Source organism: Rothia kristinae NBRC 15354 (genome assembly GCF_001570865.1).
Classification (GTDB): Bacteria; Actinomycetota; Actinomycetes; order Actinomycetales; family Micrococcaceae; genus Rothia; species Rothia kristinae.
Map to the genome: position 1 here is coordinate 112021 of NZ_BCSM01000003.1, position 57135 is coordinate 169155.

General features: G+C 71.7%; 50 protein-coding genes and 1 tRNA gene (1 of these 51 only partly in view). 25 read left to right on the plus strand and 26 right to left on the minus strand.

Annotation, left to right across the window (positions count from 1 at the left end):
* The 3 genes from KKR01S_RS02940 to KKR01S_RS02950 all read left to right on the plus strand — a co-directional run.
* A protein-coding gene (locus tag KKR01S_RS02940) for a phospho-sugar mutase (protein WP_061225263.1) crosses the window boundary here: on the plus strand, positions 1 to 1409 show its 3' portion. The gene continues 340 nt to the left of window position 1, outside the view; 1409 of the gene's 1749 nt are visible here — the last part of the coding sequence; the start codon falls outside the window, past its left edge; its stop codon occupies positions 1407 to 1409.
* 52 nt (positions 1410 to 1461) lie between these two features.
* Positions 1462 to 2118 (plus strand): deoxyribose-phosphate aldolase, encoded by a 657-nt coding sequence (deoC, locus tag KKR01S_RS02945; protein ID WP_061225264.1) that lies wholly within the window; start codon positions 1462 to 1464, stop codon positions 2116 to 2118.
* 119 nt (positions 2119 to 2237) lie between these two features.
* Positions 2238 to 2555, plus strand: a complete 318-nt coding sequence (locus tag KKR01S_RS02950; RefSeq protein ID WP_061225265.1) for a hypothetical protein — start codon at positions 2238 to 2240, stop codon at positions 2553 to 2555.
* Positions 2556 to 2705: 150 nt separating this feature from the next.
* Here KKR01S_RS02950 and mfd read toward each other — a convergent pair whose 3' ends face one another.
* Positions 2706 to 6335 (minus strand): transcription-repair coupling factor, encoded by a 3630-nt coding sequence (gene mfd / locus KKR01S_RS02955; protein ID WP_061225266.1) that lies wholly within the window; start codon positions 6333 to 6335, stop codon positions 2706 to 2708.
* A gap of 364 nt (positions 6336 to 6699) precedes the next feature.
* On the opposite strand from mfd, the gene KKR01S_RS10920 reads away from it, so the two are divergent.
* From KKR01S_RS10920 to KKR01S_RS10930, 16 genes are all read left to right on the plus strand, one after another.
* On the plus strand, positions 6700 to 7734 hold the full coding sequence (locus tag KKR01S_RS10920; RefSeq protein ID WP_061225267.1) for a hypothetical protein: 1035 nt from the start codon (positions 6700 to 6702) through the stop codon (positions 7732 to 7734).
* A 180-nt stretch (positions 7735 to 7914) separates the two neighbouring features.
* On the plus strand, positions 7915 to 8652 hold the full coding sequence (locus tag KKR01S_RS02965; RefSeq protein ID WP_061225268.1) for a hypothetical protein: 738 nt from the start codon (positions 7915 to 7917) through the stop codon (positions 8650 to 8652).
* Between the two features lie 97 nt (positions 8653 to 8749).
* Positions 8750 to 11959, plus strand: coding sequence for a fibrinogen-like YCDxxxxGGGW domain-containing protein (locus KKR01S_RS02970; protein WP_061225269.1), 3210 nt, complete (start codon positions 8750 to 8752; stop codon positions 11957 to 11959).
* Entirely contained in the window at positions 11956 to 12702 is a 747-nt protein-coding gene (locus KKR01S_RS02975) for a CDP-alcohol phosphatidyltransferase family protein (RefSeq protein ID WP_055684364.1), read from the plus strand. The genes KKR01S_RS02970 and KKR01S_RS02975 overlap by 4 nt, the downstream gene beginning before the upstream one ends.
* Positions 12699 to 13622, plus strand: coding sequence for a glycosyltransferase family 2 protein (locus tag KKR01S_RS02980; RefSeq protein ID WP_058731478.1), 924 nt, complete (start codon positions 12699 to 12701; stop codon positions 13620 to 13622). Before KKR01S_RS02975 ends, KKR01S_RS02980 begins: the two co-directional genes overlap by 4 nt.
* Before the next feature lie 4 nt (positions 13623 to 13626).
* A complete protein-coding gene (locus KKR01S_RS10925; protein ID WP_064724922.1) occupies positions 13627 to 14919 on the plus strand; it encodes an O-antigen ligase family protein in 1293 nt (430 codons plus the stop codon).
* Positions 14916 to 16409, plus strand: coding sequence for a lipopolysaccharide biosynthesis protein (locus KKR01S_RS02990; RefSeq protein ID WP_055684362.1), 1494 nt, complete (start codon positions 14916 to 14918; stop codon positions 16407 to 16409). Before KKR01S_RS10925 ends, KKR01S_RS02990 begins: the two co-directional genes overlap by 4 nt.
* 62 nt (positions 16410 to 16471) lie before the next feature.
* Positions 16472 to 17587, plus strand: coding sequence for a YveK family protein (locus KKR01S_RS02995; RefSeq protein WP_055684361.1), 1116 nt, complete (start codon positions 16472 to 16474; stop codon positions 17585 to 17587).
* Positions 17588 to 17629: 42 nt separating this feature from the next.
* Positions 17630 to 18079, plus strand: coding sequence for a glycosyltransferase (locus KKR01S_RS03000; protein ID WP_055684360.1), 450 nt, complete (start codon positions 17630 to 17632; stop codon positions 18077 to 18079).
* A 23-nt stretch (positions 18080 to 18102) separates the two neighbouring features.
* Entirely contained in the window at positions 18103 to 18723 is a 621-nt protein-coding gene (locus tag KKR01S_RS03005; RefSeq protein WP_055684359.1) for a hypothetical protein, read from the plus strand.
* A 10-nt stretch (positions 18724 to 18733) separates the two neighbouring features.
* On the plus strand, positions 18734 to 19171 hold the full coding sequence (locus KKR01S_RS03010; RefSeq protein WP_061225270.1) for an FAD synthase family protein: 438 nt from the start codon (positions 18734 to 18736) through the stop codon (positions 19169 to 19171).
* Positions 19164 to 20672, plus strand: coding sequence for a sugar transferase (locus KKR01S_RS03015; protein WP_081046146.1), 1509 nt, complete (start codon positions 19164 to 19166; stop codon positions 20670 to 20672). The genes KKR01S_RS03010 and KKR01S_RS03015 overlap by 8 nt, the downstream gene beginning before the upstream one ends.
* 22 nt (positions 20673 to 20694) lie before the next feature.
* Entirely contained in the window at positions 20695 to 21189 is a 495-nt protein-coding gene (locus tag KKR01S_RS03020; RefSeq protein WP_061225271.1) for a DUF2505 domain-containing protein, read from the plus strand.
* A 117-nt stretch (positions 21190 to 21306) separates the two neighbouring features.
* A complete protein-coding gene (nhaA, locus tag KKR01S_RS03025) occupies positions 21307 to 22665 on the plus strand; it encodes a Na+/H+ antiporter NhaA (RefSeq protein ID WP_081046147.1) in 1359 nt (452 codons plus the stop codon).
* A gap of 149 nt (positions 22666 to 22814) precedes the next feature.
* A complete protein-coding gene (locus KKR01S_RS03030; protein WP_058730627.1) occupies positions 22815 to 23384 on the plus strand; it encodes a hypothetical protein in 570 nt (189 codons plus the stop codon).
* Positions 23385 to 23457: 73 nt separating this feature from the next.
* On the plus strand, positions 23458 to 23631 hold the full coding sequence (locus KKR01S_RS10930) for a hypothetical protein (RefSeq protein ID WP_165590093.1): 174 nt from the start codon (positions 23458 to 23460) through the stop codon (positions 23629 to 23631).
* 112 nt (positions 23632 to 23743) lie between these two features.
* Here KKR01S_RS10930 and KKR01S_RS03035 read toward each other — a convergent pair whose 3' ends face one another.
* From KKR01S_RS03035 to rfbB, 7 genes are all read right to left on the minus strand, one after another.
* Positions 23744 to 24622: a glycoside hydrolase family 16 protein gene (locus KKR01S_RS03035; protein ID WP_081046148.1), complete on the minus strand. Its 879-nt coding sequence runs from the start codon at positions 24620 to 24622 to the stop codon at positions 23744 to 23746.
* 91 nt (positions 24623 to 24713) lie between these two features.
* Positions 24714 to 25295, minus strand: coding sequence for an aminoacyl-tRNA hydrolase (gene pth, locus KKR01S_RS03040; protein ID WP_061225272.1), 582 nt, complete (start codon positions 25293 to 25295; stop codon positions 24714 to 24716).
* Positions 25296 to 25470: 175 nt separating this feature from the next.
* Entirely contained in the window at positions 25471 to 26097 is a 627-nt protein-coding gene (locus tag KKR01S_RS03045) for a 50S ribosomal protein L25/general stress protein Ctc (protein WP_055684353.1), read from the minus strand.
* 477 nt (positions 26098 to 26574) lie between these two features.
* Positions 26575 to 27138 carry a glycosyltransferase family 32 protein gene (locus tag KKR01S_RS03050; RefSeq protein WP_061225273.1) on the minus strand — a complete coding sequence of 188 codons (564 nt, stop codon included), beginning with the start codon at positions 27136 to 27138 and terminating at the stop codon, positions 26575 to 26577.
* A gap of 21 nt (positions 27139 to 27159) precedes the next feature.
* Positions 27160 to 27456, minus strand: coding sequence for a hypothetical protein (locus KKR01S_RS03055; protein ID WP_061225274.1), 297 nt, complete (start codon positions 27454 to 27456; stop codon positions 27160 to 27162).
* Positions 27453 to 28883 carry a dTDP-4-dehydrorhamnose reductase gene (gene rfbD / locus KKR01S_RS03060; protein WP_061225275.1) on the minus strand — a complete coding sequence of 477 codons (1431 nt, stop codon included), beginning with the start codon at positions 28881 to 28883 and terminating at the stop codon, positions 27453 to 27455. Before rfbD ends, KKR01S_RS03055 begins: the two co-directional genes overlap by 4 nt.
* 2 nt (positions 28884 to 28885) lie before the next feature.
* Positions 28886 to 29884 carry a dTDP-glucose 4,6-dehydratase gene (rfbB, locus tag KKR01S_RS03065; protein WP_058730631.1) on the minus strand — a complete coding sequence of 333 codons (999 nt, stop codon included), beginning with the start codon at positions 29882 to 29884 and terminating at the stop codon, positions 28886 to 28888.
* A 54-nt stretch (positions 29885 to 29938) separates the two neighbouring features.
* Here rfbB and rfbA point away from each other — a divergent pair, with 54 nt between their 5' ends.
* Positions 29939 to 30802, plus strand: a complete 864-nt coding sequence (gene rfbA / locus KKR01S_RS03070) for a glucose-1-phosphate thymidylyltransferase RfbA (protein WP_058730632.1) — start codon at positions 29939 to 29941, stop codon at positions 30800 to 30802.
* Positions 30803 to 30816: 14 nt separating this feature from the next.
* Here rfbA and KKR01S_RS03075 read toward each other — a convergent pair whose 3' ends face one another.
* Positions 30817 to 31347 (minus strand): VanZ family protein, encoded by a 531-nt coding sequence (locus KKR01S_RS03075; RefSeq protein WP_165590094.1) that lies wholly within the window; start codon positions 31345 to 31347, stop codon positions 30817 to 30819.
* Between the two features lie 146 nt (positions 31348 to 31493).
* Between KKR01S_RS03075 and KKR01S_RS03080 the strand changes: the two genes are divergently transcribed.
* From KKR01S_RS03080 to KKR01S_RS03090, 3 genes are all read left to right on the plus strand, one after another.
* Positions 31494 to 32954 (plus strand): tyrosine-protein kinase domain-containing protein, encoded by a 1461-nt coding sequence (locus KKR01S_RS03080; protein WP_061225276.1) that lies wholly within the window; start codon positions 31494 to 31496, stop codon positions 32952 to 32954.
* 99 nt (positions 32955 to 33053) lie between these two features.
* Positions 33054 to 33947 (plus strand): nucleotidyltransferase family protein, encoded by an 894-nt coding sequence (locus KKR01S_RS03085; protein WP_055684346.1) that lies wholly within the window; start codon positions 33054 to 33056, stop codon positions 33945 to 33947.
* The gene (locus KKR01S_RS03090) at positions 33944 to 34276 is read left to right on the plus strand and encodes a PqqD family peptide modification chaperone (RefSeq protein ID WP_055684345.1); all 333 of its coding nucleotides are present in this window, start codon (positions 33944 to 33946) and stop codon (positions 34274 to 34276) included. Before KKR01S_RS03085 ends, KKR01S_RS03090 begins: the two co-directional genes overlap by 4 nt.
* Positions 34277 to 34327: 51 nt before the next feature.
* Here KKR01S_RS03090 and KKR01S_RS03095 read toward each other — a convergent pair whose 3' ends face one another.
* From KKR01S_RS03095 to KKR01S_RS03170, 16 genes are all read right to left on the minus strand, one after another.
* Positions 34328 to 35536, minus strand: coding sequence for a glycosyltransferase (locus tag KKR01S_RS03095; RefSeq protein ID WP_081101511.1), 1209 nt, complete (start codon positions 35534 to 35536; stop codon positions 34328 to 34330).
* A gap of 5 nt (positions 35537 to 35541) precedes the next feature.
* Positions 35542 to 36516: a glycosyltransferase family 2 protein gene (locus tag KKR01S_RS03100; protein ID WP_055684344.1), complete on the minus strand. Its 975-nt coding sequence runs from the start codon at positions 36514 to 36516 to the stop codon at positions 35542 to 35544.
* Positions 36513 to 37601 carry a glycosyltransferase family 4 protein gene (locus KKR01S_RS03105; protein WP_055684343.1) on the minus strand — a complete coding sequence of 363 codons (1089 nt, stop codon included), beginning with the start codon at positions 37599 to 37601 and terminating at the stop codon, positions 36513 to 36515. The genes KKR01S_RS03100 and KKR01S_RS03105 overlap by 4 nt, the downstream gene beginning before the upstream one ends.
* A complete protein-coding gene (locus KKR01S_RS03110; RefSeq protein ID WP_055684342.1) occupies positions 37598 to 38512 on the minus strand; it encodes a glycosyltransferase family 2 protein in 915 nt (304 codons plus the stop codon). The genes KKR01S_RS03105 and KKR01S_RS03110 overlap by 4 nt, the downstream gene beginning before the upstream one ends.
* The gene (locus tag KKR01S_RS10775; protein WP_055684341.1) at positions 38509 to 39765 is read right to left on the minus strand and encodes an O-antigen ligase family protein; all 1257 of its coding nucleotides are present in this window, start codon (positions 39763 to 39765) and stop codon (positions 38509 to 38511) included. The genes KKR01S_RS03110 and KKR01S_RS10775 overlap by 4 nt, the downstream gene beginning before the upstream one ends.
* The gene (locus KKR01S_RS03120; protein WP_244884087.1) at positions 39762 to 40823 is read right to left on the minus strand and encodes a glycosyltransferase family 4 protein; all 1062 of its coding nucleotides are present in this window, start codon (positions 40821 to 40823) and stop codon (positions 39762 to 39764) included. Before KKR01S_RS03120 ends, KKR01S_RS10775 begins: the two co-directional genes overlap by 4 nt.
* A gap of 83 nt (positions 40824 to 40906) precedes the next feature.
* Entirely contained in the window at positions 40907 to 43150 is a 2244-nt protein-coding gene (locus KKR01S_RS03125; RefSeq protein ID WP_055684339.1) for an N-acetylneuraminate synthase family protein, read from the minus strand.
* Complete coding sequence (locus KKR01S_RS03130) at positions 43147 to 43893, minus strand: acylneuraminate cytidylyltransferase family protein (protein WP_055684338.1); 747 nt, start codon at positions 43891 to 43893, stop codon at positions 43147 to 43149. The genes KKR01S_RS03125 and KKR01S_RS03130 overlap by 4 nt, the downstream gene beginning before the upstream one ends.
* Complete coding sequence (locus KKR01S_RS03135; protein ID WP_055684337.1) at positions 43890 to 45002, minus strand: hypothetical protein; 1113 nt, start codon at positions 45000 to 45002, stop codon at positions 43890 to 43892. The genes KKR01S_RS03130 and KKR01S_RS03135 overlap by 4 nt, the downstream gene beginning before the upstream one ends.
* A complete protein-coding gene (locus KKR01S_RS03140) occupies positions 44993 to 46012 on the minus strand; it encodes a CgeB family protein (RefSeq protein ID WP_064724920.1) in 1020 nt (339 codons plus the stop codon). The genes KKR01S_RS03135 and KKR01S_RS03140 overlap by 10 nt, the downstream gene beginning before the upstream one ends.
* A complete protein-coding gene (locus KKR01S_RS10525; protein WP_081101513.1) occupies positions 46009 to 47883 on the minus strand; it encodes a glycosyltransferase family 2 protein in 1875 nt (624 codons plus the stop codon). Before KKR01S_RS10525 ends, KKR01S_RS03140 begins: the two co-directional genes overlap by 4 nt.
* Positions 47880 to 49073 carry a glycosyltransferase gene (locus KKR01S_RS03150; RefSeq protein ID WP_061225277.1) on the minus strand — a complete coding sequence of 398 codons (1194 nt, stop codon included), beginning with the start codon at positions 49071 to 49073 and terminating at the stop codon, positions 47880 to 47882. The genes KKR01S_RS10525 and KKR01S_RS03150 overlap by 4 nt, the downstream gene beginning before the upstream one ends.
* Positions 49074 to 49117: 44 nt before the next feature.
* Entirely contained in the window at positions 49118 to 50158 is a 1041-nt protein-coding gene (locus KKR01S_RS03155) for a glycosyltransferase family 4 protein (protein ID WP_129357845.1), read from the minus strand.
* A gap of 152 nt (positions 50159 to 50310) precedes the next feature.
* Positions 50311 to 51294, minus strand: coding sequence for a ribose-phosphate diphosphokinase (locus KKR01S_RS03160; RefSeq protein WP_061225278.1), 984 nt, complete (start codon positions 51292 to 51294; stop codon positions 50311 to 50313).
* A gap of 3 nt (positions 51295 to 51297) precedes the next feature.
* A complete protein-coding gene (gene glmU, locus KKR01S_RS03165) occupies positions 51298 to 52788 on the minus strand; it encodes a bifunctional UDP-N-acetylglucosamine diphosphorylase/glucosamine-1-phosphate N-acetyltransferase GlmU (protein WP_055684332.1) in 1491 nt (496 codons plus the stop codon).
* A 56-nt stretch (positions 52789 to 52844) separates the two neighbouring features.
* Positions 52845 to 52916: transfer RNA gene (locus KKR01S_RS03170), tRNA-Gln, on the minus strand.
* A gap of 123 nt (positions 52917 to 53039) precedes the next feature.
* Here KKR01S_RS03170 and KKR01S_RS03175 point away from each other — a divergent pair.
* Both KKR01S_RS03175 and KKR01S_RS03180 read left to right on the plus strand, forming a co-directional pair.
* Complete coding sequence (locus tag KKR01S_RS03175) at positions 53040 to 54878, plus strand: ABC-F family ATP-binding cassette domain-containing protein (protein WP_061225279.1); 1839 nt, start codon at positions 53040 to 53042, stop codon at positions 54876 to 54878.
* A gap of 56 nt (positions 54879 to 54934) precedes the next feature.
* Entirely contained in the window at positions 54935 to 56110 is a 1176-nt protein-coding gene (locus tag KKR01S_RS03180) for a glycosyltransferase (RefSeq protein WP_058730644.1), read from the plus strand.
* A gap of 71 nt (positions 56111 to 56181) precedes the next feature.
* Here the strand turns inward: KKR01S_RS03180 and rsmA are convergent, their stop codons facing one another.
* Positions 56182 to 57072 carry a 16S rRNA (adenine(1518)-N(6)/adenine(1519)-N(6))-dimethyltransferase RsmA gene (rsmA, locus tag KKR01S_RS03185; RefSeq protein WP_174520364.1) on the minus strand — a complete coding sequence of 297 codons (891 nt, stop codon included), beginning with the start codon at positions 57070 to 57072 and terminating at the stop codon, positions 56182 to 56184.
* Positions 57073 to 57135 lie beyond the last annotated feature (63 nt).

Here is a 57135-nt window from a genome sequence, read left to right on the forward strand (position 1 = left end):
CCCGGGACACCGCCGCGATCTTCACGGCCGCGGAGATCGACGCGTACCTGCTGCCGCTGCCCCTGCCCACCCCGGTGCTGGCCTGGGCGCTGCGGCTGCTGAAGGCCGACGTCGGGGTCATGGTCACCGCCTCCCACAACCCGGCCCAGGACAACGGGTACAAGGTCTACCTCGGCGGGCACGCCGTGGACGCCGCCGGGGACGGAGCCCAGATCGTCCCGCCGTATGACGCCGAGATCGCCCGGTGCATCGAGGCGGCCCCCGATGCCGATCGGATCCCCCGGGCCGACGAGGGCTGGACGGTGCTGCCCGAGCGGATCGCGCGCGACTACGAGCACCAGGTCTGCGATCTGCTGCCGGGCTTCGCCCCCTCCCGCCGGGACCTGTCCGTGGTGCTGACCCCGATGCACGGGGTCGGCGGGGAGGTGGCCTCGATGGCCCTGTCCCGCTGCGGCTTCGACCAGCTGAGCGTGGTCCCGGAGCAGGCCCTGCCGGACCCGGCCTTCCCCACCGTCGCCTTCCCCAACCCGGAGGAGCCCGGGGCGATGGATCTGGCCCTGCGGCTGGCTGAGACCCGCGGGGCGGACCTGGTGATCGCCAACGACCCCGACGCGGATCGGGCCGCTTTCGCGATCCCCGTCCCGGCCGACCGGGCGCAGGGGGTGGGGCGCATCAGCCCCGTCGCGCCGGACTGGCGGATCCTGCGCGGGGATGAGATCGGGGCGATCCTCGGGCAGGTCATGCTCGAGCGGATCCCGGCGGGTCAGGCCCAGTCCGCGGCCTTCGCCTCCTCGATCGTCTCCTCCCGGCTGCTCGGGGCGATGGCCGCGGTGCGCGGGGTGCGCCACGTGCAGACGCTGACCGGCTTCAAGTGGATCTCCCGGGTGCCCGGGCTGGTGTACGGCTACGAGGAGGCGCTGGGCTACTGCGTGGCCCCGCAGCTGGCCCGGGACAAGGACGGCATCTCCGCGGCCCTGCTGCTGGCCGACTGCGCCGATCGGCTCAAGGGGCAGGGTCGGACCCTGCTGGACGTGCTGGACCGGCTGCACACCGAGCACGGGGTGCACGCCGCGGATCAGCTCTCGGTGCGGGTGCAGCGCCTGGAGCTGATCCGGGAGATGATGCTGCGACTGCGAGCGCAGACCCCGCGGCAGCTGGCCGGCTCCCCCGTGGTGGCCGTGGAGGACCTGCGGGACGGGCTGGCCGGCCTGCCGCCCACGGACGCGCTGCGGCTGCTCAGCGAAGACGGCTCGCGGGTGATCGTGCGGCCCTCCGGGACCGAGCCCAAGCTCAAGTGCTACCTGGAGACCGTGGAGCCGGTCTCCGGGGACCTCCCGGCCGCCCGCGCCCGGGCCGCGGAGCGTCTGGCGGCGGTGCGTGCGGATGTCGCCGCGGCCCTCGGGATATGATCTGCAACACAAGACCGTGAGCATCACCCACCGCCCAGAGACCGAGGACCCCATGGACACCGAACTCGCCGCCATCATCGACCACACCCTGCTCGCCCCGGACGCCTCCGCCGAGCAGGTGCGCCGCATCTGCGCGGAGGCCATTGAGTACGGCTTCGCGGCCGTGTGCGTGAACCCCGTGTGGGTGCCGCTGGTCGCGGCGCAGCTGGCCGACGCCGCCCCCCGCACCTGCGCCGTCGTCGGCTTCCCCCTGGGCGCCAGCACCACGGCCTCCAAGGTCTTCGAGGCCCGCGAGGCCGTCGCTGAGGGGGCCCAGGAGATCGACATGGTCATCGACATCGCGACGGCGATCGCCGGGGACGAGACCGCGCTGACGGAGCAGATCCGGGCCGTGCACGAGGCCGTGGCCGAGGGCGGGGCGATCCTCAAGGTCATCATCGAGGCCTGCCTGCTCACCGACGAGCAGAAGACCCTGGCCTGCCGGGCCGCGGTGGCCGCCGGCGCGGAGTTCGTGAAGACCTCCACGGGCTTCTCCACCGGCGGGGCCACCGTCGAGGACGTGCGCCTGATGCGCGCGGTGGTCGGCCCGGACATCGGGGTCAAGGCCTCCGGCGGGATCCGCTCCCGCGTGGACGCCCTGGCCATGATCGGCGCGGGCGCGAACCGCATCGGGGCCTCCAAGGGCCCGGCCCTGGTCTCCGCGTCCTGACCTGCGCCCCGCCCCGGGGCCTCCCTATACTGGGGTCAGACGCATCACCTCGGTCTGGCGCGCATCGGCATCCGATGCCCGCGCTGGGACCCATCATCACGAGAAGGACGGAAGGCACCATGTCCAGCACCACCCATGCCGAGACCGGACGCACCGCGCAGACGGGGCAGCGCCGCGACGGCGCCACCCGGGTCCGCACCCACTCCGGGCAGGGCCACCTGGCCTCCAACATCCTGACCTTCATCCTGTGCTTCGCCCTGCTGTGCGGCTCCCTGGTGCTGTTCTCCTACTGGATCTCGGATCCCAAGGCCGGGCCCGTCTTCGCCCTGGCGATCGCGGCCTACGTGGTGACCTTCCTGATCCCCCTGTGGCTGCTCAGCGGCGGCACCCGCAAGCACTCCGTGAGCGGGCGACGCACCATGCACGACCCCGCCTGATCCTCCCACCGTGCGCGCCACCCGCGCACGGCACCCGCCGCGAGGGCCCCCTGACCGGATCCGGTCAGGGGGCCCTCGCGCACCCGGAGGTGCGGCGGACGAGCTCGCCGTCCGGGCGGGACGCGCGGGCGGCGAGCTCGCGCCGGGCGCTCAGGCGAGGATCGCGTCGATGAACTCCCGGACCCAGGCCAGGATCTGCCCGTCCACCAGATCCTTCCCGCCCACCGGCGCCGTCTTGGGCTTGGGCACCAGGATCTGCCGGGTCTCGGTGCCCGGCACAGGCTTCACGAGCGCCCCCGGATACATCCTCTCCAGGCGCATCCGCCGGGAGTCCGGCAGGTCCACCGGGTGGAAGCGGATCTTGGCGCCCATGGTCATGATCTCGCTCAGACCCGCGGCCCGGGCGCGGATGCGCAGCCGGGCGATGGCCAGCAGGTTCCTGGCCGGCTCCGGCAGCTCGCCGTAGCGGTCGGCCAGCTCCGCGGCCACCTCGTCCACGGCCTCGTCGGTCGCCGCCGCGGCGAGGTTGCGGTAGGCCTCCAGGCGCAGCCGCTCCCCCGGCACGTAGTCGTGGGGCAGGTGCGCGTCCACCGGCAGCTCGATCTTCATCTCCGCCGGGGCCGCCTCCTCCTTCTCCCCGCGGAAGTCGGCCACGGCCTCCCCCACCAGGCGCAGGTAGAGGTCGAAGCCGACGCCGGCGATGTGCCCGGACTGCTCCCCGCCGAGCAGGTTCCCGGCGCCGCGGATCTCCAGGTCCTTCATCGCCAGCTGCATCCCGGCGCCCAGCTCGTTGTGGGCGGCCACGGCCTTCAGCCGCTCCAGGGCCACCTCCCCCAGCGGCTTCTCCGGCGGGTAGAGGAAGTAGGCGTAGGCCCGCTCCCGGCCGCGTCCCACGCGACCGCGCAGCTGGTGCAGCTGGGAGAGCCCGTAGTGGTCCGCCCGGTCCACGATCAGCGTGTTGGCGTTGGAGATGTCCAGGCCGGTCTCCACGATGGTGGTGCACACCAGGACGTCGAAGCGCTTCTCCCAGAAGTCCACGATGATCTGCTCCAGCCGCGCCTCGCTCATCTGCCCGTGGGCGACGGCGATGCGCGCCTCCGGGACCAGCCGCTGCAGGTCCGCGGCGGTGCGGTCGATCGAGGAGACCCGGTTGTGCACGAAGAACACCTGGCCCTCGCGCATCAGCTCCCGGCGGATCGCGGCGGCCACCTGCTGGTCCGTGCTGGGCCCGACGAAGGTGAGCACCGGGTGGCGCTCCTCCGGCGGGGTCGCCAGGGTGGAGGTCTCCCGGATCCCGGTCAGGGACATCTCCAGGGTGCGCGGGATGGGGGTCGCGGACATCGCCAGCACATCCACGTTGGTGCGCAGGGTCTTCAGCTTCTCCTTGTGCTCGACGCCGAAGCGCTGCTCCTCGTCGATGATCACCAGCCCCAGATCCTTGAACCTCACGGCTTGGGAGAGCAGCCGATGGGTGCCGATGACGACGTCCACGGAGCCGTCGGCGATGCCGGCCTCCACGGCCTGGGACTCCTTGGGCGTCTGGAACCGGGAGAGGGTCACCACCCGCACTGGGAAACCGGAGAAGCGCTCGGTGAAGGTCTCGGTGTGCTGCTGGGCCAGCAGCGTGGTGGGCACCAGGATGGCCACCTGCTTCCCGTCCTGCACGGCTTTGAAGGCGGCGCGCACCGCCACCTCGGTCTTGCCGTAGCCCACGTCCCCGGAGATCAGCCGGTCCATCGGCGTCTCCTTCTCCATGTCCGCCTTGACCTCGTTGATCGTGGTCAGCTGATCCGGGGTCTCGATGTAGGGGAAGGCGTCCTCCAGCTCCCGCTGCCAGGGGGTGTCCGGGGCGAAGGCATGCCCGCGGGAGGCCATGCGCGCGGAGTACAGGCGGATCAGGTCCGCGGCGATCTCCTTGACGGCCCTGCGCGCCCGGGACTTGGTCTTGGCCCAGTCCGAGCCGCCCATCTTGGACAGGGTCGGGGCGTCCCCGCCGACGTAGTTGGTGACCTGGTCCAGCTGGTCCGTGGGCACGAACAATCGGTCCTTCGGGGCCCCGCGCTTGGCCGCGGCGTACTCCAGGACCAGGTACTCCTTCATCGGCTTGGGCTGACCGGGCTTGACCATGGCCCCGGCGATGGGCCGCTGGATCAGCTCGACGAAGCGGCCGATGCCGTGCTGCTCGTGCACCACGTAGTCCCCGGCCTTCAGGGCCAGCGGGTCCACGGCGTTGCGACGGCGCTTGGCCGGCAGCTTGCGCATGTCCCTGGTGGTGTACGGGCTGGCCCGCCCGAGCACGTCCGCCTCGGTGAGGAAGGCGATCTTCGCCTCCTCGAGCACGAAGCCGGTGCCGTGGGCGGCGGTGGTCAGGGCGATGACCCCGGGAGCCGGAGGTTCGGTGAGGTCCTCGTGGATCGCGGCCGGCAGATCGGCGTCGCGGAACAGCTCGGCCAGGCGCTTCAGCGGTCCGGGGCCCTCGGTCACCGCGACCACCTGCCACTGCTCGCGCACGTGCTGGGCGACGACCTCGAGCAGGGCCTGCACGTCCCCGGCGAAGGTCAGGGGCGCGCGCACCGCGATGGTGAGGGTGTCGGCGTCGTCCTCGATGGCATCGTCCACGCCCAGGCTCGTGATGGCCCACCAGCCGATCCCCGTCTCCAGGGCCTGGGCCCGGGCCTCGGCGACGTCCATGAAGGACCCGGCGGCAAGACCCGTCTCCTGCAGGTCGATGGGCGCGGCCTGCCCGTCGGAGGCCTGCTCCCAGGCGGCCAGCAGGAACTCCTGGTTGGTGGCCACCAGGTCAGCCGCGCGGGTGCGGATCCGCTCCGGCTCGCACAGCACCGCCAGGGAGCCGGCCGGCAGGGAGGCGACGAGGGTGGTCATGGCGTCCACCAGCAGCGGCGCGAGGGACTCCATGCCCTCCACGTAGATGCCGCCGGCGATCCGCTCGAGCATGGACTCCGCGCCCGGCAGGGAGTCCTTCAGCTTCGCGGCCCGGGACATCACGGCCGGGGTGATGAGGATCTCCCGGCACGGCGGGGCGATCAGCTCCTGCGGGTCCCGCCCGTGCTGGGGGGTGAAGGTGCGCTGATCCGCAACGGCGAACCACCGCATCTGCTCGACCTCATCCCCGAAGAACTCGATGCGCACCGGGTGGTCCTCCACCGGGGAGAACACGTCCAGGATGCCCCCGCGCACCGCGAACTCCCCGCGGCGGGTCACCAGATCCACCCGGGAGTAGGCGGCATCGGACAGGGCCTGCACGGTCTGCTCGAAGTCCCGCTCCTCCCCCCCGGCCAGGCGCACCGGGCGCATCGCGTCCAGGGAGGCGGCGATCGGCTGGAGCACGGAGCGGATGGGGGCGATGACCACCCGCGTGCCATCCCGCTCCTCGGCCAGCCGGCGCAGCACGGCCAGGCGCTGGCCCACGGTGTCCGAGCGCGGGGAGAGCCGCTCGTGCGGCAGGGTCTCCCACGCAGGGAAGCGGGTCACGGCCTCCTCCGGCAGGTAGGAGCCCAGGACCGCTTCCAGGTCCTCGGCCTCCCGGTCCGTGGCGGTCACGGCCAGCACGACGGGCGCGTGTCCGTCCGCGCGCCCGCTGGCGGCGTCCGCGGCGGCCAGGCCGTCCGAGATCTGCGCGACCAGCGGGGCGCGCAGCCCCTCGGCGGCGCCGATGACCGTCTCCGCGGAGCGCTGCGCGGCGGGCACGGAGGCCTGGCGCAGCACGTTGGCGAAGGTGGGCTCCTGGGACAGCGCGGTGCGCAGACCGGTCAGGCTCATGGTGTCGGAATCCTCACGAGGGCGGGCGAGCGGAAACGGGGAACCTCACCAGGCTAGTCCCCGTCCCGCGGCGCGGGAACGGGATTGCTCGCCCGGCGAACGGCGGGACGGGCGGCGCCCGGGCGGGCGCAGCCGTGATCGGATGCACGTCCCAGGCGTGGCGTCTGCCGGTTTGGAGTAGCATCATGGGCACTGGAACAACTGAATACTGCGGTGCCCGCGAGCTCGGGGGAGCTCAGGGCGCCGTCTGTCGCATCATCTAGGGGGAAGAATGCGCAGGAGCATCATCGCTCAGCACCCGTCGACGCCGTCTGCGTCGGCTCATTCACATCTCACCGCCGCCCCGCGGGGCGGGTCCGCCCGCGTGCGGGGACGCGCCCGGGCGGCGCTGCCGCTGTGCGCCGGGCTGGCGCTGGCCGGCCTCGTCGTCGGTCCGGCTCAGGCGGATCAGGACGCCGCGGCCCCGGCCGCGCAGTTCGCGCCCAGCACGCCGAGCAAGCACATGCGCCAGGACGGCGCCCGCGTGCTGTCCACCGTGGACCTGCCCGGCCCGCTCACCGACCTGCGCCTGGGCGACTCGCCGCTGGACGCCCAGCTGGACTGCTCCAGTCTCACCGTGCAGCAGGGCGCCAGCTCACAGGGACGGCTGCCGGAGGCCTGGAGCACGGTGCAGCCCTCCGCGGTGGACTGCCGGGACTCCGGGTTCGTCCTGGGCCTGCCGGACGTTCCCGAAGGGCAGGTGCTGCGCATCACCTACAGCGCCACCCACGCCCCCGGGGCCACCGAGGCCCTGAACCGCTACGAGGTGAGCAGCCGGGAGGCCAGCGGCGCCTACACCGCGACCCTGGCGCTGACGGCGCCGGACAGCGTGCCCGGACCCAGCGCCAGCCCCTCCCCGTCGGCCACCACCCCGACCGCCCCGCAGCCCACGCCCTCGGCGACGGCCACCCCGTCCCCGAGCGCCTCCGCCACGCCGTCGGCCACCCCGTCGCCCCGTGCCACGCCCTCCGCGTCGAGCACGCCGTCGGCGACGGCCACGCCCTCCGGCGCGAGCACGCCCTCGCCCTCGGCCAGCACCTCCGCCGTGCCCTCCGCTCCGGTCACCCCGGAGGCCGGGGGCTCGAGCACGCCCTCGGCCTCCGCCAGCACGGCCGCGGCCCCGGCGCCCACCTCCGCCGGCCCCGGGGATCGCATCCCGACCCTCGGCGAGCAGGCCCAGCCCGCGGCCGGCACGACCGCGGAGCAGCCGACGTCGAGCACCGCGTCGTCCGGTGATCGGCTGGCCTCCACCGGCGCCGCCGTCACCGGCTGGAGTATCCTCGGCGTCGGCCTCCTGGCCCTGGGCGGGGCCCTCCTGGTCCTCGCCCGCCGGCGTCGGCTGAACCGCCGGGACGCCTGAGGCCGTCCTCCGGACGCGGCGGCGGGCGGGGCCCGCCGCCGCACCCGGACTCGGGCCTCCGCCGGGAGCCCGCCGGTCATCGCCGGCATCACCGCTCGCGCACCGGGCGCCCCTCCCCGCCGCACGACCGGCCGGGAGCCGGCCATCGCATCACATCGCACGTCTTCTCAGGGGGAATCCATGACGGAGCACCACCATCCCGTCGCCCGCACCCGCCGGATCGCGGTCGGGGTCCTGATCCTGGCCCTGGTCCTCGGGTTCGGTCTCTGGTGGGCGCTGGCCCGCACCGGAGCGGACCACGAGGCCGGCGACGCCGAGGCATCGGAGACGGCCGCGGCCTCCGCGGATCCCTCCCACCCGTCCGCGCAGGCTTCGGCCTCCCCGCAGCCCTCGGCCCCGGCCACCGCGATCGCCGATCCCGAGGCCCCCAAGGACAGCTTCACCGACGCCCCCGCCCCGCAGGACGCCGAACCCCAGGCCCTGGACGCCGCCCTGGCCGCCCAGGAGGAGGCCGCCGGGAAGCAGGCCGAGGAGACCGAGGACTCCGCGGACGCTGGGGAAGCGGACCCGGAGGAATCCGCGCCCGGCGCGCAGGAGCTGGCCCAGCACCTCAGCGGGTCCGCCCTGGAGGAGGCCCTCGCGGAGCTCAGCGAGGCGCAGGCCAACGGCTGGCGCATCGAGGGGCGGCCCCGCGTGGTCGGGCAGCCCCGGATGCGCACCCTCGAGCACGACGGCGCCCCCGCCCGCCAGCTGGCCGTCTGCCTGGACTCCAGCGACGTGAAGGTCCTGGACCAGGCCGGCAAGACGCTGGGCACCGGCTCCGGACCGGAGCGGGTCCTGAATCTCTACACCCTCGTCCAGCAGGACGGCACCTGGATGGTCGCCGAACACGCCCTGCCAGCGGACACCGCCTGCTGAGCCGAAGCCCGGCCACCGCGCTCGGGCCCCGGGCCCGCCGGCCCGGCCCCCACGCTGCACACCCATCACCCACCACCTCACCCGAAACGAGGCCCCCATGTCCCGACTCCTCTCCGGCCGCCGCCGGAACCACCCGGCCGAGTCCTCCTCGGCCCCGGGCCGCCGCCTGCGCCTGAGCGCCGCCGGAGCCCTCGCCCTGCTGGTGGCCCTGCCCCTGGGCGCCGCCCCGGCCACCGCCGCCCCGTCCGAGGCGGATGGCCGTTCCCAGGAGACCGCCGCGGCCTCCTGCTGGGAGATCAAGCAGAACGACCCCTCCGCGAAGTCCGGGACCTACTGGCTGTGGACCCCGCAGCTGCCGCAGCCGCAGCAGTTCCACTGCGACCAGGAGACCGACGGCGGCGGCTGGGTCATGATCGGGCGCGGCCGCGAGAACTGGAAGGAGACCTACGCCGGCACCGGCTCCGCCCAGGACATCGCGGACACCCCGGACGGCACCGGCGCCTTCTCCACCGCCCAGCTGCCCTCCACCACCGTGGACGCCCTGCTGAACGGGCAGGCCCCCACCGAGCTGTCCGACGGCATCCGCCTGCGGCGGGCCCTGGACACCTCCGGCAGCCAGTGGCAGGAGGTGCGGATGCAGCGCAAGTACTCCCCGCGCTGGACCTGGACCTTCCGCTCCCAGACCCCCCTGACCTCCTTCTCCTTCGACAACCCCTCCTCCGGCAGCTCCTGCAGCTGGTGGCAGATCTTCTGCGGCAGCGGCTCCTCGTACGGCTCCGACTACTCCACCTCGCGCCCCACCGCGGATCAGACCACCGAGTACTTCGGCCAGCCCGGCAACCGCGCCTACAACCGGGTGCTCTTCCGGGAGTCCAAGGACCAGGGCTACGTGACCGGCTTCGGCTACGACCGCAGCGTGCTCCCCGGATCCGTCTCCTCCGGCGTCGGGCAGAACCCGTCCTCCTACCTCTGGTCCGAGACCAACGGCTGGGCCCAGCCCTTCACCCAGATGTACCTGCGCCCCAAGGTGCGCAGCAGCGACCTCGCCGGTCTGCAGACCGCCGAGAACGGCTCCTACACGGCCTCGGACCGCCGCGAGCTGCCCAACAGCGGCGCGGAGAAGACCTCCTGGGGCGCCACCGGCTACGCCAACGGCACCCGCACGGAGATGAACACCCAGGTCCAGGCCTTCGCCGAGGTGGACGGCACCGTCTTCGTGGGCGGGAACTTCGCCAAGCTCAACCGCGGATCCGATGCCGGCGAGAGCTTCGACCAGTCCTACCTGGCTGGTCTGGACCGGGACACCACCGCTCCCCGGCAGGAGTTCCGCCCCCGCCTGGACGGGCAGGTCAAGGCCATGGCCGTCGTGGACGGCAAGCTCGCCATCGGCGGGGAGTTCACCCACGTGAACGGCGAGGACCGTCCGGGCTTCGCCGTGCTGGACCCGCGCACCGGAGCGCTGGATCCCGCCTGGTCGGACGTGCGCCTGGAGAACCGCACCAAGACCGGCGTGGTGCAGGTCAAGGCGATGGACGTGCGCGAGGGCTCCCTGTACCTGGCCGGCGCGTTCACCCACACCACCGGACCGGACACCCCAGCCGTCTGGGCGCGCAACGCGGTGCGCATCGGCATCGCCGACCGGAAGCCGGACCGGAACTGGAACCCCAACTTCAACGGCACGGTCAACGGCATCGGCGCCAGCACGGACGGCGAGCGCGTCTACGCCGCCGGGTACTTCAGCCGCTCCAAGGACAGCTCCGCCTTCCGCCTGGCCGCCGTGAACGCCTCGGACGCCGTGCAGCCCCGGGAGTGGAACTACAAGCCCAGCTACACCCCGGCCTCCCCGGATCAGGTCATGTGGGGCTTCCAGTTCGACGTCCAGGACACCGATGAGGGCCAGGTCTGGGTCGGCGGCACCGAGCACATGCTGCACCGCTACGACTCCCGGACCCTGCAGCGCACCGGCTCCAACATCACCCGCGACGGCGGGGACTTCCAGTCCCTGTCCTCCTCCGGGCGCACCCTGTACGGCTCCTGCCACTGCGGGGATTGGACCTACCAGGGCGCCCAGTACCACTCGCAGAACGACTCCGCCTGGGATGTGGCCGATGAGATCAGCCTGATCGGCGCCTGGGATGAGCAGACCGGGAGCTACCTGCCCGAGTTCAACCCGGATCTGAAGGGCCCCGGCGGCTGGGGCGTGTGGTCCAGCTTCACCGACTCCCGCGGGGTCCTGTGGGCCGGGGGCAGCCTGGATCGCTCCGTGTCCGTGTCCGGCTCCTCTCAGTGGAGCGGCGGATTCGTCCGCTTCGCCCCCCGGGATGTGCAGCCGCCGGCCGTGCCGCAGTCCGTGGCCGTGACCGCCGGTGAGCGCGACGCCGTCACCTGGGCCCCCGTGGCCGAGAAGAACGTCACCTACCAGGTCCTGCGCGACGGCAGGGTGATCGGCTCCACCCGGGAGAACCGCCTGGAGGTCTCGCATCGAGACGGCGCCCGGTACGCGGTGCGAGCCATGGACTCGGCCCAGAACCACTCGGCCACCCTGGTTCCCGTCGCCGCCGGGCAGAAGCCGGAGGAGGAGCAGGCCCCGCAGACCCCGGAGCCCACGCCCACCCCCGAGGAGCAGACCTCCGCCTCCCCGGAGGAGCAGCCCAGCCCCTCGGCCTCCGAGCAGGCCTCCGCCGAGCCCGAGCCGAGCGCCTCCGCCTCCCCCGAGGAGCAGACCACGGCCGAGCCCACCCCCTCCGCCACCGAGCAGCCGCGGGAGACCGCGCTGGTCGAGGAGTCCGACGAGTGGGAGTACCGCCAGGCCGAGACCGCCTCGGATCCCTCCTGGAACACCGATGATCCCGCGCAGGAGGACGGGTGGCACCGGGGCACCGCTCCCCTGGGCTGGGGCTCGAAGGATCTGGGCACCACCCTGGAGCGCGCCGCCTCCAAGCCGCTGACCACCTACTACCGCAAGACCGTCCGGCTGGAGAAGGGCCACGGGGATCTCCGGCTGCGGACCTGGGCCGATGACGGCCTGCTGCTCACGGTCAACGGCAAGGAGGTGCGCCGGGAGAACCTGCCCGACGGGAAGATCACCCTGAGCTCCTATGCCACCGCCGCTCCCCGCACGGGCGCGGCCCGAAAGAGCCCGATCACCGTGACCATCCCCGCCGAGGATCTGCCGGAGGAGGGGGAGATCGTGCTGGGCGCCGAAGTCCACGCCAACTACCGCTCCACCCCGGATTCCAGCTTCGGCCTGACCGCCGCGCTCCTCGCGCCCGCGGGTGCCGCCGAGGATCAGGAGGACGCCCGATGAGCCGCTCCCAGACCGACCGTCCCGGCTTCGCCGAGACCCTCCGAGCCCTCAACGGCGCCCAGAAGCCCGGGCACGGCGTGCCCGCCTACACCCGGTGGGTCAACCGCCGGGCGGCCCGGGTCTTCGCGGCCGGCGCCGTGGCGCTGGGGATCGGCCCCAACGGGGTCACCGCGGTCTCCGCTCTGCTGTCCGCCGGGGCCATCGCGGTGCTGCTGCTGGCCGATCCCACGGTGCTCACCGCCGTGATCGCGGCCCTGCTGTTCGCCCTGGGATACGCGATGGACTCCGCCGACGGCCAGGTGGCTCGGGTCACCGGGGCCTCCTCGCCCGGCGGGGAGTGGCTGGACCACGTCGTGGACTCCGTGCGCGTGCCCGCCATCCACCTGACGGTGGCCGTCGGGTTCCTGCGCCACCCCGAGCACTTCCCCGGCCACGGCTGGGGCTCGGCCTGGATGCCGCTGCTGTTCTGCGTGGTGGCGGTGGGCCACTTCATGAGTCAGATCCTCGCCGAGCAGCTGCGGCGCACCCGCCGCACCGCCGCGCCCTCCTCGGGCGGGACGCTGCGCTCCTTCCTGAACCTGCACATGGACGCGGGCACGCTGTGCTGGATCTTCCTCCTGTGGGGCTTCGGCACCGTGTTCGTCATCGCCTACGGCCTGCTGCTGGCCGCGACCGTCCTGACCGTGGCCGTGTCCATGCGCCGCAAGTACCAGTCCCTGAACACCCCGGGAGATCCCTCATGAGCACCCTGCCCCGCGTCACCGCGGTGATCGCCACCATCGGACGTCCGGAGCTGCTGCGCCGGGCCGTGCGCTCCCTGCTCGCCCAGGACTACCCGGGGGAGGTCGAGGTGATCGTCTCCTACGACCACATCGCCATCGACCCCCTCGAGGACGTGGCGGTGCCCGCCGGGCGCACCCTGCGCACCGTCGCCAACCAGCACCGCCAGGGGCTGGCCGGCGGACGCAACACCGGGGCGCAGCTGGGCACCGGGGAGCTGATCGGGTTCTGCGACGATGACGACGAGTGGCTGCCCGGCAAGCTCGACGCGCAGGTGCGGCTGTGGCGCGAGCACCCGGAGGCCGCGGCCGTGTCCTGCTCGGTGCTGCTGCGCAGCGACGGACGGGACCATCGGATGCTCGCCCCCGCCCGCGCCGAGTTCGAGGACCTGCTGCGGGACCGGGTGGCGGCCCTGCACTCCACCTCCACCATCTACCGGCGGGAGGACCTGCTGCCCGGCGGGGCCATCGGCCCCTTCGACGAGGAGCTGCCCGCCTCCTACGGGGAGGACTACGACTTCCTGCTGCGCACGGCCCGCACCGGCCCCATCCTCAGCGTCACCGCTCCCCTGGTGCGGGTCCTGTGGGATCGTCCCTCCTTCTTCGCCCGCCGCTGGGAGAACATGGCCGCCGGTCTGACGTACCTGCTGCGCAAGTTCCCGGAGTTCGAGTCCAGCCCGCGCGGGCTGGCCCGCATCGCCGGGCAGGTGGCGTTCTGCCACGCCGCCGCCGGACACCGCGGCCGGGCGCGCACCTGGGCGCGGGCGGCCCTGCGCCGGGATCCCCGCCAGCTGCGCGCTTGGGCCGCCCTGGTGGTGGCCGCCGGCGTCATCTCCGGGGAGACCCTGGTGCGGTGGGTGGAGAAGACCGGGAAGGGGCTGTGACCCCTTGACCGCATCCGCCGCCGTGCGCCCCGCCGCCGAGGCCTCCGCTGCCCGCCCCCGTCCTGCCGCCGGCGGGCGGGCCCTGCCGGCGTGGCCGCTGCTGGGTCTGATCTGGGGCTACCCGGTCCTGTGGGCGCTGGGGCTGTCCCAGTTCGCCCCCACGGTCCTGTGCCTGCTCATGCTCGCGCTGCTCCTGCTGCGCGGGCACCTGCGGGTGCTGCCCGGCCTGTGGGCCTGGGGGGCGCTGCTGCTGTGGATGCTGGGCTCGACGGCGATGCTCGGCTCGGCCACGGACCTGATCGGCTGGGGCATGCGCTTCACCGTCGTGCTCAACGCCGGGATCTGCGCGCTGTACTACGCCAACGCCCGCGAGACCCTCGGCCCGGATGCGGTGCTGCGTGCCCTGTCCGGGCTCTGGGCGGCCTGCGTGCTGCTGGGCTGCCTGGGCCTGGCCTTCCCCGAGGCGCGCCTGAGCACCCCGATGGGCGCCATCATGCCCGGCGGGCTGCTGTCCAACGACCTCGTGCACGACTACGTCGCTCCCCGCCTGACCGAGACCCAGCAGCCGTGGGGCGCTCCGGCCCCCTACATCCGCCCCTCCGCACCGTTCGTCTACGCCAACAGCTGGGGACTGGCCTACGCCCTGCTCACCCCGGTGGTGGTGGCCCGCCTGCTGCGCGGGGCGCGGCTGCGCGTGGTCCTCTGGTACGCGGGCCTCGGCGCGCTGTCCGTGATCCCGGCCCTGGCCTCCAGCAACCGGGGCATGTTCCTCGGGCTGGGTCTGTGCGTGCTGACCGTCTGGATCCGGGCCGGACTGCGCGGCCGGTGGGCCGCGGTGGCCGCGGGCGGGCTGGGGCTGCTGGCCGCCGGCATCGCCCTGTTCGCCTCCGGCGCCGCGGGCTCCGTGCTCGCCCGCCAGGAGTACAGCGACTCCACGGGCGGGCGCAGCGCCCTGTACCGGGCCACCTGGGAGCGCTCCCTGGAATCTCCCCTCCTGGGCCACGGCACCACCCAGATGGAGCCCTCCGTCGGCGTCTCCCTGGGCACCCAGGGCTACCTCTGGACACTCCTGTTCTGCTACGGGTTCGTCGCCGCGGCCCTGTTCCTGTGGTTCCTGCTGGGCGCGGTGCTGCGCTGGGCGCGGCCCGTGGGCACCAGCGGCCTCTGGCTGCACGCCGTGCTGGTCTCCTGCTGCCTGATGTTCGTCTTCTACTCCTTCGACACCATGCAGATGATCACCCTGCTGCTCCTCACTGCCCTGCTGGGCCGCGCCCGTCTGGACGGTGATCCGCTGTGAGCACCCGCCGTCCCTCCCTCGCCCGCTCCGGGGCCCTGTCCTCGGTGTTCGTCCTGTACGGGGCCGCCGCGGCCTTCGCCGCCTCGCTGATCGTCTCCAACGCGATCGGCGAGCGCGGGGCCGGCAGCTTCTTCAACATCATGGCCCTGTTCACCATCGCCACCTCCTTCAGCGTCTTCGGCGCGGACACCGGCCTGGTGCGCACGGTCTCCGCCCAGACGGCTCGCCCCGGCGGCACCCCGGTGCGCGATCTCGTGCGCTTCGCCGCCGGGCCCGTCCTGCTGCTGTCCGCGCTCACCGGTCTGGCCGGGGTGGCGTGGAGCCTGCTGGCCCCCGACGCCGGGGAGGCCACCCGCACCGCGGTGCGCATCGCCGCGCCCTTCCTCGTGCTGGCCGCGGCCATGACCCTGGTCTTCGGCGTCCTGCGCGGGGACCAGCAGGTGGTGCGCTTCACCGCCCTGCAGAACGGGCTGCTGCCCACCCTGCGCGTGGGCGCCGTGGGGGCGGCCGTCCTGCTGGGCGGGTCCATGGGGCTGCTGGCCGCGGCCTGGACGGTGCCCGTGCTCGTGGTGCTGGCCGTGGGCCTGCCCCCGGTGCTGGGGATCCTGCGCCGGGACGACGCCCGCCACCAGCCCGGGGTCCCGGCCTCCGAGCACCGGGAGACCCGAGCCTCCTTCTGGAGCTTCAGCTCCGCCCGAGGGGTGGCCGCCCTGGTGGAGGCCGTCCTCGAATGGGTGGACGTGATCGTGGTCGGGGCGGTGATGGGCCTGGCCGCCTCCGGGATCTACGGGGCGGTGAACCGGTGCGTGCGCGTGGGAGTCATGGTCGAGCACACCGCGCGCGTGGTCACCGGACCGGCCATCAGCGCCGCCCTGGCCTCCGACGCCCTGGAGCGGGCCCGCCGGATCTTCGTGGACACCACGCGGGCCCTCGTGATGCTCGCCTGGCCGTTCTACCTGACGCTCATGCTCTTCGGCCCCGGGATCCTCGGGATCTTCGGTGCCGGCTTCCCCCTGGGCGCCCAGGCTCTGGTGATCATCTGCCCGGCCATGATGCTGGCGATGTCCGCCGGCGGCGTGCAGTCCGTGCTGCTGATGGCCGGGCGCTCCCGGTGGCAGCTGTACAACAAGCTCTCCTCGCTGGCCGCGGCCGTGGCGCTGAACCTGACGCTGGTCCCCCTGTGGGGGCTGCGCGGGGCGGCTACGGCCTGGGCCGCCGCCGTGCTGATCGACTGCGGTCTGGCCGCCGAGCAGGTGCACCGGCGCCTCGGCATCCGCGCCCGGCCCGCCGAGCTGCTGCCCGCCGCCGGCCTCGCCCTGGGGGTGGTGGGCCTGGGCGGGCTGCTGGTCCGCCTGCTGCTCGGCCCCGGCCTGGTGGGGCTGCTCGTGCACGCCGTCGCCGTGTGCGGGGCGTACCTGGCGCTGCTGTGGATCCTGCGCCGCCCCCTCGGCCTGGAGGCCTTCCTCTCCGCCCGCCGACGCACCGGATGAGCCGAACGCCGATGCCCGACCCCCGAACCGACCCTCCCGTCCCCGTACCTCCTGGAGAACCGATGACCATCCGCCCCGCTCCCGCCTCCGCCGAGGCCGTTCCCACCGCCGGCGAGCAGGCCCGCCGCGTGCTGCGCCGGTGGCCCACCCTGCTCCTCGTCTGGGGCCTGGTCCTGCTCCTGGCCCTGCTCCTGGGTCTGCTGACCCCGCGCAGCTACACCGCCTCCACGGAGGTCCGGGTGGATCCGCTGAGCTCCGTGGTCACCGCCGCCCCGTCGGCCGGCCAGAAGGTGGAGATCGCCACCGAGCGCAAGATCGCCGCCTCCGAGGAGGTGGCCCGCCGCGCCCACGAGCAGGAGAAGCGCTTCGGCACCCAGCAGCTGCGCTCGCACGTCTCGGTCTCCTCGGACACCGGCACTTCCGTGCTGACCTTCGAGGCTCACGCCGAGGACGCCGGACAGGCCGCGGACATGGCCGACGCCCTGGCCCAGGCCTACCTCGACCAGCGGGCCGAGGACGTGGACCAGGCCGTGGACGAGGCCGTGCGGCACCTGGACGAGCAGATCGGCGGACTCTCCCCCGAGGCGGACGAGCAGCAGGTGCGCCGGCTGCGCGAGGCCCGGGCCCAGGCCCTGGCCGCCCCGCGCCAGGCCGGCGCCGTGATCACCCCGGCCGATCAGGACGAGCACTCCTCCTCCCCCGGCCTGGCCTACTACCTGCTGGCCGGGCTGATCGGCGGCTTCCTCCTGGGCGTGGTGGCCGCCGCGGTGCGGGACCGCACCGATCCCCGGGTCGCCTTCCCCGACCGGGCCGCCCAGATCCTGGACGCCGAGGTCCTGGAAGCCGACGCGCAGGACCTGCCGGAGCAGACCGCGCTGCTGTGGCGCCGGTGGGGCCTGCGCCCCGGCGTGCAGCCGGGCTCCGCGACCGTGCTGAACCTGCCCGCCGACGAGTCCATCGGGTGGCTGGTGGCCGATTCCCTCCAGGAGACCAGCGGGGCCGAGACGCACCACCTGAGCCTGACGGGGGTGGACGCCCGCACCGCCGAGGAGCTGGACCGCAGCCAGCGCCTGATCCTGGCGCTGAGCCCCACCACCCGGCGTCGCGCCCTGCGGCGCCTGGCCGCCGCCTGCCGCCGCGCGGACCTGGAGGTGGACGCCGTCATCCTGCTCCGCTGATCCGCTGAACCGCCGCCTCACCGCCTCCGAAGGAGAACCACCATGAAGCTCATGCTCGTCGCCTCTGCCGGCGGCCACCTCGCCCAGCTGCTGGCGCTCAGGTCCCTGTGGGAGCACCACGACCGAGCGTGGGCCACCTTCCGCCTGCCCGAGGTGGAAGCCGCCCTCAGCGGGGAGACCGCCTACTGGGTGCACCACCCCACCACCCGGAACCTGCCCAACGCCGTGCGCAACCTGCGCCTGGCCTGGCGCTCCCTGCGCCGGGAGCGACCCGACGCCGTGATCTCCACCGGCGCCGCGGTCTCCGTCTCCTACTTCATCGCCGCCCGCCTGCTGGGCATCCCGACGGTGTTCATCGAGGCCTACGACCGCATCACCATGCCCACGCTCAGCGCCCGCCTGTGCTACCCGTTCTGCGACCTGTTCGTCGTGCAGTGGGACCAGCAGCAGGAGGCGTTCCCCGAGTCCGTCAACATCGGCGCCGTGCTGTGAGCGCGCCGTCCGAGGAGGTTGCCATGTCCGCCGCAGAACCCGTGACCGATCCCGCCGTGCGGGAGTACGACCTCGTCGTCTCCCTCGGCACCGACCACCACCCCTTCGACCGGCTCCTGGACTGCTGCGAGGACTACGCCCTCGCCCGGCCGGGCACCCGGTGCCTCATCCAGCACGGCTTCACGAAGGCGCCGCAGCGCTGCACCGGGGTGGAGCGGATGCCGCGCGAGCAGCTGCTGGAGACCTACCGCGGCGCCGCCGCCGTGCTCGTGCAGGGCGGCCCCGGCTCCATCCTCGACGCGCGGGAGGCCGGCATCGTGCCCGTGGCCGTGCCCCGGCGCCAGGACCTGGGCGAGGTGGTGGACGACCACCAGATCCAGTTCACCCGGATCATGGCCGAGCAGGGCGAGGCCGTCATGGCCACCTCCCGGGAGGAGCTGTTCGACGCCCTGGACCGGGCCCTGGCCCAGCCCGAGGCCTTCCGCACGGCCCCGCGCCTGCCCCACCCGGAGCAGGCCGCCCGCAAGCTGGAGGACTCGCTGACCACGCTGCTGGAGGCCCCGAGCCCGCCCCGCCGGCGCTTTCCCCGGCGGCTGATGCAGCTGCTCTCCCGCCCCGTCCGCCCGCTTCCCGAGAACCGCTGAAGGAGTCCCCATGACCATCGGATACGCCGCCGGAGCCTTCGACCTGTTCCACATCGGCCACCTCAACATCCTGCGGGAGGCCAAGCAGCGCTGCGACCACCTGATCGCCGGCGTGGTCTCCGACGAGATGCTGGAGCTGACCAAGGGTCGGGCGCCGATCATCCCGCTGGAGGAGCGGATGGAGATCGTCAGCCACATCAGCTACGTGGACCAGGTGCACCCGGAGACCGTCGAGGACAAGCTGGAGACCTGGGAGCAGCTGCACTTCGACGTGTTCTTCAAGGGCGATGACTGGAAGGGCACGGACCGCGGCCATGACCTGGAGCGGCGCTTCGCGGAGGTCGGCGTGGAGGTGGTGTACTTCCCGTACACCCGCCACACCTCCAGCACCAAGCTGCGCACCGCGCTGGAGCTGCTGAGCCGGGAGGCGCAGGTATTCAATGCCTGAGACCCTGCCGACGGCCTCCCCCCGCGGGCTCGGGGAGCAGCCGGGACTGACCACCGCCCGCATGTCCTGGCATCGCAAGGCGGAGCGGCTGCTCAGCGTGACGGATCTGCTGGTGCTGATCGCCGCCGTGGCCGGGGCCCAGCTGCTGCGCTTCGGGCTGGCCCGGACCCGGCTGCTGGACGGGGCCGGCGCGGAGACGATCTCCTACACCCTGTTCTCGGCGCTGCTCGTGCTGGTCTGGTGGGCGGCCCTCGGCGTGGGCGGGGCCCGGCAGGCCAAGATCCTCGGCGCCGGCAGCGAGGAGTACCGGCGGGTCGTGCGGATCTCCCTGTGGCTGTTCGCCGCCCTGGCCGTGCTGGCCTACATCAGCCGCACGGACCTCGCCCGCGGCTACGTCATCCTGGCCGCGCCCCTGGGCATCGCCCTGCTGCTGCTGAGCCGCTGGATGTTCCGGGTGGCCCTGGTGGCCTGGCGACGCCGCGGCCGGGCTCGGATCAAGACCCTGCTCATCGGGGATCTGCCCTCGATCGGCCACCTGGACCGGCGCCTCGTGGAGGCCTCCAACTACGGGTACACGCCCGTGGGGGCCTACCCCGCCGGACACGAGCTGCCGGAGCGCGGCCTCCTGCCCGGCACGGACCTGCCGCTGCTGGGCACGGATCCGGAGCCGGAGGCGGTGATGGCCGTGGTCCGCGAGCGCGGGGCCGACGTCGTCGCCATCTCCTCCGGGCACCTGCTCACCCCGCGGCAGCTGCGCCGGCTCGGGTGGATGCTGGCCCAGGAGCACGTGGGACTGGCCATGGCCCCGGCGCTGACGGACATCGCCGGTCCGCGCCTGCAGATGCAGCCGCTGAACGGGATCCCCCTGGTCCACGTGCACACCCCGCGCATGGGCGGCGGCACCGCGGCCGTCAAACGCGGGATGGACGTGGTGCTCAGCGCCCTCGGTCTGCTGGTCCTGGCCCCCGTGTTCCTCCTGCTCGGACTCCTGATCAAGGCGGACTCCCCCGGCGGCCCGGTGTTCTTCCACCAGGAGCGCATCGGCCGGGAGGGCCGCCCCTTCCGGATGCACAAGTTCCGCTCCATGGTCCCGGACGCGGACCGGCTGCGCCAGCAGCTGGCGCGGGAGGGCGCCGGGAACGAGGTGCTGTTCAAGATGGCCGACGACCCCCGGATCACCCGGGTGGGGAAGGTGATGCGCAAGCTCTCCCTGGACGAGCTGCCGCAGCTGTGGAACGTCCTGGTGGGCGAGATGTCCCTGGTGGGTCCGCGCCCCCCGCTGCCGGAGGAGGTGGCCGCCTACGAGCAGGACATGTACCGGCGGCTCATGGTCAAGCCCGGGATCACGGGCCTGTGGCAGGTGGGCGGACGCTCGGACCTGTCCTGGGAGGAGTCCGTGCGCCTGGATCTGTACTACGTGGAGAACTGGTCCGTGACCGGGGACCTGCTGATCCTGGCCCGCACCGTGAAGGCGGTCTTCGCCGGGGCCGGCGCGTACTGAGGGCTTGGGTAGACTGCCTGGCATGAGCATTCACGAGACCACCTCCATCAACGCCCCCGTGGACAAGGTCGTGCAGGCCTATGCCTCCGAGGACTTCGCCCGCCACGTCAGCCAGCAGGCCGGCGTGCAGTTCGAGAGCTTCTCCGTGGACGGGGACACCGCCGGTGCCTTCACCGTCACCACGGTGCGCTCCGTGGGCGGGGACAAGATCCCCGGCTTCGCCCAGAAGTTCATCAAGAACGGCGTGACCCTCACCCAGAAGGACCTGTTCAAGGCCCCCGGCGCGGACGGCTCCCGGGACGTGGAGACCTCCGTGAGCGCCGGTGCCGTGCCGGTCTCGGCGAACCTCACCCAGAAGCTCACCGCCGAGGGCGAGAAGACCCAGGTGGCCCTGGAGGGCGAGGTCAAGGCCAACATCCCGCTGGTCGGCAAGAAGCTGGCCCAGGCCGCGGAGCCGTACATGTCCAAGGCCCTGACCCTGCAGAGCCGCGAGGCCGAGCACTGGATCAACAAGTAGACTCGATCACCTGCACCGACGACGGCGCCGACGCCCACCCGCGCGGCGCCGTCGTCGTTCCATCGCACCGCACCCGTCCCCACGGCGCCGAGCCGCGGGACCGTCACGGAGGAACCCATGGTCACCACACTGGAAGAGGAAGGCTACAGCGCAGGGAGGATCGCGGACCGGCTGCGCGCCGGGAACACCGGAGGCCTGCTGCTGCTGGCCGCGATGCTGCTCGGCCTGATCTTCGCCAACAGCCCCCTGGAGGGCCTGTACTTCGGTGCCCGGGACACCCACCTGGGCATCCCCGGGGTGGAGGCGCTGAACCACACCATCGGGGAGTGGGCTTCGGACGGTCTCCTGGCGATCTTCTTCTTCATGACGGGCCTGGAGCTGAAGTCCGAGTTCGTCGACGGTGAGCTGCACGACGTCAAGAAGGCCATCGTGCCCATCACCGCGGCCTTCGGCGGCGTGCTGGTGCCGGCCCTGATCTACGCGGGCATCAACCTGGCCTGGGGCGACGCGCAGACCCTCGCCGGGTGGGCCGTGCCCACGGCCACGGACATCGCCTTCGCGGTCTCCGTGCTGGCGGTGGTGGGCTCCGCCCTGCCGACGGCGGCTCGCACCTTCCTGCTGACGCTGGCCGTGGTGGATGATCTGATCGCCATCGTCATCATCGCCTTCGTCTACTCCGAGGGCGTGCAGTTCGGCTTCCTGGCGGCCAGCATCGTGCCGCTGGCCCTGTTCTGGTTCCTCACCCATCGGTACCCGCGCTTCTTCGCCTTCTCCCCCTGGGCCCCGTGGGTCATCCTGCTGCCCATCGGGGTGCTCACCTGGCTGCTGGTGTACTCGGCGGGGGTGCACGCCACCATCGCCGGGGTGCTGCTGGGCTTCATGGTGCCGGTGCTGCACCGGACCGATCCCCAGCACGGGGAGGCGCCCATCGGCCTGGCTCCGCGCCTGGCCCACCGCTACCAGCCGATCTCCAACGGCGTGGCCATCCCGGTCTTCGCGTTCTTCGCCTCGGGGGTGGCCGTGGGCGGGGTGGACGGCATCGTCTCCGCGTTCACGGACCCGGTGGCGCTGGGCGTGATCTTCGGCCTGGTCCTGGGCAAGACCGCGGGCATCTTCTCCTCCACCTGGCTGCTCACCACCCTCACCCCGGCCACCAAGGACGAGGACCTGAAGTGGCCGGACGTCCTCGGGTTGGCCATGCTGGGCGGCATCGGCTTCACGGTGGCGCTGCTGGTGGCGGAGCTGAGCTTCGGTCTGGGCAGCGCCCACGACGACCACGCCAAGGTGGGCGTGCTCACGGGGTCCTTCCTGGCCGCCATCATCGGCGGGGTGCTGCTGGCCCTGCGCAACGCCCACTACAAGAAGCTGCGCGCCCAGGGCGTGGCCGTGGACACGTTCGACGGGCAGGAGCCGGACGCCGAGCAGGCGCGAGCGGCCCAGGAGCGGGACCGGTACCACGAGGGCGAGAGGGACTGAGGCCGCGGCGGCAGGCCCGGTTGACGGGTTTTCCCACCCCCACATAAGATCTTCGAAGACCACCGTGAGGGCCTCCCTCTGCTCCGGGGGAAACCGGCACCGGGAGGCTTCTTCGCGTGGGGGACACCGAGGAATTCAGGGGGAGATCCATGTCCGTGGACGCACCGCAGTCCGCCCATCCGATATCGCGCCGCACGCTGGCCCGCGGGGCCGCCTGGTCCCTGCCCGCGGTCGCCGCGGCCGCCGCCGTCCCGGCCCAGGCCGCCAGCCCGAAGCTGGGCCTGCAGGGCTCGGTGCAGATCCAGCGCAGCTGCCGCAGCAGCACCACCACCATGACCATCGACGGCAGGGGCAGCTACCCCGAGCGCGGCCTGTGGGTGGAGGGGGCGACGTCGGCCACGAAGGTGGCGGACGCCCAGCTGACCCTCTGGTTCCCCACCAGCCTGGGCCGGCTCGGCTGGAGAAACCTGGGCTCCAGCCAGTGGTCCATCAGCTCCGCGCAGCAGGATCCGAACCGTCCCGGCTACTACGCCTACACCCTCACCTACACGGGCGGGTGGTCCTTCAACGCCCAGGGCCAGTACAAGTCCGCGACCGAGCAGCCCTACTTCACGGCGTCCGTGAGCGGCTGCGTGGGCACCACGCCGGTGTACAGCCGACGGGAGGTGACCGTGGACGGGGAGACCTTAGTCATCGAACGCGGCCCCGTCTACGTCTGAGAACGGACCACCGCGCCGGCAGGCGCCAGAGAGCACAGCAGCAGACACCGGACAGCACAGCCAGGAGATGAGCATGGACAGCAGCGAGCAGCAGCACCGGAGCCAGCAGGAGTCGGAGGGGACCGAGCAGGCCACCCCCTCCCCCACGGCGGGCGAACCCACCGCGGAGCAGGAGGAGCAGGTGGGTGAGGACTACCGGTACCCGCCGGAGGTCACCGACGTTCCGATGCACACCGTCCTGATCTGAGTCCCGCGGCGCCCGGCCCCGGACGGCGGCGCCCGAGCGAGCGCGAAGCCCCCCGGCGCAGGAGCCCAGCTCCCGCGCCGGGGGCTTCGCGCGTGAGCAGCGCGGACCGCCCTCAGCCCTGGTGCTTCCACACCCGCACGTAATCCAGCTCCATGGACTGCCCGGAGGCCGTGGCGGCGGTGGGCCGTCCCCAGTAGGAGTTGCCCACCTGGAAGCTGATCCGCAGGTTCAGCTTCTTCCCGGCAGGGAAGGCGGCGCGGTACGCGGCGGTGCCGGAGGGCACGTCGAGGATCTTCTCCCCGTTGAAGAATCCGCGCACCCCGGCGGGGGTCTTCTCCACGGCCCAGGTGTTCCACCGGCTGTAGATGTCGGTGCCGCTGGGGCTCCACCCGTGCAGGGACCCGGTGCGGCGCTGGTTGAAGTGCACCGTGGTCTCCGCGCGGCTGGTGGGGTCGAACTTCGTCTTCGCCTGGGAGGATTTGGAGCCGTAGGTCTCGACGATGTCCACCTCCCCCGGCACGGACCCGTCATCCGGGCGCAGCCACACGGCGGCCCACAGCCCCACGCTGCGGTTCGGGGCGGCCGGCATCTTGGCCCGGACCTCCCAGCGCCCGTGCTCCAGGGAGAACTTCCCCAGCGTGTTCACCTCGGCCCCGGACCACTCCCGGCGTCGTCCGTCCGAGGTGGTGACCGGGGAGGCCAGCTTCCTGGCGGTGAGCTTGAGCGCACCTGCCGCGACCGCGACGTTCGCCGCGGAGATGGTGCTCCAGTCGTGGCTGAGGTAGGTCCGGTCCCGGACGTTCCACCGGGATGAGCTCAGCGAGGACCCGGAGAAGTCGTCCTCGAAGACCGCGTTGCCCCACCCGGAGCGGTAGGTGCCGGCGGCCTCGGCCGGCGGGGCCCAGGCCGCGGAGCCCAGCAGGGCCGCGGCCACCCCCGCTCCCCCGTATCCGAGCGCGCGGCGTCGCGTGATGGCCTGATCCATGGGCATGTCCCCCTGATGCGATGATGGACGGTCAGGGGAAGAATCTTACCGGACCCGCGCCCGCAGGACCCGGGCACGGGGCGGGTCGGCGGGAGCTTCAGCCCCGGGAGTGGTACTGCTGCTGGGTGTCCGTGAGGCCGTGGACCATGAGGGAGACCACCGCATCCGCGGCATCCTCCACGAGCACCGGCAGCTGCTTGGCCTCCGCGGCGGTGAACGGCTTGAGCACGTAGTCCGCGGCGTCCATGCGCCCGGGCGGACGCCCCACCCCCACGCGCACGCGCAGGTACTCCTTGGTCCCCAGCGCCTTGGTGATGTCGCGCAGGCCGTTGTGCCCGCCCTCTCCCCCGCCGCGTTTGAGCCGGATCGCGTCGAAGGGGATGTCGATCTCGTCGTGCACGGCGATCACGTGCTCCGGGTCGATGCCGTAGAAGGAGGCCAGCCCCGCCGTCGGCCCGCCGGAGGTGTTCATGTACCCGGTGGATCGGGCCAGCACCACCCGCGGCCCGCCGATGCCGGCGCGGCCCTCCATGACCATCGCCCCGGCCTTGTGGCGCTTGAGCGTGCCGCCCATGCGCTCGGCGAGGTTCTCGATGACCATCTGCCCGACGTTGTGCCGGGTCCGCTCGTACTGCGTCCCGGGGTTGCCCAGGCCCATGACCAGCCACGTCTGGCTCATCTGCTCTCGCACTCCTCACTGGCTGCGCCCCGCTGCGCGGCGGCGCTCCTGCCTGACCGATGCCGGCACGACGACGGCCCGCCGCCGTTCCGCGGCCCCGCGAGCGGGGCGTGCGCGGATCCGGGCGACGGGCCGGCCTCGCGTGCGGGCGCCGGAAGCGGCGCCCGCGAGGGGGCTACTCCTCCTCGGAGCCCTCCGAGGCCTCGGAATCCTCGGACTCCTCGCCCTCCTCCTCGGTCTCCGGCTCCTCGCCCAGGTCCTGCTCGACCTCGGCGGAGACGTTGACGACGATCAGCTCCGGGTCGGAGACCAGGGTGACGTCCTCGGGCAGCAGCACGTCCGCGGCGGTGACGTGCTCGCCGTCCTGGCGGTCGGTGACGTCCACCAGCAGCTCCTCGGGCACGTCCAGGGCGTCCACGTCCAGCAGCAGCACGGACTCGGACTGGGTGGAGATGTTGCCGGGGGCCACCTCGCCCTCGACCACCACGGGGACCTCCACCTCCACGCGCTCGCCGCGGCGCACGGTCAGCAGGTCCACGTGGTAGATCTCCGGGCGGATCGCGTGGCGCTGCACGTCCTTGATCAGGGTCAGGTGGTTGGTGCCGTCCACGTCCACGGACAGCACGGCGTTGGGGTTGCGGGCGGCGAGCATGGTCTCGTGCCCGGGCAGGGCGATGTGGACGGGCTCGGCCCCGTGGCCGTAGATGACGGCGGGGATCTTGCCGGCCTTGCGCAGGCGGCGGGCGTAGCCCTTGCCGAAGTCGTCGCGGGCTTCGGCGGAGATCTTGATGCGGTCTGCCATGTCGGTGACCACCTTTCCGGTCGGTTCGTTGCTTCAGTGCGTGCGCCAAGTCCCCCGTTGGCCACCCGTGCGGGCGGGCGGGGCGAGACCGGCGCGCTCGCACACGTCAGCGCGGGAAGCGCAGCTCGTGCGTGAGCCGACCAGCCTTCGTCGATCACGGCGTCACCGTCGGATGACGCCCTCGCCTTGGCATGCAGACCCACAGCCTACCGCCCGCGGACCCGCGCGGCAATGCCGAGGCCCAAGGGCCCGGCCACCGCACCCCGCCGCGTCGACCCTCGCGCACGCCGCACCAACCCCCGCGTCGGGCCCTCCCCACGGTTTAGGAGCCGTCCGGTGTTTCGGGAGCACTGCGAGCACTCCCAAGACACCGGACGACTCCCGAACCCGCCGGGACCGGCGAGGAGGGGCCAGCCAGCCAAGTACGCGTCTAAGGCCTGCCTGTCACGACCGACGGGGGAGAGCGGCCGATGCTGTTCAGCGGTAGTCCGTCAGCTCCACCTCCAGCCGATCATCTTGGAGGATTCTCGGCAGGTGCTTGAGCTGCAGCGGGTGATAGATCTTGCCCAGGACATCCGTCCAGGAGACCGGGTACCCTACCACCTCGCCCCGGATCCCGCCGGGGAACTCGGCCAGCTGATCGGCGAAGTAGTCCAGACGCCGCTCGATCTCCCGGAGCCATTCAGCGGTGAAGTCGGTGTGCGAGCGCGTGATCAGAGCACCACTGGACACCAAACGACTGTAGTGCTTCCGAATGTCATGGCCCAGGCGCCCGGGAAGTCGGGCCGGGTCATTCACGTGCTGCTCGGGATAGCCGATGATCCAGCGGTCCGGGTGCTCTTCGAGTGCGTCGAAGGATCCGTTCCAATCATGCAGCGCTCGTTTGATGACGCAGTACCCACCCCCGTAATGGTGCAGAAGATAGGCCCGCAGATAATCCGACCGGTGGACCAGCGACAGCTGGTCGTAGGCGGGATGTAGCGGGTGATCCGGGAGCAGCCAGTCGTCGAGGTTCTCGGGGCGAACGAGATGGACGGGCACCCCGACGATCTCCTGTGTCGCCTATAGGTTGCGGCTGCGGGCGGGGGTCAGGTCATTCTCACCAGTCCAGACCATGAACACCTGACGCGGGAGCTGAGAGGGCTCCTTCTGCGGCGGAGCGGGCCGCACCAGAAAGCTGCGCCGGTAGAGGGAAGGATCGAAGGAATACGGGGAGATGCGGGACCGGACGGGATTGATGACGTCGGCGACCCGATTCCTCGTCCTCGTCGAGAGCGCTCTGCCGTGCTTCTCCGCGAGAAATCCCCAGTGTTTGACCTGGCGAGCGCCATGCATCGCGGTGTCCTTGAAACTGCTCATGCGGATTCCACCTCTCGTCCCGCCAGGTACGCGGCCAGGGCCTCGCGGTGATCCCGCGGGCGGAAGCCGGTCTGCTCGAGCTTCGTCAGATCCAGCAGGGAGTTGGCCGGGCGCGGGGCGGCGTCGGGCTTGTCCGCGAAGTACTCGGCGGTGGTGGTCGCCGAGACCCGGGCCGGGTCGTGGCCGGTGAGCTCGTAGACGGACGCCGCCAGCTCGGCCCACGTGGTGTCCGGCCCCTCGTTGCTCAGGTGGTAGATCCCCGGGGCGGCATTCTGCTCCAGCAGGTGCAGGATCCCCGCGGCCAGGTCCTCGGTGAAGGTGGGTCGCCCGTGCTGGTCCCCCACCACCGCGGGGTCCACGCCGCGCTCGGCGAGGGAGGCCATGGTGCGCACGAAGTTCCTCCCCTCCCCGATCACCCACGAGGTCCGCACGATGTGGTGCTGCGGCACCGCGGCCACCGCGGCCTCCCCCGCGGCCTTGGACTGCCCGTAGACCCCCAGCGGGGCGACGGCGTCATCCGGGGTGTAGGCCTGCCCGACGGGGCGGGCCCCGTCGAAGACGTAGTCGGTGGACACGTGCATCAGCGGCAGTCCGTGCTCGACGGCCACCGCGGCCAGGGCGGCCACCCCGGTGGCGTTGGCCGCCCAGGCCTCCCGGCGCCCCTCGGGGGTTTGGGCCGCGTCCACCGCGGTGTGCGCGGCGGCGTTGACGATGGCGCGGTAGGAGCGCCAGCGGAAGGAGGTGCGCCAGGACTCCGGGCGCGCCAGGTCCAGCTCCTCGCGGCCGACGGCCCGGTGCGGGATGCCGCGCTCGCGGCACTGGCGCACCAGCTCCCGGCCCAGCTGCCCGGTGGCCCCGGTGATCAGCAGCGGGGCGGGGGCCACGGGCTCCACCTCGGCCAGCCGGGGGTGGTTCCGATCCTTCTCGGACAGCTCCGCCTCGGCCAGGGGAACGGGCCACTCGATGCCGGCGGTCCCATCGGCGAGGTTGAGGAAGGCGTACTCCCCCTGGGCGTCGGCGGACCAGTGGTCATTGACCAGGTAGGCGTACGCCGTGTCATCGACGAGGGTCTGGAAGGCGTTGCCCACCCCGCGTGGCACGAACACCGCGCGGGCTGGATCCAGGCGGGTGGTGAAGACCCGGCCGAAGCTCTCCCCGGCGCGCAGATCCACCCACGCCCCGAAGATCTCCCCGGTGGCCACGGAGACGTACTTGTCCCACGGCTCGGCGTGGATGCCGCGGGTCGTTCCCCGGGCGGCGTTGAAGGAGATGTTGTTCTGCACGGGCCCGAAGTCCGGCAGCCCGGCGGCGGTCATCTTCTCCCGCTGCCAGTTCTCCTTGAACCAGCCGCGGTTGTCTCCGTGCACGGGCAGGTCCACGACGAGCAGCCCGGGGATGGGGGTGGTGGTGATGCTCAGCTCGGCCATGCTCACTGCCCCGCTTCCGCGTACTTGGCCTCCACCTGCCGCTTGAGCGGCTCCCACCAGTCCCGGTGCTCGTCGTACCAGGCGATGGTCTCGGCCAGGCCGGCCTCGAAGTCGCGGAAGCGGGGCTGCCAGCCGAGCTCCTCGCGCAGCGCGCTGCCGTCGATGGCGTAGCGCAGGTCGTGCCCGGGGCGGTCGCGCACGTGGTCGAAGTCATCCTCGGCCCGACCCATCAGCCGCAGGATCGCGCGCAGCACGGTGAGGTTGTCCCGCTCCCCGTCCGCGCCGATCAGGTAGGTGCGCCCGATGCGGCCGCGCTCCAGGATCGCCAGCACCGCGGAGGAGTGGTCCTCGGCGTGGATCCAGTCCCGCACGTTGCGCCCGTCGCCGTAGAGCTTGGGGCGGATCCCGGCCAGGATGTTGGTGATCTGGCGGGGGATGAACTTCTCGATGTGCTGGTAGGGCCCGTAGTTGTTGGAGCAGTTGCTCAGGGTCGCCTCGATGCCGAAGGAGCGCACCCAGGCGCGCACCAGCAGGTCCGAGCCGGCCTTGGTCGAGGAGTACGGGGAGGAGGGGTTGTACGGCGTGGTCTCGGTGAACTTGGCCGGGTCATCCAGGGCGAGGTCGCCGAAGACCTCGTCGGTGGAGATGTGGTGGTAGCGGGTCCCGGTGCGCCGCACCGCCTCGAGCAGGGTGAAGGTGCCCACCAGGTTGGTGTGCACGAAGGGCGCGGGATCCGCCAGGGAGTTGTCGTTGTGGGATTCCGCGGCGTAGTGCACGACGGCGTCGGCCTCGGCCACGAGGTCTCCGACGACGTCGGCATCGGCCACGTCCCCGCGCACCAGGCGCACCCGATCCTCGGGCAGCCCGGCCAGGGAGTCCTCGTTGGCCGCGTACGTCATCTTGTCCAGCACCGTGACATCGTGCTCCGTGCGCTCCACCAGGTGGTGGACGAAGTTGGAGCCGATGAACCCGGCGCCGCCGGTCACCAGAATTCTCGCCATGCCGGCCATCCTAGGTGAGCCGAGCTCCGGGGCGCCCGTGTCACAATGACTCCCATGAAGGGCATCATCCTCGCCGCGGGGACGGGAAGCCGCCTGCACCCGATCACCCTGGGCATCTCCAAGCAGCTGACCCCGGTCTACGACAAGCCGATGATCTACTACCCGCTGTCCACGCTCATGCTGGCCGGGATCAGGGACATCCTGGTGATCACCACCCCGCAGGACGCGGATCAGTTCCGCCGCCTGCTCGGGGACGGCTCGGCCTTCGGCGTCGAGCTGTCCTACGCGGTGCAGGAGTCCCCGGACGGGCTGGCGCAGGCCTTCCTGCTCGGGGAGGAGCACATCGGGGAGGACTCGGTGGCGCTGGTGCTGGGCGACAACATCTTCTACGGCCCCGGCCTGGGCACGCAGCTGCGCAAGTACCAGGAGGTGGACGGCGCGGCGGTGTTCGGGTACCGGGTCTCGGATCCCAGCGCCTACGGCGTCGTGGAGTTCGATGAGGAGTTCCGCGCCGTGTCCATCGAGGAGAAGCCGGAGCATCCGCGCAGCCACTACGCGATCCCGGGGCTGTACTTCTACGACAACGACGTGATCGAGCACGCCCGGAACCTGCGCCCCTCGGCCCGGGGGGAGCTGGAGATCACGGATCTGAACCGGATCTACCTGGAGCAGGGGAAGCTGCGGGTGGAGGTGCTGCCGCGCGGCACGGCGTGGCTGGACACGGGGACCTTCGATTCTCTGGCGGATGCCACGAGCTTCATCCGCACCGTGCAGGCCCGGCAGGGCCTGTCCATCGGCTGCCCGGAGGAGATCGCCTGGCGCACCGGGCTGATCGACGACGCCGGGCTGCGGGCCCGCGCCGAACCACTGGTCAAGAGCGGGTACGGCCGGTACCTGCTGAACCTGCTGGAGGAGTGAGGCCCCCGAAGCCATCAGCCCGCGGAGTCCCCGTCGTCGGTCTCTGCGCCGCTTCCGCGGCCGCGGGAGCGGCGCGCCTCCCGGTGGGCCAGCAGGGACCAGAACGCCAGCCCCGCGCCCACCCCGAGGATCCCCCCGAGGGAGTTGAAGCAGGCGTCCACCGGGTCGAACTTCCGGCCCGGCAGGAACAGCAGCTGGGTCAGCTCCACCGAGCAGGCCAGCGCCACGGCCGCCAGGCACCACAGGGCGGGGCGGATCCGCGGCAGGAGCAGCTGGGCCCCGCAGAACACGGGGACGAACACCAGGGCGTTCAGGGTCTGCTCCACGTCCTCCGGGCTGATGGCGCGCCGCAGCGCGGGCGTGGGGGTCAGCCACAGCCAGATATCCAGCAGGATCCGGCGGATCTGGCTGCCGTCGGGCCACAGCAGCAGGACGCCCACCACCAGGACCACCGGGATCAGCACCCAGATCGCCGCGCGGCGCACCCGACGCCGCGTCGTCGCGCTGGTGCGTCGGGCCGGGTGGATTACACCGCGCCGGATCACCGTTCCCTCCGAGGCCGGATGGTACCCTCGAGGCATCGCGACGGGCGGGCACCCGAGCCGTCAGGGCCTCGCCGTGCCCTGAGGGCCTCACCCAGCAGAGGGGGCCGACCGCGCCGATCGTCTGTGTCGTTTCTCAAGGGGACCCCATGACTTTGCTCGACTTCCTGCGCCTGACCAGGGCGAACCTGAAATACCTCATCATCTTCACCGTAGCCGGGGCGCTGCTGGGCCTCGGCGTCGCCGCCCTGCAGCCCAAGGTCTACTCTGCCACCTCCAGCGGATACGTCACCGCCGGCGGCGGCTCCGCCGTCGGGGACATCCTCTCCGGGGACTCCGCGGCGCAGGCGAAGGCCTCCGCATACCTGCCGCTGGTCACCAGCGGCCCGGTCGCGAAGAAGATCGCCGAGAACAACTCCGTGGGCATCGACGAGTCCGCGATCCCCTCGCACCTGAGCGCCTCCGTCGAGCCGAACTCCACCCTCATCAAGGTCACCGCCACCGCCTCCTCCCCGCAGGACGCGGCCACGCTGGCCAACAACGCCCTGCAGGCCACCGCGGACTACGTCTCGGACCTGGAGGGCCGGGAGTCCGCGGTGAAGGTCACCCCGCTGGATGATGCCCAGGCCCCGGACGGACCCGTCTCCCCCAGCTACCGCAACTACCTGCTGATCGGCGCCGCCGTGGGCCTGGTCCTGGCCTACCTGATCGCCTTCCTGCGCAAGTTCGCCGACGTGCGGGTGCGCACCACCGATGACCTGGAGAACGCCACCGAGGCGGGGACCCTGGGCATCCTGCCGAAGTCCTCGGCCTTGGATGAGAACACCTTCCTGAGCGACCGCGCGGATCACCAGTCGGAGGAGGCGCTGCGCCAGCTGCGCACCAACCTGCGCTTCGTCTCGGTGGATGCCCCGCCGCGCTCGATCATCGTCTCCAGCCCCAACCCGGGCGAGGGCAAGTCCACGGTCTCCGCCTCCCTGGCCCACGCCTTCGCGAAGGCCGGTCAGCCGACGATCCTCATCGACGCGGACCTGCGCCGCCCCACCCAGGCGAAGATCTTCGGCCTGGACGACGCCGTCGGGCTCTCCCAGGTGCTCTCCGGACAGGTCGGCCCGGAGGAGGCCATCCAGCGGATCGGGGACACCGAGCTGTACGTGCTGCCGGCCGGTCGCATCCCCCCGAACCCCTCGGAGCTGCTGGGCTCGTCCAAGATGCAGCGGCTGATCCAGGAGATGTCCCAGGAGTACCTGGTAATCATCGACGTCCCGCCGCTGCTGCCGGTCACGGACGGCTCTCTGCTCTCGGCCAATGTGGACGGGGCCATCCTAGTCAGCGTCTGCGGGCGCACCCGCAAGGATCAGGCGCAGGCCGCCGCGCAGGCGCTGGGCCGGGTCAACGGGCACCTGCTGGGCACCGTGATGAATATGACCCCGGAGAAGGGTCTGGGCTCGCACTACTACGGCTTCGGCTACGGCGGCTACCGCAGCGGCTACCAGGCCTACTACGGCCAGGACGGCGAGGGATCCGGCTCCGGGTCCTCCCCCGCCGCCGGCGGCAAGCACGGGGCGAAGGGACGCGGGCGCCGGGCCCGCACCTCTCACAGCAGCTGATCCTTCGAGGCGGCCCCTCCCCTTCCCCGGGGTCGGGGCCGCCTCGCGGCATCGGGGCACTTCGACGCAGCGGCGGAGCCACCGGGAAGGAGGCAGGGGATGCACGGACTGGAACTGGGCGATCGCATCCGCCTGGCCCACGCCGCCCTGCAGGCCACCGCCGACGGCGTCGGCGCCGATGTGCTGCACATCAAGGGCTACGCGAGCATGCCGGGGCTGTACCGGGTGGATCGGGTCAGCACGGACGCGGACGTGCTGGTGCGCCCGGAGCACCTGCAGCGCTTCCTCGGTGCGCTGCGCGAGCAGGGCTGGGAGGTGGTGGCCCACTTCGACTCCGGCTCGGCCTTCCAGCACGCCATGACCCTGCGCCATCCCTGGTGGGGCCCGGCCGACATCCACCGGCACTTCCCCGGGATCCTGCGGGACCCCTCCGCGGCCTTCGAGCTGCTGTGGTCCAGCCACGAGCGGATCCCCATCGCCCACCTGCCCTGCGCGGTGCCGCAGGTGCTGGACCAGATCCTGGTGCTGCTGATCCACGCCGGGCGCGACGGCGTGCGCGGGCGCCACGACGTGCACCACCTGATGCGCATCCTCAGCGCCGAGGACGTCGCGATCCTGCGCTCGCGCGCGCAGGTGCTTCAGTGCACGCTGGCCCTGGCCACCGCCCTGGGCGAGCTGGAGAGCTTCCGCGGGCACCGGGACTATCTCCTGTGGAAGGTGATCTCCCAGGGCGGGTCCCGCCTGCAGGAGTGGGAGGCCAGGTTCCGGGCGGCCCGCTCCCTCGGGGATCGGCTGCGCCTGCTGCGCTCCATGGTGCACGTGAACCGGGATCACCTGGCCATGCGCCTGGGCCACGACCCCTCGGAGCAGGAGCTGCGCGCCGAGGCCGCCCGGCGTCGACGGCGGGCCCTCCGGGAGCTCGGGGCCGCCGCCGCGCGCCGGGTGCGCGGGGTGTCTGCTGTCGCCCGGGGATGGATCGGGAGGCGCCGGTGAGCACCGAGCACGCATCAGAGGAAGTGCCCCTGCCGCCCTTCCGGATCAGTCCCCGAACCGCCTGGGTGGACAGCCGGGCGACGGCCCAGCTGTGCTACGTCGCCCGGCCGCCGGAGATCGGTCCGCAGACCCTCACCGGGCCGGGCCGGGCGCTGTGGCTGTCCTGGGCGGACGGGGAGCCCTTCGACGCCGGGGTGCACCGCCTGGCCCGCGAATACGGCGCCCCGGTCCAGACGGTGGCCGCCGACGCCGAGGCGCTGGCCCGCCAGCTGCTGGACCTGGGTCTGCTCGAACCGCTCGAGGAACCCGAGGAGCCGGGCCGGGGCTGACCCCGCCCGGCACGTCCGGAGACCCCGGGCCGGGCCCGGGCCGGGCGGTCCTCAGCCGCAGAGCAGGCCCCGGCGTCGCAGCTGCTCTCGCAGCTGGTCCTCGAAGCGCTCGATCCCGAAGGCGCGGGCGTGCTCCCGGATCCGCTCGGCGTCGTAGTCCCGCGGGTCCAGGGCCTGCACGGCCTCCCGGATGGCCGGGGCGGTGGGCTCGTCGATGAACGCGCCGGTCACCCCCTCGCGCAGGGTGTCCAGGAATCCTCCGGCCCGCAGGGCGATCACGGGCTTGCCGTAGGCCCCGGCTTCCAGCGGGGTGATCCCGAAGTCCTCGTAGGAGACCGCGAGCACCGCGCGAGCCCGGGAGTAGGCCCAGCGCATCTGGGCGTCGGTGAGCCCGCGGGCCACCCGCACGTTGGGCGGCGCCTGGGTGCGCAGGGGCTGGTACAGCGGCCCCGCTCCGATGACCAGGAGGTTGTGCTCCGGCAGGTCCCGGAAGGCCTCCACGGCGTGCTGCACGTTCTTGTACGGCAGCAGGCGGGAGACGATGACGAAGAACTCCCCGGTCCCGCCGTCGGCACGCGCGGTCCCGTCCCACGGGACCTCGTCGATGGGCTCGACGGGGGCCTGCACGTCCACGCATTGCGGCGGGAAGAGCACCGGAGCTTCGAATCCGTAGACCCGGCGGATGCGATCGCGGACCACGCTGGAGTTGGCGAGGTAGTCGCCCTCGTGGCGGTGTGCGGCCTTCTGGTCCCAGCGGCGCAGGAAGGGCAGCATCGCGGCGAGCACCCAGGACATGGGACCCTTCCCCGCGCGGTCCCCGAGGTACTGGTCGCTGAGGTAGATCCACCGAGCGGGGCTGTGGCAGTAGACCAGGCGGTCCCCGTCGAAGCGGAACCCGTGGGCCCATCCGGTCGTGGAGACGATGCTCAGCCGGGCGGGGACCCGCAGCAGCGAGGAGGCCAGCGACAGCAGGGGCAGGGCCATGCGGTGGTGCCGGCGCAGGAAGCCGATCCGATTCAGCGGGGAGGTGATGATGCGGGCGTCCCGGAACTCGGGGAAGGTCCCCTCCGGGTCGTACAGCGTGGTGAAGATGGGGGCGTCGGGGAAGATCCGGTGCAGGGCCAGCACCACCCGCTCCGCTCCTCCGCGCTGGGTGAGGTAGTCGTGGGCGATCGCGATCTCGTGGCGGGGAGTGCGGTGAGGGGATGCGGGGCGGGGGCGGATCAGACGGCGGAGGGCGTTCGTGGGGGAGGCGAACATGTCTCTCAGAAGGTTCCTCGGGCTCTGTCGGGGTGGCGCTCACCGGCGTGGGCTGCCGCTTCCACGCACAGCGCCACCAGCTTACGGCCCAGACCTTCCGGAATGCGGGGCAGAATCCGGTCTACGCCCCCGGCGATCCTCTCCAGCCGGGTTTCGGTGAGCACGGCGGCGAGTCCGCGCACGGCAGCACCCCAGAGACCCGCGGGGCGCCGCTGCGGTCCGAGGGCCTCCTGCCCGTGCTTGGCCAGGAACAGCTCCCGCGCGGCCCCCGAGTGCAGGGCACGGCGGGCGCGGGAGGCGGTGGTGGTGGCGGCGACGTGGTGCGGGGTCAGCAGCCCGGGCTCGATGCGCACGCTCGCCCCGGCCTGCACGAGCCGCCAGCCCATGTCGACGTCCTCCCAGCCGTACCGCCGGTAGTCCCGGTCGTATCCGCCGGCCAGGTCATGCGCACGTCGGGTCACCGAGCAGTTGCCCGCCCAGTAGCGCCATTGGCGCCCGGCCGGCGTCGCCTCGGCGTCCTCCTTGAAGCGGGTGTTCATCGGGCGCCCGTACACCCGCGCATACGGGGTCTCCGGGTACCTGTTGTCGTACAGGCCGATGACCCCGGAGAGGCCGTCCGGGGCCGGATGCGCCTCGAGATGGCGCTGCACATACTCGGCTCCCGGTTCCAGGTCGTCATCGCAGCGGATGAGGATGTCCCCGCGGGCGGCGTCGAACCCCGCGTTCAGCGCGGCCGAGCGCCCCCGGTTCTCCGGGAAGACGATGCTGCGCAGCCGGGTCATGCCCTCGCGGCGGTAGGTCTCCAGCAGGCCGGCGGTGTCGTCCACGTCCCCGTCCACGACGACGATCACCTCGAAGTCGTCGATGCTCTGCCGCTGGAGCGCATCCAGGGGGTGGTGCAGGCGGTCGCGGCCCCCGCGGGTGGGGATGATGACGGAGGCGCGCACGGCAACGTCGGCGGTGGGCTCGTGCTCGGTCATGGGCGTCCTTCCTGGGCGGGCGGAACGGGGTCCTGGCCGCGCCGGATGCGGTCCAGCACCTCGGCCACTCGTGCCCGGCCGGCTTCCGGTGAGTACAGCCGCCGCCACCTCGAGTGGGCGGCGTCGGTGATGCGCCGGACCCGGGCGGGGTCCTCGCGCAGAGTGCGCAGGGCCGAGCGCAGCACGGCGGCCAGGTCCTCGGCGTTACCCGCGCGGGCGATCCACGGGTGCTCCGGGCCGAGCAGTTCCGGGAGGGCGCCGTCATCGGAGACGACCAGCGGCACCCCGGCGCTCATCGCCTCGGCGGCGGTCAGCCCGAAGACCTCGGAACACTCGGAGGCGACCACCAGGAGATCCACCTGCTCGAGGAACCGCTCCGGCACGACGCGGCCGCAGCGCACGACCAGCTCCGCTGGGACCCGACCGATGGCCCGTTCGACGACCGCCACCTCATCCTCGGGGATGTGCCCGTGATCGCCGGCCAGCCAGAGCTCGAGTGATCCTCCTGCGGAAGGGTTCCCGGCGAGCTCCCGGACGGCCTGAGCCAGCGTTGCGACCCCCTTCATGGGGGAGATCCGCCCGAGGAAGCCGACGCGCACGGGCTCGCTGGGAGGCGCAGGACGGCCGGTGATGCTGATCACCGGAGTCCAGTTGGGAAATCCGCGGGTCCCGCGGACCGCGGCCGCGCCGTAGTACGAGGGGATCAGGCTCACGGAACCGCCGATCCGCAGCGCGGCCGCGAAGATCCGATTGGCGCCGGTCGGCACCTGGTGCAGGTGGGTGATCCTGCGGCGGTGCCCGATCAGCGCGAAGGAGGGCACCAAGCCGTTGCACCAGATCCACGCGTCGCGGTGTCGGGCGGCCCACCGGGCCAGCTGCAGCATGTAGGCGGGTCGGGAGTCGGCGGCCAGGCGCACGACGTCGTATCCCTCGGCATCCGCGCGGCGGCAGACCTCGTCCGGGGTGCGCGGGGCGATCACGGAGACCTCCCAGCCCTCCTCCCTCGCGGCGCGCGCGATGGCGAAGAGCATGACCTCACCGCCGGAGATGTCCCCGTTGTTGGTGGCCAGGTAGAGACGGGTCATGACCCGGTTCCGCTCCGAGCGCCGAGGCGGCGCTTCAGCAGCCCGCCGAGAGGGCCGTAGACGATGCAGCCGTAGACGCGGCCCCATGCGGCCACGACCCGGCCCGCGTCGGTTCGGTCCACACTGCGGGTCCGCAGGGCGGCGCCGAGCACCCCGACGGAGACCCCCACGGCGTCCTTCAGGGTTCCGCCGACCGTGTAGCGCCGCGCGTCATAGGCCGGAAAACGACGGGCCATGAGCACGCGGCCCTGACCGAGTCGGAACCGCTTGCGGATGCTCGCGGAGTTTCCCGATACCGTGAAGTCCACGGCGGCGTCCGGAACGCTCAGGAGGGGGAATCCCGCTTCCTGGACCCGCCAGGAGAAGACCACATCCTCGAAGCCATAGGTGGGAAGCGTCTGGTCGAAGCCCCCGACAGCATCGCAGGCCGCGCGGGTCACGGCCATGCATGCCCCTCCGACGTGCGAAAGGTACGGTGTCTGCACCACACCGAGGGCGCTCGCACCGGTCTCGGAGTCCCCCGGATGATGCGGATGCACGCTCCCCCCGGCGAGGGCCTCCCGGTCCCGCAGCGCGTCCCCGAACGCCTGGATCCAGCCATCCCGGATGGCGTCATCCGCATCGCAGAAGGCCAGCACGCGACCGCGAGCGCGGCGGATCCCCGCATTGCGCGCGGCCGGAATGCCGGGGACCGACCCGCCGTCCACGATCTGCACGGGGAACCTCTCGGCGTCGTGCTCTTCTGCGGCCCAGTGCCGGATGAGCTCGGCTGTCCCGTCGGTGGAGCCGTTGTCCACGATGACGAGCTCGAAGGGGTGCGTGCTGCGCTGGGCCTCCACGGCGGCCAGCTGACGGCCGAGCGTGTCCGCCCCGTTGCGGACGCAGATGATCACCGACACCAGGGGCGTCATCGGGCCTCTCTCCTCGCGACGATCCGCGGTGCAGCGCTGGTCGCGGACATGGCCGGTTCCGAGGCGCCACCTCGCGCCGACACTGCGACGAAGATCGCGAGGCCGAGCACCACCGCCCACGCATTCGTGTAGAAGACCTCCCCCAGGCGCCACGCGCACACGAGCAGCGCGACGGCCGCCCCCTGGGCGATCCGCCCCGCGAGGGGGTCTGCCACGGAGATCGAGCTGAACGGCCGGACGCCCACGAGCACGGTCACCGCGACGATGGAGATCAGCCAGGGCCAGCCGCCCTCCACGAACGCGGACCAGTAGGAGTTGTGGAAGAACCATGCCTTCTCCTCCGTGCCGCCGGAGGAATCCAGGAGGTGCACCACGGCTTCGCCGAGCCCGCGGCCGAAGAAGCCCGTGGTCTGGACCTTCGCCCACGACGCGTCATCGATCCGGTCCCGCAGGGCATCGCTGCCCACGCGATCGGAGAACACGCCGACCTGCGAGAAGTCCTCATTGAGCAGGTTGACTCCCCAGTAGATCACCAGCCCCAGCACGAGCTTCCAGAACACGGACAGCCGGGGCGCCAGCAGGATCCACAGGGCCCCGGCCGCGAAGGCCGCCAGAGAGGTGCGCGAGCCGGTCAGCCACAGCGGCACCGCGGCCGCCAGCAGCCACAGCAGCCGCGCCGGGAGGGTGCGGAACAGCATCAGGCCGAGCAGCCCGAAGATCGCGTAGGCCAGACCGGACTGGTTCTTGTCCCCGATGAATCCGGTGAGGTACCCGCCGTAGTCGTTGGAGGCCAGCCCCGCGTAGAAGGCCGGGATGTTCAGCGCCAACCCGGTGAGATAGCCGATCACCGCGGAGCGGATGTGGATCCGCCCGGAGGCGATGAACCACAGCATCGCCGTCACCACGGTCATGCGGAAGAGCCGGCGCTTCCAGTCCTCGGCATCCGCGGACTGATCCGCCAGCGCGGAGACCAGCCCCACGTAGACCAGCATCAGTGCGTTCAGGACCACCAGCCAGCGGTACTCGCCCAGGGCCACCGCCGGACGACGGCACAGACCGTAGAGGACGACGACGATGGGCATGAACTGGTGGGTGTCCAGGCCGACCCCGGGCACGTGGAAGGGCAGCACCATCACCAGGAACAGGAAGAACTCCACCAGGCGCAGCCGCCCCGCCTCATCGCGCACCCGGTCACGGGTGCGCTCGTACCAGACGGAGCCGGAGCCGGCGGGCCGGACCGTCGTCGTGCTCATCGTGCTCTCCTCCCAGTCCCAGGGGTCCGGACCTCGTCATAGGCCGCGGCGATGCCCGCGCACATCTGCGCGGCATCCCACCCGCCCGTCGCAGGCCCGGGTCCGGCTTCCGCGGTCATCAGCTTCCGCGCGATCACCGCCGGGTCCGGAGAGCTCACCAGGCTTCCCGCGGGCAGGATCTCGGCGTTGCCGCCGACCTCCGTGGCCACCACGGGCAGTCCCACGGCCGCCGCATCCAGCAGCGTATAGGACAGATTCTCCCAGGCCGACAGCTGCGCCAGCACATCGGCCCGGCCCATCGCCTCGATCGGATCCGCGAAGCCGACGAAGCGCACGGCCTCCGCCACGCCCAGCGTCCGGGCGCGGTCCTCCAGCTGCGAGCGCAGCGGCCCCTCCCCCGCGACCTCCAGAGTGGCTTCCGGGACCTGCTCGCGCACCCGCGCGAAGGCCTCCAGCAGGACGTCCAGGTTCTTCTCCGGGGCCAGCCGAGACAGGCTGAGCACCCGCAGGACCCCCGGGGCACCGGGCATCCGGGCGGCGTCGAAGCGCCGTCGCAGGGTCGGGGCGTCCACCCCGTTGCGCACCACGCGCACCCCGCGAGCTCCCCACTTGGCGGCCATGACCTCGGCCGTGGAGGCGCTGACCGCCAGCTTCACGTCCGTGACCCGCAGCCGCACCCCGTGCACCAGATTCATCACCCGGGCGCGCAGCGTCGAGGACTGGTAGACGGAGTCCTCCGGGGCGATCCCGTGCTCGGTGGTGGCCAGCACCGGGCCCCGACGTCGCAGCCCCGGCAGCCGGGAGAGTCCCAGAGCCGCCGCGGCGACGACGTCGGCGAAGGCCAGGTGCGTGTGCACCACTACCGGGCGCAGGGCGCGCACCGTGGCGCGCAGGGTCCGCACCGACGCCGTGAACCCGGCGCCGGTGCCGAAGGCCCCGGTGACCACGGCGGAACCCTGCCCGCGCAGGGCCTCGGCCAGCGCCCCCTCCGGGCACAGCACCACGATGCGATATCCGGGGATGCCCTGTCGCGCGGCGTCGAGCACGTGGCGGGCCACGCCCCCGATCTCGGGGACGGGGACGCACCACAGCGCGATCGGAGCGTTCTGCTCGCTGCCGGAACGGTGTTCCGGCGGTGGAGTCACAGCCACTGCTCCAGGCGGTCCAGGGCGACGAAGAAGCCTTCGCCGTTGTTCACATGCCCCATCCAGATCTCGGGGATGAAGGAGGCATCCGGCACGATCCGGCGCAGCTGGGCGCCCAGCGCGGCCCAGTCGACGTCGCCCTCGCCCACCTGCACGCCCTCGCCGTCCACTCCGGTGCCGTCCACCAGGTGCAGGTGGATGGTGCGCGGAGCCAGCAGCTCGACGGCCTCGCTCAGCGGCATCTTCAGGAAGTTCGCCGCGAGCATCGTGTGGGAGATGTCCAGGCAGAGGTCCACATCGTACTCGTCCGCGAACTCGCGGGTGTCCCGCGGATCCAGGAAGAGGTTGTGGTACTGCTGCCCGCCCATCAGCCACGGGTACGGCGGCAGGGTCTGCGCGGCGATGCGCACACCGTCGGCGTCCAGTCGCCGCAGGGCCTGCCCGATCCGGGCGTACTTGGCTTTGCGCTGCTCCGGCGGGATGTGCCCGTTCTTGGTGAACCCGCCCATGGTCACCACCATCACCGGGTCATCCTCCAGGGTGAAGTACTTCTTCATGTCCCGGGTGATGTCGATGGTCCGCTGCACCTCGCGGATGGAGCGCTCCCAGATCTCCTCGTCCTCGGAGGCCAGGTCCACCAGGAAGTCCCCGGCGAACAGGTCCGGCAGGTGCGTGGTGAAGGACATCGGCAGCTTCTCGTCGAAGACCTCCTCGATGTCCATCTCCAGGTCCTTGTAGGAGAAGTGGAACTCCAGGAAGTCCGGCTTCGCCTCCTCGATCAGGGCCCGGTAGTCGTGGAAGCGCACCGGCAGACCCCAGGGCCGGTCGAAGGAGAAGTCCCGGCGCAGCACGGCGTCGTCCTTCAGGTCGCCCTCGAAGAAGAAGTCCCCCTCGGCGACGTCGCGGTGCAGGGTCCGCCCGATCAGCTGATCCGCATAGTTGGGCTGCAGGCCGCGGCCCGGGGACTTCACGGCCACGTCCTCGGCGGTAACGGTCTCCCCGGCCTTCAGGGCCCGGGTGGCCACCAGGGACTTGGCGAGGTTCACCCGGTTCATCAGCTCGCCGGTGGTCACCTCGCGGGGACCGGCCGATCCGATGGCCTCCTCGACGTCGCGCACCTGACGCACCATCGCCGCGAACTCCTCGGGCAGCAGGGAGACGGTGTGGTCGTTGCCCTCGAGGGTCTTGTCGATGGTGAAGTGCTTCTCGATGATCTTGGCCCCGCGGGCCACCGCGGCGATCGGCACGTGGTACCCGCGCTCGTGACCGGAGTAGCCCACGAGGGTCTGCCCGATCTCCTCCAGCCGGGACATGTACGCGAGGTTCACGTCCTTGTACGGGGCCGGGTAGGCGGACTGGCACTGCAGCAGGGCGAAGCTGGCACCCACCGAGCGCAGCACCTGCACCGACGCCTTGATCTCCTCCTCCCGGGACATGCCCGTGGAGACCAGCATCGGCAGACCGGTGCGGCCCATCGCCCGCAGCAGGTCGTGGTTGGTCATATCCGCGGAGGCCACCTTCAGACCGGGAATGCCGTAGGAGGTCAGCGCCTCCAGGGAGGGGACATCCCACGGGGTGCACAGCACGTCGATGTCCACCTCCTTGCAGTGGTCGAACACGTCGTACATCTGCTCCACGGTCAGGGAGAACTTGGACAGCAGGTCCAGGGTGTACTGGGCGCCGAGATCCTCCCCGGCGGAGGTGCCGCCGGCCTGGCGGTACAGGGCGTCCATGTCCCGCAGCTGGAACTTCACCGCATCCGCCCCGGCCTCGGCGGCCAGGTCCACCAGGCGCTTGGCCAGCTCCGGGTCCCCCTGGTGGTTGTTGCCGATCTCCGCGATGAGGAAGGCGGGGTGGTCCTTGCCCACCGTGTGCCGTCCGATCTGCAGCGTCTCCGCGGAGTCCATGGCAACGGCCAGCAGGTGCCCCCGCTCATCCACCAGCGGCAGATGCTCGATGCCGCCGCCGAACAGCCCCGCCAGCTCCGCCGGCTCGGCCCCCTCCGGAGCGGTGCGGGGGTTCCGGTTGGCGACCTCCAGGCAGGAGACGGACAGGTCCGCGCTCGGGTTGGCCAGCAGCCACCGGCGGAAGTCGCCGTCGGTCAGGGCGCCCTGGAGGATGCCGTGGGCATCCACGCAGAACACGATGCGGGCCCTGTTCGCGGAGATCTTCTGCAGCCCGGTGAGCACCGGGTCCTCGGAGAAGACGACGTAGGGGGAGATGGTGCGTTCGATGATCACTGGTGGGTTCCTCGGTTCTGCGTCTCGTCCTGCGGGTAGGTCTCCCGCAGCTGTGCCTCGGCCGTGGCGAAGTCCACGGGGGTGTCGATGTCCACGCCCTCCACCTCGTCCAGGACGAACAGGCGGATGCGCCCGCCCAGGCGGTTGTGCAGCTCGTCGTAGATGTGCGGTGCGGTGACGTAGAGGGAGCCGTTCTCCCGGTAGCGCAGGGTCTGCTCGGTCAGCTCCTGACGGCGGGGCCGGTGCATGACCTCGTACTCCGCGCTCGGTTCCTCCCCGGGTGCGCCCTGGCGCCAGATGAACGGGGACTCGGGGATCACCCCGACCATGGACTCCGCATCCGAGTCCAGGAACTCCCGGACTGCCCGGGCGATGGTTCCCGGCAGGCGCAGCGGAGAGGTGGCCTGCAGCAGCATCACCGCATCCGGGGCGAAGCCGTCCGCGCGCGCCCAGGCCAGGGCGTGCTCGATGACGGGTTCGGTGGCCGTGGTGTCCTGCGCGAGCTCGGCCGGACGCAGGAAGGGCACCTCGGCGCCGGCCTGCCGGGAGATCTCGGCCAGCTCCTCATCGTCCGTGGAGACGATCACGCGCAGATCCGTCTCCGGGGCGAGTTCGTTCCGGGCGGCCAGCGCCTGGGCGATGGTCCAGGCGACCAGGGGCCGTCCGGCGATGGGTCGGAGGTTCTTGCGGGGGATCCCCTTGGATCCCCCGCGCACCGGGATGACGGCCAGGACCTGGCTCATGGTGTCGGTTCCTCTTCCTGCTGCTGTGCGATGGTGTGCGGGGCCGACGGGTGCCGGTCCTCGGTGAGGATCTGGGCGATCCTGCGGGCGGGCTCGACGTCGGGCCGGTCGGGCGCGGGGGTGGGCTGTCCGCCCCAGGGGCGCATGCCGTAGCGTCCCCACAGCTCCCGCAGCCAGGCGGGCGGTCGGCGGTGGTGCACCCAGGCGGGCAGACCGAGGGCCGCGGCCTCCAGGACCCCGGTGGAGAACACCGAGACCACGGGCGATCGCAGCCGCGTCAGCGGCTGGCCGGCGTCGTCGAAGGCGATGCCGCGCCGGCACCACCAGCGGTGCACGAGCCGGGAGAGGAGGTCCCGTTCCCCGGGATGCGGGCGGTAGACCGCACCCTGCTTCCTGCAGAAAGCGTAGCAGGAGCGGATCAGCCCGATCCTGGGCAGCTCGGCCCCGTGCAGCTGGCCCAGGAACACCGGGGCGGCCTCGACGGCTTCTGCGGGACCGCGCGGGGCGGCGCCGGCGCGCCACAGCAGCTGGGAGCCCACCACCTCCGCCGTGGTGTCCGGACGGCCCGCGGTCCAGTAGGCGGCGTCCGCGGCGGAGAAGGCCAGCAGGTGCGCGGCCCGCGGCAGCGGGGGTGCCATCGGCACCAGCAGGCCGTGCTGGACCACCCAGAACGGCAGGTCCCGCTGCTCGCGCCAGGCGTCCGCCGCGGCGCCGACCGGCAGGTAGGAGCCGACCCCGAGCACCCGGCGCACGCTGCGCAGCTCGGGGGCCTGCCCCAGCTGCTGCCCCGTCAGCTCCCGGGTGCGCCAGGGCCCGCCGGGCAGGTGCTCGGTGACCTCGTGGGGGGCGAGCACGGCGAGGTCGCGTTCCGGCAGGTGGGTCAGGGGCTCCAGCAGGGCGGCCCGCTGGGTGGGGCCGGTGGTCTCCAGGGCGACGAGCAGCTCGGGCGCCTCGCCGCGTACGTGCAGCGCGAATCGGGGCTGCGGCTCGGGGATGCGGCGGATCCGCCGGACTCCGCGGGCCGCGGCGGTCTTCAGGGTGCGCGGCAGGTTGCGCCGGGCCTGCCAGCGGTGCCAGGCGCGCAGGTCCGCGGGGTAGGTCAGTCCCACAGCTTCTGCACCTCCCGGGCCCGGTGGGCGAAGGTGTGCTGCGCGAGGGTCCGAGCGCGCCCCGCGGCGCGGATGCGCTCGGACCAGGGCCGATCGGCGAGGACCCGGCGGGACAGCTCCAGCAGCTGCTCGGGGCTGCGGTAGATCAGCACCTCCGTGCCGGGGTCGTAGAACTCCTCGACGTCGGGGCGGTCGATCAGCTGGATGCCGTTCATCCCGGGCACTTCGAAGGTGCGCATGGCCAGCCCCTCCTGCAGCCCGTGCACGTTCAGGGCTGCGGCGGCGCGGGCCTGCACCGCGTAGGCCTGCGCCAGGGGGATGTCCCGCTCGGAGGGCAGATCCGGGCGGGCCCATTCCCAGGTGCGCAGCTGGTCCACCGGGTGGTGGGACCAGCCGCGCCCGTAGGCGCGCACCGGCACGCCGTGCCCGGACAGGTGCTCCAGCAGCTGCACCCGGTTGGGGTAGCGGGAGCCGACGAAGACGATCTCCTCCTGGGTGCGGGTCTGCGGCGGGGCCAGCTCGGGGTCGAAGCCGTTGGGCACGTAGGCCGCGGGCACCCCCGCCTCGGCGAGCATGTCCGCTTCGGAGCGGGCGTAGCTGATGACCCCCGGCAGCTGCCGCAGGAAGTCGAAGTCGTAGCGGTGGCGGGAGAGGTCGTCGTAGAGCCACAGCAGGTGCGGGACCCCCTGGGCGCGCACCTCCTCCCAGAACGCCTGCCCCAGGGCGTCGGCCTTGATGACCAGCAGCCGGTCCGGTCGGTGCTCGCGCAGCACCTCCACGGCGCGCCGGGTCAGGTCCGCCTCGGCCCGCTCCCGGGAGTCCGCGCCGAAGCGCTCGGGCAGCTCGTAGCGCAGCTTGTTGCGCAGCTTGGCCCCCACGGTGTCGAAGGCGTCGTAGCGGTGCACCGCCGTCTCGTAGCCCAGGGCCCGGAAGCCGCGGGCGATGGAGTGGCAGTACCCGTGGAAGGCGGGGCTGATGATCAGCAGCCGCTGGCCGCGGGGCTCGCTCACTGGTTCGCCCCTCGTTCGCTGAGGCCGGTCAGGGCCCATTCCTCCCGGAACGTGCGCAGCGGGGCGACGTCGCGCCCGGCGGCCCGGCGCAGCACCTGGTGCCCGAGGTTCACCAGGGTCGCGGCCCGCAGCGCGGCGCGCAGCCGACGCTCCCCGCCCCACTTGCGGGCGTACAGGAAGCGGGAGGCCACCAGCCACCGGCGACGCAGCCCGGGGTTGGAGGAGCCGCCGCTGGCGTGGGTGACGGTGATATCCCCGAGGACCGCTGAAGACACTCCGATCTCCCGGAGACGCCGTTGCAGATCGACCTCTTCGGCGTTCATGAAGAATCTCTCGTCGAATCCACCGACCGATCGCACGGCCTCCACCGGAAGAATCATCGCGGCCCCCATGACCCAGTCCACGGGGTGTTCTCCGAGAGCCTCTGCCTGGGTATCATGCCCGACTGCCTCGTGGAGGGCCCGACGATCTCGGTACCTGGCCAGCGGTGTCAGCCACTCCACGACCTGTTGCCTGACCGTGGGAAAGTGCCGACCCACCCATTGGGCGGTGCCGTCTTCATTCAGAACGCGGGGCGAGTAGACGGTGGGCCGAGCCCCACGCACTCTTTCAGTGATGCGGGCGACCACGCCCTGAGCAAGATCCAGGTCGGAGTTGAGGACGAGTGCCCAGGGAGTCGTGGCCTCAGCCAATCCGGTGTTCACGGCAGAGCCGAATCCGCCGTTGCTCTCCCGTCGCACCACCTTGACGATCAGCCCGTGGGGGTTCTCTTCTTCGGAGAGCTCCGCGTCCTGGTCCAGGAAGGGTCGGGGCGAACAGTCATCCACGACGATCACCCGCAGGTCGGCGATCCCCTGCTGCCCAGCGAGCTGCTTGATCAACGACCGAGTGTCATCGGGCGTTCCGTAGTGGGGGATCACCACGGTTACAGGGTTCTCCTCAGGACTGACAGATGTGTTCGCTCCTGCACCGGACGTGGCGCCGGCGACCGGATGGTCCAGCTGACGGGGAGGGACCCGCCCGGCGATTCGATAGCGCCAGTGCCCCTCGAGGATTCCCTCAGCCCACCCGAGGTGCTCCCAGCTCGCGCGACGCTCAGCTGGGTCGACGTTCGGCCGAAGGGTGAGCACCGCCTTCAGCAGGTCCTCGGGGTACCGGCGGAGGGAGCCTGCGAAGGATATCGGCGGCAGCGGCCTGCCCTCTCGGAACCGAGCCCAAAGCAGCATCCACCCCAGAGCGTAGGCTCGACGCTGCTTTCGCACGGCACGCATCGTGCGCCGCTGCACGTACCAGGAAGAGGCGAGCGTCGTCGTCGTGAGCTGGAATCCCGCTTCCTGCGCTCGCCAGTCGAAGTCGACCTCCTCGTGCCCGGTCGGGAACGATTCGTCGAAACCCCCGATGGCATCCCAGACGGTCCGCTTCATGCCCCTGCTGGACCCATGCGTATAGGGCAGGTATCCCATCGTCCGGTATTCCGGGCCGAGCTTCCTGCCGGTGTCGGTCTCCACCCAGGTGCCCACCAGATCTGCCTCATCGAGGGCTCGTGCCACCACACCGACCCAGTTTCGACTCACGCGATCATCAGCGTCGCAGAGCAGGATCTTCGATCCGGACGCAACCGCGATTCCCGCGTTGCGGGCATGGGAGGGCCCTTGAGTCTTGTCAGCCCGGACCACCCGCAGGTCCCCGGGGACGCGATCGGACCAAGCCAGCGCCGCTTCCCGTGTCCCATCCGTGGAGAGGTTGTCCGCGACGATGATGTCGAATGCCGGCGAGTCGACCTGCTGCGACAGCGCTTCCAGCTGCCCCCCGATGCTGTCGGCGGCATTGAAGGCGGGGATGACCACGGTGATGTCTGCGGGATGGCTCACGATGCGCTTCCTGTCGGGCTGGAGAGGTCCGGATGAATGGTGCTGAGTGCGCGTTCGGCGGCTTCGCTGCCGAATCGACGCCGAAGCTCAGCAGCAACGGCCTCGGATCGTCTTCGATAGGACGCCGGAGCGCCGAGCACGGAGACCACGGCATCGGCGAAGGCCTCCGGATCCGAGGTCACGCCCGCGAACCAGGAGTCGTCCCCGATGCCTTCGGCTCCCACGGGAGTGGTGACCACCGGGACTTCAGAGGCCAGGGCATCGAGGGTCTTGAACTTGACCCCGGCGCCCTGGAGAAGCGGGACCACGGCCACGTCGGCCCGAGCGTATTCCTCGGCGAGGTCCGGGACGAAGCCGAGCAGCTCGGCCCCCGTCCCGTCGGCATCTCGCCGGACGGTGTCGCGGATGCCTCCTCCAGCGATCCGCATCCGGACATCGGGAACCTGCTGCCGGATGCCGGGCAGCACCTCGCGCAGGAACCATCGCAGCCCCTGCTCGTTGGACCAGCGAGCCAGGTAGGCGACGAACAGGATCGTCGGCGGCGCCGACTCCTCGACCGATCGCGTCGACGCTGCGGGAAGATCAACCGGCGGAGGCAGGGTGCGCACACGGGGAGATCGCGGCAGCAGCGCCGCGTCCTTCTCGGACAGGACCACCAGGGCGTCGGGCCCACCGGACCCGGTGGCCAGACGCCGTTCATCGCGGCGGACGCGCCCGACCGCCCATCGGCTGTAGACATTCAGAAGAAGTCGCGAGATGCCGGTGCGCGGGCTGGTCTGGGCGGCTCGGGAGAGCTGCTGGCTCAGCACGTCATGAAGGGTCACCACCGTGCGAGCCGAGGGGTTGATCCGGCGGATCGTGCGCAGCAGGTCAGCCTGCTCCTGCCACTGCAGATCGACGACGTCCGCCTCGTGCAGCAGCCGGGTGGCCGCCGGATCCTCGCGCAGCCGATGGTGCATCCAGCGGGAAGCTCGCCCGGTCTCGAGAAACCGGGACACCCGGGAGCGCAGAGCCGACCGCTGGGCCGGGGTCTCGAGGATCACCACGTCACGCAGCCAGGACGCCGGGCGGGCCCGGCGCACGGCAGGACCGTCGGGGACGATGACGCTGACATCCGCCCTGTCCGCAAGCCACCGACTCGTGCGGGAGATGAGAACGCCGCCGGCGTGCTCCGGGTTCTCCTCGGGCACAAGAGGCGTGATCATCACGACCCGCTGCCGTCTCGAAGCCCTCATCATCGCATCAGCGCTGCCCGCTCGATCACCGGAAGCACCTTCCTCGCCCAGCAGTCCCAGGACAGGACGCTCTCGAATCTTTCGCGGGCCTGCGCACCCCGTCGATCCCGCAGCTCTGGGTCCACCAGCTCGGTCAGCGCCCTGACCGCCTGATCCTCGTCGTCCACCAGACTCCCCGTGACGCCGTCCACCACGACATCCGCGACGCCGCCGGTGCTCTGCACGACGCACGGCAGGCCGAAGCCCGCCGCATCAGCGAGCGTGATTCCGCCAGCCGCCCCCCGAGTCAGCTCCAGCAGGACGTCGTGCCGCGCGTACTCCTCGGCCATCTGGGGCCGGGACACACGCCCCGGAGCTCGCACCCACGTGGGCAGCGGCGTTCTGGGAGTGTCACCGAGGACGGTGAGCACCGCCGACACACCGGAGTCCCGGAGCCGTCCGACGACCTCGACGGCCCGGTCCCCGCCTTTCCTGTGCCAGTCCGTCGCCACGGCGAGCACACGCAGCACCCCATCCTCAGAGGTTCTGCGGGGCATGCCGTCGGGGTTGCCCACGGCTGGCCCGAAGGGCGCCACGGTGATCCGCTCCGGCTCCGCCCCGTAGTCCTCGACCAGGGAACGTCGCGCCCAGTCGGAGGCCACGACCATCTGGTCAGAACGGCGCAGCGCAGCCCGCTCGATGGCATCTCCCTGCCACCGTGCGAACGCGCTGAGATCCGTGAACTGGGGATACAGCCCCTGGATCGCCCGGAACGTCGCGTCGGTGATCTGGACGCAGGGAACATCCAGCCGAGCCCGTGCGAGCACCCCGGATGCCGCAATGCCGACCACAGCGTCGGGGCGGCGCTTTTCGACTTCGCTCCGGGTTGTGCGGCCGGACCTGCCCGCGGTCGCCCACGAGTGCTGGGGGAGATAGCCGCGGCGCAGGGCACCTGAAGCTCTGGCCAGGACCCGGTCCACCCGGTGGTGGGAGACACTGATGCTCGTTGCGGTGAGCCGGTGCCCACGGGCCTCAGCCTCCCGTCGCAGGGCTTCCAGCATCGGGACCACGGCGCCCGACCAGGCCCGCGGATCCTTGAGGTCCCACGGGCTGACAACCAGGATCTCCAACGCTAACTTCCCTCCGAGGGTCCGTTCCCCAACGGGGGAGGCGCACCTCAACTCGCTGACTGCCGCTCCGCCGTCGTGCGGCTTCAGCTGACCCCGTTGAACAGGCTGGTCACGGAGCCGTCCTCGAAGACCTCCTTGATCGCGCGGGCGATCAGCGGGGCGATGGACAGCACCGTGAGGCCCTCGAAGCGCCGCTCCTCCGGCACCGGGAGGGTGTTGGTCACGACGACCTCGGTGGCCCCGGAGTCCTTCAGCCGCTCCACGGCCGGCCCGGAGAACACGGGGTGGGTCGCGGCGATGATGACGTCCTTCGCCCCGGCCTCGCGCAGCACGGACACCGCCCCGGAGATGGTCCCGGCGGTGTCGATCATGTCGTCGATGAGCACGCAGGTGCGGCCCTTGACGTCCCCGACCACGGTCTTGGCCACGGCCTGGTTGGGCACGGAGATGTCCCGGGTCTTGTGCACGAAACCCAGCGGGGCACCACCCAGCAGCTCGGCCCACTGCTCGGCCACCCGCACCCGGCCGGTATCCGGAGAGACCACCGTGACGCCCTCGGTGCCGACCTTGTCGCGGACGTAGTTCGCGAGGATCGGGATGGCCATGAGGTGGTCCACCGGACCGTCGAAGAACCCCTGGATCTGGGCGGTGTGCAGGTCCACGCTCATGATGCGATCCGCCCCGGCGGTCTTGTACAGATCCGCGATGAGCCGGGCGGAGATGGGCTCGCGGCCCTTGTGCTTCTTGTCCTGTCGGGCGTACGGGTAGAACGGCGCGATGACGGTGATCCGGCGGGCGGAGGCGCGCTTGAGCGCGTCGATCATGATGATCTGCTCCATGAGCCAGTCGTTGATGGGCGCCGGGTGGGACTGCAGGACGAAGCAGTCCGCTCCGCGCACGGAGTCCTCGTAGCGCACGTACGTCTCGCCGTTGGCGAAGTCGTAGGCGGACACGGGCAGCAGATCGCATCCCAGGTTCTCCGAGATCTGCTCGGCCAGCTCCGGGTGGGCGCGGCCGCTGACCAGCGCCAGCTTCTTCTCCCCCGGGTTCGTCAATTTGCTGCTCATGGATCAGCCTTCCTCGCCGTCGTGCTGTGCGTGTGCTGCGCGCTGGGCCCGGGCGGCGGCATCGGCCGCCGCGGTACCGGGTCGCTTCCTCTCCACCCAGCCCTCGATGGTGCGCTGGGGGGCGTCGTTGATGGCCAGTGCCCCGGCGGGGACGTCCTGGCGGATCACGGTGCCGGCGCCGGAGTAGGCCCCGTCACCCACCGTCACGGGGGCCACGTACATGTTGTCCGAGCCCATCCGCACGTGCGAGCCGATCACGGAGCGGTGCTTGTTCACCCCGTCGTAGTTGACGAACACGCTGGCCGCGCCGATGTTCGAGTGCTCGCCGATGGTGACGTCTCCGGCGTAGGACAGGTGCGGCAGCTTGGAGCCCGCCCCGATCTGGGCGTTCTTGGTCTCGCAGAAGGTGCCGATCTTCCCGCCTTCCCCGAGCCAGGTGCCCGGGCGCAGGTAGGCGAAGGGCCCGACGCTCGCCCCGGGGCCGATCTCGGCGTCGGAGCCGTGGGTGCGCACGACCTCCGCGCCCTCCCCCACCAGCACATCGGTCAGGGTGGTATCCGGGCCCACGGTGGCCCCGGTCTCGATCACCGTGGTCCCGTGCAGCTGGGTGCCGGGCAGGATCGTGACGTCCTCGCCGATCGACACGGTCGCATCGATCCAGGTGGTGGCCGGATCGACGATGCTCACCCCGGCGCGCATGTGCCGCTCGGTGATGCGGTCGTTGAGGACCCGGCCCAGCCGGGACAGCTGGACGCGGTCGTTGGCGCCCTCCACCTCCCAGCGGTCGGCCACGCTCAGCGCGGAGGTGCGGTGCCCGTGGGTGCGGGCGATCGAGAGCACGTCCGTCAGGTACTTCTCCCCCTGGGCGTTCTCGGTGGTGACCTCGCGCAGGGAGTCCCGCAGCACGGCGGCGTCGAAGGCGTAGATCCCGGAGTTGACCTCGGTGATGGCCAGCTGCTCCGCGGTGGCGTCCTTGGCCTCCACGATCGCGGTGACCTCCCCGCCCTCGTTGCGGATGATCCGCCCGTAGCCGCCGGGCTCCGCCAGGTGGGTGGTCAGCACGGTGACGGCGTTGCCCGCCTCGCGATGGAAGCGGGTCAGCTCGCCGATGGTGGCCGGGGTCAGCAGGGGCACGTCCCCGTAGGTCACCACCACGGTGCCCTCCAGGGGTGCACCGAGCCCGTCCAGGGCGTCCACGGCCACCTCCACGGCGCGCCCGGTGCCCGGGATCTCGTCCTGGTCCACGAGCAGGGCCTCGGCGTCGAAGGCGGCGACGTGCTCGGCGACGCGCTCGCGCTGGTGGCGCACGACGACCGCCAGGTGCTGCGGGGCGAGCTCGCGGGCGGTGGCCACGGCGTGCTCGACCATGGAGCGGCCGCCGATGGGGTGCATGACCTTGGGCAGGGCCGACTTCATGCGGGTCCCCGCCCCGGCGGCGAGGACGATGACGGCGGTCGGTGCGCCGGTGGCTTCGGACTGGGGTGCGGAGGTCAAATCGGAAGTGCTCCTCGACGTAGCTGTGCCGGCGCCGCGGCACCGTGTCCTGGTCGTTCCGCCTCTAGGACTCGAACCTAGAATAACGGCTCCAAAGGCCGCTGTGTTGCCGATTACACCAAGGCGGAGTGCGCCCCGGAGGCGGTCTGGGAGCGTCAGGGACGGACGGTTGCCCATGCTACCAAAGGGGCGAGGAGCCTCCCGGACCCGCCTCGCGGCAGCTGCGGCCCGGCAGCACGTACGCTGGGCGGGTGGCACATCTACTGGGTGGAGAGTCCCTGCACGTCCGCTTCCCCACGCGGACGGTCTTCGAGGGCGTGACCGTGGGGGTCAACGAGGGCGACCGCATCGGCATCGTCGGGCGCAACGGGGACGGCAAGTCCACGCTGCTGTCCCTGCTGGGGGGGCGCCTGGAACCGGATGCCGGGCGGGTCACCAAGCGCTCCGGGATCACCGTGGGCTACCTGGATCAGTCCGATGTGCTGGACGGGCAGGACTCCGTGGGCCGGGCGATCGTCGGCGACGCCGCGGAGCATGAGTGGGCCTCGGACCCGAAGATCCGCGACGTCGTCTCCGGTCTGGTGGGGGACCTGGACTGGGCCGCGCCGGTGGCCTCCCTGTCCGGCGGGCAGCGGCGGCGCGTGGCCCTGGCGAAGCTGCTGGCCGGGGACTGGGACGTGCTGATGCTGGATGAGCCCACCAACCACCTGGACGTCGGGGCGATCACGTGGCTGGCCGAGCACCTGAAGCGCCACTGGTCCCGCACCGCCGGCGGCCTGCTCACGGTCACCCACGACCGTTGGTTCCTGGACGAGGTCACCAGCCGTACCTGGGAGGTGCACGACGGCGTCGTTGAGCCCTTCGACGGCGGGTACGCCGCCTACGTGCTGCAGCGGGTGGAGCGGGACCGGCAGGCCGCGGCGGCCGAGGCGAAGCGGCAGAACCTGATGCGCAAGGAGTTGGCGTGGCTGCGCCGCGGCGCCCCGGCGCGCACCTCCAAGCCGAAGTTCCGCATCGAGGCGGCCAACGAGCTGATCGCGGACGTTCCCCCGGTCCGGGACACGGTGGGTCTGGCGCAGATGGCGGTGTCCCGGCTGGGCAAGGACGTGGTGGACATCGAGGACGCCTCGGTCTCCTATCCCCTGCCCGACGGCGGCACCCGGCCGGTGCTGCGCGAGGTCACCTGGCGCATCGCCCCCGGCGAGCGCACCGGGATCCTCGGGGTCAACGGCGCGGGCAAGTCCACCCTGCTCGGCCTGGTCACCGGCGCCGTGCAGCCCACCGAGGGGCGGGTCAAGCGCGGCACCACCGTGCGCATCGCGACCCTGACCCAGCAGCTGGACGAGCTGGAGGAGGTGGCCGAGGACCGGGTCTCCGAAGTGATCGGCCGCAAACGCACCAGCTACGTGGCGGACGGGAAGGAGATGACCCCGGGTCAGCTGCTGGAGCGTCTGGGCTTCACCAACGCGCAGCTGTCCACCCCGGTCAAGGACCTCTCCGGCGGGCAGAAGCGGCGCCTGCAGCTGCTGATGATCCTGCTGGACGAGCCGAACGTGCTGATCCTGGATGAGCCCTCCAACGACCTGGACACGGACATGCTCGCGGCCATGGAGGACCTGTTGGACACCTGGCCGGGCACCCTGCTGGTGGTCTCCCACGACCGCTACCTCATGGAGCGGGTCACGGATCAGCAGTACGCGGTGCTGGATGGCCGCTTCCGCCACCTGCCCGGCGGGATCGACGAGTATCTGCGTCTGGAGGCCGCCCACGACGCCGGTTCCTCCCGGCGGGACCAGGCCAATCCGATGGGCGCGGCGTCGTCCCCGTCGGCCTCCGACGCCGCCCCGGACGCCGTGGCACCCCGGTATTCGGGGGCGCAGGTGCGGGAGGCGCAGAAGGAGCTGAAGTCCGTGGAGCGGAAGCTGGCGAAGCTGGAGGAGGCCAAGCAAGCGGTGCACGCGCGCATGGCCGAGCACGATCAGACGGATTTCCAGGGCCTGGGCGAGCTCAGCGCGGAGGCCTCCTCCACCCAGGAGGAGATCGACGCCTTGGAGGAGCGGTGGATGGAGCTGTCCGAGATCGTGGAATAATCCGATTCCGCAGTCACGGCTCCACGGCCGCCGTCCACCCCTTGGAGTGAGCACCCTTGACACGACCGAAGGTCCTACTGATCGAGCCCAATCCGGTCTTCGTCGTCGAGGGGAGACTCTGGGCTCCGCGGAAGTCGCTGGAGAACCAGGACCTCTTCTCCCGCCGTCTGCTCCAGCTCGGGAGTTCCCTGCGCATCGGAGGACTGCTCGTCCGGCCGGCAGCTCCTGAGGAGCTTCCCGTCGGCTATGCAGCCGTCGAGGATTTCCTCAGCGAGCGCAGCGTCATCCCCGAGTCCCTCACCCCTGAACTGGTGCGCAGGGATTCCCCGGATGTCATCTGGATGCTCAGCATCCGCAGGACCTCCTGGCTGACGAAATTGGGCATTCCGACGTATCAGATGACCGAGGTGCTGCTGAGTGTGCGCATGGATCTGGCTCGCGCATCCGGTGGTTCCCGCGCGGATCTCCTGCGCAGCGCGATCGGGTTGCGTCGTGACGAGCTGCTCCTGCGCCGTCGGCTCCGTCGAGCCGCCGGCGTCGAATTCAACGGGGTCGCGGCCCGAGATGCCTACGCGTCGCTGAATCCGCGTCATCTCACGTTCTACGATCACCGGATCTACCAGGCGGATCTGGATGTCCTGAGCGCCTCCACCCAGCCTCCGAATACCTCCCCTCGTCTACCGGACGCTCGGATGAGCATCGCGTTCTCCGGTCGGCTGGAGCCCTTCAAGGGAGCCCAGCTGCTTCCGGAGATCGCCCGTCACCTGCAGGACCTGACTCCCGGGACCGTGCTCCATGTGCTCGGGACGGGGGCGCTGGAACAGAGCATCCGCACGCAGGCCCCGGCGAACCTCGTCATCCATGGGTTCCTCGACATGGATGAGTGGAAGCAGTTCGTCCGGGATTCGGTGGACATCGTCATCTTCCCCCATCTCCAGGGGGATCCCTCCTGCACGTACTTCGAAGCTCTCGGGTGCGGAGCCGCGATCGGCGGATTCGACAATGAGACCCTGACGCCGCTGGTGCGGGAGCACGCGGTGGGATGGACCGCGCCTCGGGGCGACGCTCGAGGATTGGTTGAGCACATCGCCGCCGTCCAGCGGAACCCGCATGACCTGATCACGGCCAGACGGCGGGCTGCCCGTTTCATGGCGAACCGGTCCGTAGAGCAGACGGCGCGGCAGCGGGTGGATCACCTCGTCTCCTGCCTAGCGGCTGTCTCCGCGAGCTGATCTGAGACTTCCGGATCGTCGGCTCATGAGCTTCGGAAACACTCCGGATGAGCGCCACCTCTCTCTTCTGGTCAGCAGCGCCCCGCCCGGGCGATGCCGATGAAGCCCTCGATGCCCAGCCGCTCTCCCCGCAGGGTCGGGTCGATGCCGGCCGCGGTCAGGATCTCCCCCGCCCGCCCCGCCGAACCGGCCCAGCCGGCCAGGGCCGCGCGCAGGGTCTTGCGACGCTGGGCGAAGGCGGCGTCGATCACCGCGAAGACCTCCCGGCGGGTCACGTCCTCCGCCAGGGGCCGCTCGTAGCGGCGGAAGGCCACCAGGCCGGAGCGGATCTTGGGCGCCGGCCAGAACACGTTGGTGCCGATGACCCCCGCCTTGGAAACCTCCCCGAACCAGCGGGCCTTGACCGATGGCACTCCGTAGACCTTGGAGCCGGGAGCGGCGGCCAGCCGGTCGGCCACCTCGTCCTGGACCATGACCAGCCCGTGGGTGATGCTCGGGAACTGGGCGAGCAGGTGCAGCAGCACCGGCACGGCCACGTTGTACGGGAGATTGGCCACCAGCGCATCGGGTTGTGCGGGCAGCTCGGTGACGGTCAGGGCATCATGCAGCACGACGTCGAGCCGATCCGCGCTCTCGGGGCGGAAGCGGCGCACCGTCTCCGGCAGCTGGGCGGCCAGCGGCGGGTCGATCTCCACGGCGACCACGCGCGCCGCGGCATCCAGCAGCCCCAGGGTCAGCGAGCCGAGCCCCGGGCCGACCTCCAGCACGACCTCTCCCGCGTCCACCCGTGCTGTGGTGACGATCCGTCGGATGGTGTTGGCGTCGATGACGAAGTTCTGGCCCAGCGTCTTGGTCGGCTGGATGCCTGCGCGTGCGGCCATTTGGCGGATCTCGGCGGGGCCCAGGAGGGGTGCGGTGCTCACCCGGGGGATTCTACCGAGCGGACGCGCAGAACCGATCATGGATGCCACCGGCGTGAGAGACTGACCCCATGAAGATCGTAGGACTATTCGATCATGGAGGCG

Coding starts and splice junctions, on each gene's coding strand:
- KKR01S_RS02970 (WP_061225269.1), top strand. CDS start 8,750: ATGTCCCGACTCCTCTCCGGCCGCCGCCGGAACCACCCGGCCGAGTCC.
- KKR01S_RS02995 (WP_055684361.1), top strand. CDS start 16,472: ATGACCATCCGCCCCGCTCCCGCCTCCGCCGAGGCCGTTCCCACCGCC.
- KKR01S_RS02975 (WP_055684364.1), top strand. CDS start 11,956: ATGAGCCGCTCCCAGACCGACCGTCCCGGCTTCGCCGAGACCCTCCGA.
- rfbB (WP_058730631.1), bottom strand. CDS start 29,884: ATGGCGAGAATTCTGGTGACCGGCGGCGCCGGGTTCATCGGCTCCAAC.
- rfbD (WP_061225275.1), bottom strand. CDS start 28,883: ATGGCCGAGCTGAGCATCACCACCACCCCCATCCCCGGGCTGCTCGTC.
- KKR01S_RS10930 (WP_165590093.1), top strand. CDS start 23,458: ATGGACAGCAGCGAGCAGCAGCACCGGAGCCAGCAGGAGTCGGAGGGG.
- KKR01S_RS03130 (WP_055684338.1), bottom strand. CDS start 43,893: ATGAGCCAGGTCCTGGCCGTCATCCCGGTGCGCGGGGGATCCAAGGGG.
- KKR01S_RS03055 (WP_061225274.1), bottom strand. CDS start 27,456: ATGAGCAGTTTCAAGGACACCGCGATGCATGGCGCTCGCCAGGTCAAA.
- KKR01S_RS03035 (WP_081046148.1), bottom strand. CDS start 24,622: ATGCCCATGGATCAGGCCATCACGCGACGCCGCGCGCTCGGATACGGG.
- KKR01S_RS03080 (WP_061225276.1), top strand. CDS start 31,494: ATGACTTTGCTCGACTTCCTGCGCCTGACCAGGGCGAACCTGAAATAC.
- KKR01S_RS03105 (WP_055684343.1), bottom strand. CDS start 37,601: ATGACCCGTCTCTACCTGGCCACCAACAACGGGGACATCTCCGGCGGT.
- rfbA (WP_058730632.1), top strand. CDS start 29,939: ATGAAGGGCATCATCCTCGCCGCGGGGACGGGAAGCCGCCTGCACCCG.
- KKR01S_RS03085 (WP_055684346.1), top strand. CDS start 33,054: ATGCACGGACTGGAACTGGGCGATCGCATCCGCCTGGCCCACGCCGCC.
- KKR01S_RS03045 (WP_055684353.1), bottom strand. CDS start 26,097: ATGGCAGACCGCATCAAGATCTCCGCCGAAGCCCGCGACGACTTCGGC.
- KKR01S_RS03160 (WP_061225278.1), bottom strand. CDS start 51,294: ATGAGCAGCAAATTGACGAACCCGGGGGAGAAGAAGCTGGCGCTGGTC.
- rsmA (WP_174520364.1), bottom strand. CDS start 57,072: ATGATCGGTTCTGCGCGTCCGCTCGGTAGAATCCCCCGGGTGAGCACC.
- KKR01S_RS02980 (WP_058731478.1), top strand. CDS start 12,699: ATGAGCACCCTGCCCCGCGTCACCGCGGTGATCGCCACCATCGGACGT.
- KKR01S_RS02965 (WP_061225268.1), top strand. CDS start 7,915: ATGACGGAGCACCACCATCCCGTCGCCCGCACCCGCCGGATCGCGGTC.
- KKR01S_RS03030 (WP_058730627.1), top strand. CDS start 22,815: ATGTCCGTGGACGCACCGCAGTCCGCCCATCCGATATCGCGCCGCACG.
- KKR01S_RS02950 (WP_061225265.1), top strand. CDS start 2,238: ATGTCCAGCACCACCCATGCCGAGACCGGACGCACCGCGCAGACGGGG.
- KKR01S_RS10775 (WP_055684341.1), bottom strand. CDS start 39,765: ATGAGCACGACGACGGTCCGGCCCGCCGGCTCCGGCTCCGTCTGGTAC.
- KKR01S_RS03110 (WP_055684342.1), bottom strand. CDS start 38,512: ATGACGCCCCTGGTGTCGGTGATCATCTGCGTCCGCAACGGGGCGGAC.
- KKR01S_RS03095 (WP_081101511.1), bottom strand. CDS start 35,536: ATGTTCGCCTCCCCCACGAACGCCCTCCGCCGTCTGATCCGCCCCCGC.
- KKR01S_RS03005 (WP_055684359.1), top strand. CDS start 18,103: ATGTCCGCCGCAGAACCCGTGACCGATCCCGCCGTGCGGGAGTACGAC.
- nhaA (WP_081046147.1), top strand. CDS start 21,307: ATGGTCACCACACTGGAAGAGGAAGGCTACAGCGCAGGGAGGATCGCG.
- KKR01S_RS03020 (WP_061225271.1), top strand. CDS start 20,695: ATGAGCATTCACGAGACCACCTCCATCAACGCCCCCGTGGACAAGGTC.
- mfd (WP_061225266.1), bottom strand. CDS start 6,335: ATGAGCCTGACCGGTCTGCGCACCGCGCTGTCCCAGGAGCCCACCTTC.
- KKR01S_RS03015 (WP_081046146.1), top strand. CDS start 19,164: ATGCCTGAGACCCTGCCGACGGCCTCCCCCCGCGGGCTCGGGGAGCAG.
- KKR01S_RS03155 (WP_129357845.1), bottom strand. CDS start 50,158: ATGCTGGAAGCCCTGCGACGGGAGGCTGAGGCCCGTGGGCACCGGCTC.
- pth (WP_061225272.1), bottom strand. CDS start 25,295: ATGAGCCAGACGTGGCTGGTCATGGGCCTGGGCAACCCCGGGACGCAG.
- deoC (WP_061225264.1), top strand. CDS start 1,462: ATGGACACCGAACTCGCCGCCATCATCGACCACACCCTGCTCGCCCCG.
- KKR01S_RS03100 (WP_055684344.1), bottom strand. CDS start 36,516: ATGACCGAGCACGAGCCCACCGCCGACGTTGCCGTGCGCGCCTCCGTC.
- KKR01S_RS03000 (WP_055684360.1), top strand. CDS start 17,630: ATGAAGCTCATGCTCGTCGCCTCTGCCGGCGGCCACCTCGCCCAGCTG.
- KKR01S_RS03010 (WP_061225270.1), top strand. CDS start 18,734: ATGACCATCGGATACGCCGCCGGAGCCTTCGACCTGTTCCACATCGGC.